General features: G+C 41.5%; 50 protein-coding genes, 1 riboswitch and 1 other annotated feature (1 of these 52 cut by a window edge). Of the genes, 42 read left to right on the top strand and 8 right to left on the bottom strand.

Going from position 1 to position 50,319, the window contains the following annotated elements:
- Positions 1–70 precede the first annotated feature (70 nt).
- Positions 71–187, bottom strand: a riboswitch (FMN riboswitch).
- Between the two features lie 135 nt (positions 188–322).
- From HMPREF3182_RS00595 to HMPREF3182_RS00520, 16 genes are all read left to right on the top strand, one after another.
- A complete protein-coding gene (locus HMPREF3182_RS00595) occupies positions 323–1,561 on the top strand; it encodes a DUF3084 domain-containing protein (RefSeq protein ID WP_062484905.1) in 1,239 nt (412 codons plus the stop codon).
- 12 nt (positions 1,562–1,573) lie between these two features.
- On the top strand, positions 1,574–1,990 hold the full coding sequence (locus HMPREF3182_RS00590) for a RuvC family protein (RefSeq protein ID WP_062484903.1): 417 nt from the start codon (positions 1,574–1,576) through the stop codon (positions 1,988–1,990).
- Positions 1,987–2,838: a YitT family protein gene (locus HMPREF3182_RS00585; RefSeq protein WP_062484901.1), complete on the top strand. Its 852-nt coding sequence runs from the start codon at positions 1,987–1,989 to the stop codon at positions 2,836–2,838. Before HMPREF3182_RS00590 ends, HMPREF3182_RS00585 begins: the two co-directional genes overlap by 4 nt.
- Before the next feature lie 102 nt (positions 2,839–2,940).
- Complete coding sequence (locus HMPREF3182_RS00580) at positions 2,941–3,171, top strand: YdbC family protein (protein ID WP_007392881.1); 231 nt, start codon at positions 2,941–2,943, stop codon at positions 3,169–3,171.
- Between the two features lie 146 nt (positions 3,172–3,317).
- A complete protein-coding gene (locus tag HMPREF3182_RS00575) occupies positions 3,318–3,857 on the top strand; it encodes a DeoR family transcriptional regulator (protein ID WP_007392876.1) in 540 nt (179 codons plus the stop codon).
- A 14-nt stretch (positions 3,858–3,871) separates the two neighbouring features.
- Positions 3,872–4,894, top strand: coding sequence for a phosphate acyltransferase PlsX (plsX, locus tag HMPREF3182_RS00570; RefSeq protein WP_007392871.1), 1,023 nt, complete (start codon positions 3,872–3,874; stop codon positions 4,892–4,894).
- The gene (locus tag HMPREF3182_RS00565) at positions 4,884–5,882 is read left to right on the top strand and encodes a beta-ketoacyl-ACP synthase III (protein WP_071777857.1); all 999 of its coding nucleotides are present in this window, start codon (positions 4,884–4,886) and stop codon (positions 5,880–5,882) included. The genes plsX and HMPREF3182_RS00565 overlap by 11 nt, the downstream gene beginning before the upstream one ends.
- A gap of 19 nt (positions 5,883–5,901) precedes the next feature.
- On the top strand, positions 5,902–6,843 hold the full coding sequence (gene fabD / locus HMPREF3182_RS00560) for an ACP S-malonyltransferase (protein WP_036257730.1): 942 nt from the start codon (positions 5,902–5,904) through the stop codon (positions 6,841–6,843).
- A 1-nt stretch (position 6,844) separates the two neighbouring features.
- Positions 6,845–7,588: a 3-oxoacyl-[acyl-carrier-protein] reductase gene (fabG, locus tag HMPREF3182_RS00555; RefSeq protein ID WP_007392896.1), complete on the top strand. Its 744-nt coding sequence runs from the start codon at positions 6,845–6,847 to the stop codon at positions 7,586–7,588.
- Between the two features lie 43 nt (positions 7,589–7,631).
- Positions 7,632–7,877: an acyl carrier protein gene (locus tag HMPREF3182_RS00550; RefSeq protein ID WP_062484899.1), complete on the top strand. Its 246-nt coding sequence runs from the start codon at positions 7,632–7,634 to the stop codon at positions 7,875–7,877.
- A 68-nt stretch (positions 7,878–7,945) separates the two neighbouring features.
- Complete coding sequence (locus HMPREF3182_RS00545) at positions 7,946–8,905, top strand: NAD(P)H-dependent flavin oxidoreductase (RefSeq protein ID WP_007392832.1); 960 nt, start codon at positions 7,946–7,948, stop codon at positions 8,903–8,905.
- 30 nt (positions 8,906–8,935) lie between these two features.
- Positions 8,936–10,186 (top strand): beta-ketoacyl-ACP synthase II, encoded by a 1,251-nt coding sequence (fabF, locus tag HMPREF3182_RS00540; RefSeq protein WP_007392894.1) that lies wholly within the window; start codon positions 8,936–8,938, stop codon positions 10,184–10,186.
- Positions 10,187–10,195: 9 nt separating this feature from the next.
- Positions 10,196–10,918 (top strand): ribonuclease III, encoded by a 723-nt coding sequence (rnc, locus tag HMPREF3182_RS00535; RefSeq protein ID WP_007392821.1) that lies wholly within the window; start codon positions 10,196–10,198, stop codon positions 10,916–10,918.
- Positions 10,919–10,922: 4 nt separating this feature from the next.
- Complete coding sequence (locus HMPREF3182_RS00530) at positions 10,923–12,005, top strand: elongator complex protein 3 (RefSeq protein ID WP_007392920.1); 1,083 nt, start codon at positions 10,923–10,925, stop codon at positions 12,003–12,005.
- 200 nt (positions 12,006–12,205) lie between these two features.
- Positions 12,206–13,564, top strand: coding sequence for a pyruvate carboxylase subunit B (locus HMPREF3182_RS00525; RefSeq protein WP_062484897.1), 1,359 nt, complete (start codon positions 12,206–12,208; stop codon positions 13,562–13,564).
- 111 nt (positions 13,565–13,675) lie between these two features.
- Positions 13,676–16,045, top strand: a complete 2,370-nt coding sequence (locus HMPREF3182_RS00520) for an endonuclease MutS2 (protein WP_062484895.1) — start codon at positions 13,676–13,678, stop codon at positions 16,043–16,045.
- A 59-nt stretch (positions 16,046–16,104) separates the two neighbouring features.
- Here HMPREF3182_RS00520 and HMPREF3182_RS00515 read toward each other — a convergent pair whose 3' ends face one another.
- Entirely contained in the window at positions 16,105–16,839 is a 735-nt protein-coding gene (locus HMPREF3182_RS00515; RefSeq protein WP_007392927.1) for an NAD-dependent protein deacylase, read from the bottom strand.
- A 404-nt stretch (positions 16,840–17,243) separates the two neighbouring features.
- Between HMPREF3182_RS00515 and HMPREF3182_RS00510 the strand changes: the two genes are divergently transcribed.
- The 15 genes from HMPREF3182_RS00510 (at position 17,244) to HMPREF3182_RS00445 (ending at position 33,699) form a co-directional block, all read left to right on the top strand.
- On the top strand, positions 17,244–18,647 hold the full coding sequence (locus HMPREF3182_RS00510; RefSeq protein ID WP_062484894.1) for an alanine/glycine:cation symporter family protein: 1,404 nt from the start codon (positions 17,244–17,246) through the stop codon (positions 18,645–18,647).
- Positions 18,648–18,756: 109 nt separating this feature from the next.
- A complete protein-coding gene (locus HMPREF3182_RS07595; RefSeq protein WP_180977858.1) occupies positions 18,757–18,912 on the top strand; it encodes a hypothetical protein in 156 nt (51 codons plus the stop codon).
- A 105-nt stretch (positions 18,913–19,017) separates the two neighbouring features.
- Positions 19,018–19,446, top strand: coding sequence for a YwiB family protein (locus HMPREF3182_RS00505; RefSeq protein ID WP_007392918.1), 429 nt, complete (start codon positions 19,018–19,020; stop codon positions 19,444–19,446).
- Complete coding sequence (gene argS, locus HMPREF3182_RS00500; RefSeq protein WP_062484892.1) at positions 19,446–21,110, top strand: arginine--tRNA ligase; 1,665 nt, start codon at positions 19,446–19,448, stop codon at positions 21,108–21,110. The genes HMPREF3182_RS00505 and argS overlap by 1 nt, the downstream gene beginning before the upstream one ends.
- A 49-nt stretch (positions 21,111–21,159) precedes the next feature.
- Positions 21,160–22,776 (top strand): CTP synthase, encoded by a 1,617-nt coding sequence (locus HMPREF3182_RS00495; protein WP_062484890.1) that lies wholly within the window; start codon positions 21,160–21,162, stop codon positions 22,774–22,776.
- Between the two features lie 570 nt (positions 22,777–23,346).
- The gene (gene rsxC, locus HMPREF3182_RS00490; protein ID WP_062484888.1) at positions 23,347–24,690 is read left to right on the top strand and encodes an electron transport complex subunit RsxC; all 1,344 of its coding nucleotides are present in this window, start codon (positions 23,347–23,349) and stop codon (positions 24,688–24,690) included.
- Between the two features lie 23 nt (positions 24,691–24,713).
- Positions 24,714–25,772, top strand: coding sequence for an RnfABCDGE type electron transport complex subunit D (locus HMPREF3182_RS00485; RefSeq protein ID WP_007392912.1), 1,059 nt, complete (start codon positions 24,714–24,716; stop codon positions 25,770–25,772).
- 1 nt (position 25,773) lies between these two features.
- The gene (locus HMPREF3182_RS00480; protein WP_062484886.1) at positions 25,774–26,334 is read left to right on the top strand and encodes an RnfABCDGE type electron transport complex subunit G; all 561 of its coding nucleotides are present in this window, start codon (positions 25,774–25,776) and stop codon (positions 26,332–26,334) included.
- Positions 26,334–26,957 carry an electron transport complex subunit RsxE gene (rsxE, locus tag HMPREF3182_RS00475; RefSeq protein WP_062484884.1) on the top strand — a complete coding sequence of 208 codons (624 nt, stop codon included), beginning with the start codon at positions 26,334–26,336 and terminating at the stop codon, positions 26,955–26,957. Before HMPREF3182_RS00480 ends, rsxE begins: the two co-directional genes overlap by 1 nt.
- Positions 26,957–27,532, top strand: coding sequence for an electron transport complex protein RnfA (locus HMPREF3182_RS00470; RefSeq protein WP_007392895.1), 576 nt, complete (start codon positions 26,957–26,959; stop codon positions 27,530–27,532). Before rsxE ends, HMPREF3182_RS00470 begins: the two co-directional genes overlap by 1 nt.
- Before the next feature lie 24 nt (positions 27,533–27,556).
- Positions 27,557–28,402, top strand: coding sequence for an RnfABCDGE type electron transport complex subunit B (gene rnfB, locus HMPREF3182_RS00465; RefSeq protein ID WP_007392852.1), 846 nt, complete (start codon positions 27,557–27,559; stop codon positions 28,400–28,402).
- A gap of 15 nt (positions 28,403–28,417) precedes the next feature.
- Entirely contained in the window at positions 28,418–29,479 is a 1,062-nt protein-coding gene (locus HMPREF3182_RS00460) for an FAD:protein FMN transferase (RefSeq protein WP_062484882.1), read from the top strand.
- A 183-nt stretch (positions 29,480–29,662) separates the two neighbouring features.
- Complete coding sequence (locus tag HMPREF3182_RS00455; protein WP_007392889.1) at positions 29,663–30,103, top strand: Lrp/AsnC family transcriptional regulator; 441 nt, start codon at positions 29,663–29,665, stop codon at positions 30,101–30,103.
- 182 nt (positions 30,104–30,285) lie between these two features.
- A complete protein-coding gene (gene abc-f / locus HMPREF3182_RS00450) occupies positions 30,286–32,184 on the top strand; it encodes a ribosomal protection-like ABC-F family protein (RefSeq protein ID WP_062484881.1) in 1,899 nt (632 codons plus the stop codon).
- A gap of 99 nt (positions 32,185–32,283) precedes the next feature.
- Positions 32,284–33,699 (top strand): FAD-binding oxidoreductase, encoded by a 1,416-nt coding sequence (locus tag HMPREF3182_RS00445; RefSeq protein WP_062484880.1) that lies wholly within the window; start codon positions 32,284–32,286, stop codon positions 33,697–33,699.
- 77 nt (positions 33,700–33,776) lie between these two features.
- Here HMPREF3182_RS00445 and ychF read toward each other — a convergent pair whose 3' ends face one another.
- The 6 genes from ychF to HMPREF3182_RS07360 form a co-directional block, all read right to left on the bottom strand.
- Positions 33,777–34,883, bottom strand: a complete 1,107-nt coding sequence (gene ychF, locus HMPREF3182_RS00440; protein WP_007392924.1) for a redox-regulated ATPase YchF — start codon at positions 34,881–34,883, stop codon at positions 33,777–33,779.
- A gap of 13 nt (positions 34,884–34,896) precedes the next feature.
- Positions 34,897–36,138, bottom strand: a complete 1,242-nt coding sequence (locus tag HMPREF3182_RS00435) for an LL-diaminopimelate aminotransferase (protein ID WP_007392874.1) — start codon at positions 36,136–36,138, stop codon at positions 34,897–34,899.
- Positions 36,139–36,231: 93 nt separating this feature from the next.
- The gene (locus HMPREF3182_RS00430; RefSeq protein ID WP_062484878.1) at positions 36,232–37,449 is read right to left on the bottom strand and encodes an ABC transporter permease; all 1,218 of its coding nucleotides are present in this window, start codon (positions 37,447–37,449) and stop codon (positions 36,232–36,234) included.
- Complete coding sequence (locus HMPREF3182_RS00425; protein ID WP_062484876.1) at positions 37,439–38,146, bottom strand: ABC transporter ATP-binding protein; 708 nt, start codon at positions 38,144–38,146, stop codon at positions 37,439–37,441. The genes HMPREF3182_RS00430 and HMPREF3182_RS00425 overlap by 11 nt, the downstream gene beginning before the upstream one ends.
- Positions 38,147–38,155: 9 nt before the next feature.
- Positions 38,156–39,256, bottom strand: a complete 1,101-nt coding sequence (locus tag HMPREF3182_RS00420) for an efflux RND transporter periplasmic adaptor subunit (protein WP_062484874.1) — start codon at positions 39,254–39,256, stop codon at positions 38,156–38,158.
- A 136-nt stretch (positions 39,257–39,392) separates the two neighbouring features.
- Positions 39,393–40,043 (bottom strand): ECF transporter S component, encoded by a 651-nt coding sequence (locus HMPREF3182_RS07360; protein WP_072270812.1) that lies wholly within the window; start codon positions 40,041–40,043, stop codon positions 39,393–39,395.
- A gap of 188 nt (positions 40,044–40,231) precedes the next feature.
- Here HMPREF3182_RS07360 and HMPREF3182_RS00410 point away from each other — a divergent pair, with 188 nt between their 5' ends.
- From HMPREF3182_RS00410 to HMPREF3182_RS00365, 10 genes are all read left to right on the top strand, one after another.
- Entirely contained in the window at positions 40,232–41,515 is a 1,284-nt protein-coding gene (locus HMPREF3182_RS00410; protein WP_062484871.1) for a hypothetical protein, read from the top strand.
- A gap of 128 nt (positions 41,516–41,643) precedes the next feature.
- Entirely contained in the window at positions 41,644–42,111 is a 468-nt protein-coding gene (gene brxF, locus HMPREF3182_RS00405) for a BREX-3 system P-loop-containing protein BrxF (RefSeq protein ID WP_007392880.1), read from the top strand.
- Positions 42,112–42,209: 98 nt separating this feature from the next.
- Positions 42,210–43,040, top strand: coding sequence for an undecaprenyl-diphosphate phosphatase (locus HMPREF3182_RS00400; RefSeq protein ID WP_062484868.1), 831 nt, complete (start codon positions 42,210–42,212; stop codon positions 43,038–43,040).
- Positions 43,041–43,108: 68 nt separating this feature from the next.
- On the top strand, positions 43,109–43,654 hold the full coding sequence (locus HMPREF3182_RS00395) for a DUF805 domain-containing protein (RefSeq protein WP_062484866.1): 546 nt from the start codon (positions 43,109–43,111) through the stop codon (positions 43,652–43,654).
- Between the two features lie 85 nt (positions 43,655–43,739).
- Positions 43,740–44,579, top strand: a complete 840-nt coding sequence (locus HMPREF3182_RS00390) for an energy-coupling factor transporter ATPase (protein WP_007392902.1) — start codon at positions 43,740–43,742, stop codon at positions 44,577–44,579.
- Positions 44,564–45,433, top strand: coding sequence for an energy-coupling factor transporter ATPase (locus HMPREF3182_RS00385; RefSeq protein ID WP_062484864.1), 870 nt, complete (start codon positions 44,564–44,566; stop codon positions 45,431–45,433). Before HMPREF3182_RS00390 ends, HMPREF3182_RS00385 begins: the two co-directional genes overlap by 16 nt.
- The gene (locus HMPREF3182_RS00380) at positions 45,423–46,220 is read left to right on the top strand and encodes an energy-coupling factor transporter transmembrane component T family protein (RefSeq protein WP_062484862.1); all 798 of its coding nucleotides are present in this window, start codon (positions 45,423–45,425) and stop codon (positions 46,218–46,220) included. The genes HMPREF3182_RS00385 and HMPREF3182_RS00380 overlap by 11 nt, the downstream gene beginning before the upstream one ends.
- Entirely contained in the window at positions 46,211–47,011 is an 801-nt protein-coding gene (truA, locus tag HMPREF3182_RS00375; RefSeq protein WP_007392843.1) for a tRNA pseudouridine(38-40) synthase TruA, read from the top strand. The genes HMPREF3182_RS00380 and truA overlap by 10 nt, the downstream gene beginning before the upstream one ends.
- A gap of 50 nt (positions 47,012–47,061) precedes the next feature.
- Positions 47,062–48,069, top strand: a complete 1,008-nt coding sequence (locus HMPREF3182_RS00370; protein WP_062484861.1) for an SLAC1 family transporter — start codon at positions 47,062–47,064, stop codon at positions 48,067–48,069.
- 71 nt (positions 48,070–48,140) lie between these two features.
- Positions 48,141–48,845, top strand: a complete 705-nt coding sequence (locus tag HMPREF3182_RS00365; RefSeq protein WP_007392873.1) for a TVP38/TMEM64 family protein — start codon at positions 48,141–48,143, stop codon at positions 48,843–48,845.
- A 96-nt stretch (positions 48,846–48,941) separates the two neighbouring features.
- Here the strand turns inward: HMPREF3182_RS00365 and HMPREF3182_RS00360 are convergent, their stop codons facing one another.
- Positions 48,942–49,490, bottom strand: a complete 549-nt coding sequence (locus HMPREF3182_RS00360) for a ferritin family protein (protein WP_007392899.1) — start codon at positions 49,488–49,490, stop codon at positions 48,942–48,944.
- Between the two features lie 239 nt (positions 49,491–49,729).
- Positions 49,730–49,838: a sequence feature (ribosomal protein L20 leader region), on the top strand.
- 11 nt (positions 49,839–49,849) lie between these two features.
- On the opposite strand from HMPREF3182_RS00360, the gene infC reads away from it, so the two are divergent.
- Positions 49,850–50,319: the 5' portion of a translation initiation factor IF-3 gene (infC, locus tag HMPREF3182_RS00355; RefSeq protein ID WP_062484859.1), read on the top strand. The gene runs 49 nt beyond the window's last position; 470 of the gene's 519 nt are visible here — the first part of the coding sequence; the start codon lies at positions 49,850–49,852; its stop codon lies beyond the right edge, outside the window.

Raw genomic sequence — 50,319 nt, 5'->3', positions numbered from 1 at the left:
CGTGCAGTTGCGGGCATAAAAAAAACCCCAGCAAATGCTTCGGGGCAAAGAAACAAAAAATAAAATATCTTTTCACCTTCTTCTATCCAGACTATACTGTCGGTTTTGGAATTGCACCAAATCCTGCGCTAACGCGCTCGCGGACTATACCGCCGATCGGGAATTGCACCCTGCCCTGAAGATTCATTTTGTATGACGTTTTTATTATACTCTATTTACGTACTTTTGTCAAGGCGAATGGGCTTAGAGGTGGGAAAAGAAAATGAAAATAGGTCATGACATATGTATCTATATAGTATATGATATATAAAGGAGGTGCAGTATGCAGTACGGAATCATTATGTTATTTATTTTAGCCATTATGGGGGGTTGTATTGCCTATTTAGGAGATAAGATTGGCTCGCGAGTAGGAAAACGGAAAATCAAAATATTTGGATTGCGGCCAAAATATTCATCCATATTGATTACGATTATTACTGGCGTATGTATTGCAGCGATGACACTTTGTGTGTTGGGGATTCTTTCTGAAAATGTGCGGGTGGCCTTATTTGGTATACAACGATTACAGGAACAACGTGATCGGTTAGAAGCCCAAGAAAAAGAATTGGGGAAGATTTTGCAGAATAAAAATCGATTGATTGCAGAATCATCGCGGTTATTAGCTCAGCAAGATCAGCAATTAAAAAGAAAAAATCTGGCTCTTCAGCATACACAAATGGATTTACAACAGGCTAGGCAAGTGCGAGATGAAAAGACAAAACAGTTATTTATTATCCAAAAGGCGTTAAACGAAGCACGGCTACAGGAACAACGAGCCATATATGATAAGGAAAAGGCCAAACAAGAGCTAGTGTCGTTAGAAAAGACGAAACAGCGTATGATGGATACGATTCAATTATTGGATAAGCGGATACAATTTTTGAATGATAGTATGATACACGTACGGGAAGGTACGGTAATGTATCGATTTGGTGAAATTTTGTCTAGTTCGGTTATTTCGGGCGGGGGTAATGAATTGCAGGCAAAACAGCGTCTTAGTGAGGCTATTCAAGAAACGAATATACGGATTAGCAAGCAAATGGGTATACAAGATAAAAACGCAGTTTTAGTATATATTTCACCGACGGAGTTTAATGGTGCCGTAAAAGCATTGCAAGGCGCCGGCTCAAAACCGCTTTTGGTACGTATTGCCGCCGCAGGAAATATCATTTTAGGTGAACCGGCGTTGGTACATGTGCAATTATATGACCATATTAAAATGTATAGAAAAGGTGAGGTTGTATATACGTATCGCCTTACTCCGGAAATGATTACGGGTAATGCCGAGTTACAAGTGATGCGTATATTGCGTAAGGTCAATGAAACGGCACGTCAGAGAGGGGTGCTTCCCGATCCACTGACAGGAAATATAGGGGTCCTTTCGGCAGCGGATATGTTTAAGGCCATTTCATTGTTGCAACAATATCAAGATAGAACGATCGAAGTAAAGGTAATTTGCCGAGAAACGACGTATACGGAAGGACCATTAAATATTTCCTTGCAAATTACACCGGTTATATAAGGAGGGATAGGGATGATTGTAGCAATTGATCCGGGTTCAGAAAAAACGGGTATCGCTATCCTGCGTCGGGACGGGACACTCGTAGAAAAACATATCATTCCGTCCGCTTCTTTGGCAGCGGTATTAACGAAATTACAAGTGCAATATGGATTTACGCATATTGCTATGGGCGATGGGACGTGCCATAAACATTTGCAAGGGGTTGTTGCGGCATGGCTGGCGAAACAGATAAAGACGATTGCCTATGCATTAGTTGATGAAAAGAATACGACTGTCGAAGGAAGGCGGTTATATTTTCGTATGACCCCACGGCGAGGATGGCGGCGAGTGGTACCACTTTGTCTGCAGTTTCCCCCCGTGCCGGTAGATGATTTTGTCGCCTGGATTATTGGCCAAAGGTATATTCAACAACAGGGAGAGAACGTATGATTTCTTATATAGTGCGGATTATTGGTTTAGCTGTGGGAGCACTTATTTATACCTTAGGATTAGACATTTTTCTCGTACCCAATCAGGTTATTGATGGAGGCATCGTAGGCGTTTCCCTTATGGTAGCACAGGTTACGGGACTTAGTTTCAGTGTGTTTATTATTTTGTTTAATATTCCCTTTTTTATTCTGGGGTATAAGAAAATTGGTAGTTTATTTACAGTATTATCGCTTATATCTGTTATTAGCCTATCCTTTTGGAATAAAATATTACATATGGCTCACTTGACGCCTGTTACGTATGATCCCTTTTTATCGACTATTTTTGGGGGCATCATTATTGGGGTAGGTGTCGGTTTGATTATTCGTTGGGGGGGCTCATTAGATGGAACGGAAATTTTAGCCATTATTGCCGATAAAAAGATTCCCTTTTCTGTGGGGGAAGTAATCATGTTTTTTAACCTATTTATTTTAGGCATTTCAGGCTTTGTCTTTTCTTGGGATAGTGCAATGTATTCGTTGATTGCGTATTTTATTGCATATAAAATGATTGATGTCGTTGCCAATGGTTTGGATGAAATGAAAGGGGTTTTAATTGTGACGACACAACATGATGAAGTATCACATTATTTGTTGCATCGGCTGGGACGGGCTGTTACCTTGTTACATGGGGAAGGTGCATATATGCGGCAATCAACAAAAGTATTATATTGTGTCGTATCCCGGTTAGAAGTAATGACGATTAAAGAGGCGGTACATCAAGTTGATGAACAGGCGTTTATTTCCATTTTTGATATTCGTGAAGCTCATGGGGGACTATTTAAAAAAAGACGATCGAGCCATGTTTAATATGAATTTTTATAAAAAATAATTGACAGAAAGAACATCTTTGATATTATATAAAAAAAGGAATACATATATGTGTTATTAGTATGAATGGAGGATTATAAGATGAAACAATTGCAATTTAACATTGAAGATGTATGTGGTACCTTATCAGAAAATAAAGATGGTTGGCGTAAACAATTAACGTATATTAGCTGGAATAATCGTGCACCTAAATTTGATTTGCGTGCATGGGATCCCGAGTATCAAGCGATGACTAAAGGGATTACGTTGACAAAGGATGAAATTATAGAGTTACGGGATATTTTAAATAAATTAGATGTAGATAAGTATTAAGGGAGTTAAAAAGTATGCTATGTCACAGTTGTGTAAGAATGCATACTTTTTTTGCTATGTATAAAACTTGCAAAATAGATAAAATCATTATATAATCTCTAGTTGTATGTACTATTAGTACTTGGTCATAATAAAGGTGATAAGAGATGGGTCGTATAGTGAGACAAAAACGGCATGAGTTATTAAAAAAACGAATTGAAGATAATCCATTCATCAATGATGAAGAGCTAGCGGAATTATTTTCCGTGAGTGTGGCAACAATTCGTTTAGATCGCTTGGCCTTAGGTATTCCGGAAATGCGGATTCGCATTAAAGAAAAGGCACAGGCACTACCTATGCGACAATCGGCTGGTGAAGTTGGCGAAGTCGTCGAATGCACAGTAGGAGAGCGGGCAATTTCTATTTTAACCGCGACGGTCGATATGGTAGATGAAGCGCATATTGTACGTTCACAGGTATTGTATGCACAGGCGAATGCCTTGGCTCGGCATGTATTGCATTTACCCGTTATTATTACGTCTGTTGCTAATATGAAGTACAAACAGCCAGTTACAGCTGGCGATACACTGGTGGCAATGGCTGAAGTGATTCGTCAACGAGAAAATAAATATTATGTTTGGGTTAAAACACGCAAGAATGGAAAAGAAGTTTTTCGTACAAAGTTTATTATTGAATCATTAGAATAATGGAGTTGCTTTACATGAAGATTGCTGTAGATGCCATGGGTGGTGATTATGCACCGGAGGAAACCGTTTTAGGTGCTATTGACGCTGTTCAGACAGATGATATTGAAGTTGTTTTGGTCGGCGATGAAACACGGTTACGTGCTTTATTAAAAGAATATGGAGCGGCTCAACAGAGTCGAATATCCATTGTACATGCGAGTGAAGTCATAGAAATGCACGAACACCCGGCACAGGCGATTCGTAAGAAAAAGGATGCATCGATTTTAGTAGCTACGCGGTTAGTTAAAGAAGGCCGCTGCGATGCGGTTGTTGCACCGGGGAGTACAGGTGCGGCGGTGAGTGCTGCTTTACTTGGGTTAGGGCGTATTAAGGGAATTGAACGACCTTGTATTGCGACTCCCCTTCCGTCTAAAAAGGGAATTACGGTGTTGCTGGATTCAGGAGCAAATGCGAATAGCAAACCTAAGCATTTACTAGAAGGTGCAATTATGGGTGCTCATTATGCGAAATATATTTTGGGTATTGCCGATCCGCTTGTCGGATTGTTAAATATAGGTGAAGAAGCATCTAAGGGAAATGATTTGTGTCAACGTACCTATCCTTTGCTAGAACATTTAAAGACCATTTCTTTTTATGGAAATGTAGAGGGACGAGATATTCCCAATGGCACGGTCGATGTGGTCGTTTGTGATGGTTTTGTCGGCAATGTTATTTTGAAATTTGGCGAAGGAATGGCTTTGTTTATTATCAAATTAGTAAAAGATGCGATTCGTCATGGCGGTTGGTTGGCTAAATTGGGGGCATTAGCAGTATACCCCGCTTTAAAAAGCTTGAAAAAGCGATTGGATTTTACGGAATATGGTGGGGCTCCTTTACTGGGGGTGAATGGCAGTTTTATTATTTGTCATGGCAGTTCTAAAGCTAAGGCGATAAAAAATGCGATTCGCATTGCCAGTGAATTTGTGGAAAAAGATGTAGTAGGCCATATTCGTAAAAGTATCGAGGAGGAACAAGTTGAACAATACAATGAACAATAAGGCTATATATGCAGGGGTATTAGGCACAGGGCATTATGCGCCTGAAAAGGTGTTGACCAATGCTGACTTGGAAAAAATGGTAGATACCTCCGATGAATGGATACAATCTCGGACAGGAATTTGTCAACGACATATTGCGGCGGATGATATGAATACATCTGATATGAGTACGATTGCGGCAAAGCAGGCACTAGAAATGGCAGGACTTCAAGCTACTGATATTGATTTGATTATCGTTTGCACCTTAACTGCGGATATGACGATTCCATCGACCGCATGCATTGTCCAGAAAAATTTAGGTGCTACAAAGGCCGCTGTATTTGATTTATACGCGGCATGCTCGGGTTTTGCTTATGGGGCGATCACGGCTACGCAATTTATTGAAAATGGTATGTACCGCCACGTATTGGTTATTGGTGCAGAAATTTTAAGTCGTGTCTTGAATTATAGCGACCGCAATACGTGTGTGCTGTTTGGAGACGGTGCTGGCGCGGCTGTCTTTGGACCGGTTGAAAAAGGATATGGCGTGTTGGGGGTAGACATGGGAGCTGATGGCAATGGCGGAGAATATTTATGTATTCCTTCTAGTGGCGTAGCTTTATTACCAACGGATGAAAATCGTCAAAAAGGCTTGACTTATGTTCATATGAACGGTAAGGAAGTATATAAATTTGCTGTTAAGGTCATGGGACAAACGGCGGTAAATGCATTAAATCGAGCAGGTCTTTCTTATGAAGATATTGATTTAATGGTACCGCATCAAGCCAATATTCGTATTATTCAATCGGCGGCAAAACGGTTGCATTTACCGATGGAAAAAGTATTTGTTAATATCCAAAAATATGCGAATACATCTGGGGCTTCCATTCCGATTGCACTGGATGAAGCCAATCGACAAGGACGTATGAAAAAAGGAGATATTATCGTTATTGCCGGATTTGGTGCAGGACTTACCTGGGGTGGTCTAGTCATGAAATGGGCAATATAGAAAAGGGAGTGAATAGATGATGAAAAAGGCTTTTGTTTTTCCTGGTCAAGGAGCACAAAAAGTGGGTATGGTAAAAGATTTGTACGATCAATATGCAATGGTCCGTGAAGTCTTTGAAGAAGCGGATGATGCGTTAGGTTTTTCCCTTACGAAATTATGCTTTGAAGGTCCTGATGAAGAATTAATGAAAACCTATCATACGCAACCTGCTATTTTAACTGCTAGTGTCGCTTGCTATCGTATATTAGTAGCGGAAGGTATCAAACCGGATATAGTAGCTGGTCATAGTTTGGGGGAATATTCGGCGTTAGTAGCAGCCCAAGTTATGTCCTTTGCCGATGCCGTACGTACCGTACGGTTGCGGGGGCAATTCATGCAAGAGGCGGTTCCCTTAGGCGAAGGTGCTATGGCAGCCATTATGGGCCTTGATGATGAACGCATTGCGGCGATTTGTGCAGACATTTCATCGGTGGGCGGTGTGGTTGAACCGGTAAATTATAATTGCCCAGGCCAATTGGTTATTGCCGGTAGTACGAAGGCTGTGCAACAGGCAACGGAAGAACTTAAAAAGGCGGGAGCAAAACGGGCCGTTATGCTCCATGTTAGTGCACCCTTCCATAGTTCGCTCATGCAACCAGCGGCGAAACGATTGGGGGAAGTGTTACATGATCTTACGTTGCAACAAGCAACGATTCCCGTTGTCTTGAATGTTACGGGACAGCCTGAAACAGATGCGGCAGCGATTAAAGAAGCGTTAGTCAAACAGGCGGCTAGTCCTGTGTTATGGATCACTTGCACGCAGACGATGAAAAATATGGGGGCAGATGTATTGGTCGAAGTTGGACCAGGCAAAACGCTTTGTGGATTTACACGGAAAATAGATCGGTCACTACATTGTGAACATGTAGATGATGTGACATCATTAGAAGAAACGTTAACTTTTTTTCAGGGAGGAAATTAAGATGAATATAACGGAAAAGACAGCCATTGTTACGGGAGGTTCTCGTGGTATTGGACGTGCCATTGCCGTTGAATTAGCAAAAGCTGGCGTGCAAGTTGCTATTATATATGCGGGAAATACGGCGGCAGCAGAAGAAACCTTAGCGTTAGTAAAAGCACAGGGTGTTCAAGGAATGATGATACAATGTGACGTAGCCGATGGAGCGGCCGTAGAAGCGATGGTAAAAGAAGTGAAAGATACGTTTGGCTCCATTGACATATTGGTGAATAATGCAGGTATTACGAGGGATACCTTGCTGATGCGGATGAAAGAAACGGAATGGCAAGAAGTATTGGATACCAATTTGACGGGTGTATTTCATTGTACACGTCAAGTTAGCAAGTTGATGATCAAGCAGCGTCATGGTATTATCATTAATTTGACATCTATCGTTGGGCTTGTGGGAAATGCAGGACAAGCTAATTATAGTGCCGCAAAAGCGGGAGTTATTGGTTTTACTAAGGCCGTAGCAAAAGAATTAGCATCGCGGAATATTCGCGTTAATGCAATTGCACCCGGTTTTATTGAAACGGATATGACGGCCGTTTTAAGTGATACGGCGAAAGAAGATATTTTAAAGACGATTCCTATGGGACGCATGGCGAAACCGGAAGAAGTAGCTACGGTAGCGGCCTTTTTGGCATCAGAAGAAGCAAAGTACATGACAGGCCAAGTTTTACATGTAGACGGTGGCATGATTATGTAATATAATACAAAGGCATATTATATTGAAAGGGGGTGAATGATACATGAGCGGAGAAAATACATTTGAAAAAGTAAAAAGCATCGTAGTAGAACAATTAGGTGTGGATGAAAAAGAAGTAAAACTTGATGCTGCTTTTATTGATGATTTAGGCGCGGATTCTTTGGATATCGTTGAATTAATCATGGCTTTTGAAGAAGAATTCAATATCGAAATCCCTGATGACGTTGCAGAAAAAATTAAGACGGTACAGGATACGGTGGATTACATCGAAAAAGAAAAAAAAGCGTAAGTTGACGATGAGAACCAGAGGGAAACCCGGTGGTTTCCCTTCTGGTATCTTGAATGGAGGAAAAAACGGTGAAGCTGCCAGAACTAAAAATAGGTAAGCTCATAGCAAAAGTGCCAATTATTCAAGGTGGTATGGCGATACGGTTGTCGACGGCTCGATTAGCCGCAGCTGTTGCAAATGAAGGTGGCATTGGTTTAATTGCGGCGTCGGGAATGCCTTTTGATGAATTACGGCATGAAATTCGATTGGCAAGAAAATTAACTCCTCATGGAGGAATTATTGGTATTAATGTTATGGTTGCAGCAAGACAATTTAAAGAATTAGTTGCTGTTGCTATTGAAGAAGGAATCGATCTAGTTGTTGCTGGGGCAGGTTTTTCACGCGATATGTTTTTGTGGGGAAAAGAAAGTGGAACACCTATTGTTCCCATTGTTTCAACAGCAAAGCTAGCTAAAATATCCCAAACCCTGGGTGCTTCGGCTATTATTGTAGAGGGGTCAGAAGCAGGCGGGCATCTGGGAACGAATCGACCGAGTCGAGATATTGTGCCAGAAGTACGGGCAGCAGTTGATTTACCCGTTATTGGTGCAGGCGGCGTTTTATCTGGCGCCGATGTAGTAACGATGTTAAAGTTGGGAGCCAATGGCGTGCAAATGGGAAGCCGTTTTGCCGCTAGTGTCGAATCTAATGCATCGGATGAATTAAAAAAAGTATACTTACGGGCCAATAAGCCAGAAGATTTTGTTTTAGTGCATAGCCCCGTAGGGTTACCAGGACAAGCTATTCGGACACCCTTTTCTGAACGTATTATGATAGATAAGGCACCACGTCCTGAACACTGTGATGTTTGTCTAAAAAAATGTAGTCATAAATATTGTATTATTCGTGCGTTATCAAGGGCACAACAAGGCGATGTGGAAACGGGTTTGGTCTTTTCTGGACGATGTATGCAATATATTCACGATATTTTGCCAGTAAAAGAAATCTTTGCGAATATTACCCGTGAAGCAGCGGCAATTTCAGAATAATCGTGTTCATAAAAAAATGAGGTGAAAAGGTTGGAAAAACGAGTTGTAATTACCGGGCTGGGTGTTATTTCTCCAGTTGGTATAGGGAAGGACGTATTTTGGCAGGCCTTACTGGATGGTAAGAATGGTATTAAGAAAATTACGCATTTTGATGCAACCGAGTATACGGCACAAATTGCAGGGGAAGTTACCGATTTTGATCCAACGGTGTATGGGATTGATAAAAAAGAAGCACGTCATATGGATTTATCGACACAGTATGCTGTGTGTGCCTCGAAGATGGCTTTAGATGATTCTACATTAAATTTAGATGACGAAGATAGAGATCGTATCGGAACGGTTATTGGTACGGGTATTGGTGGCATTGAAACACTTCATAACTTGTATAAAGGGTTGTTTGCTAAAGGGCCCGGGCGAGTTAATCCTTTCTCTGTACCTAAGATGATTGGCAATATGGCATCGGGACAGGTATCTATTACGTTTGGTTTACAAGGCAATTGCCTAAGTGTAGTTACTGCTTGTGCAACTGGAACCAATTCTATCGGCGAAGCGTTTCGTAAAATTCAACGGGGTGAGTTAGATGTAGTCGTAGCAGGTGGTACGGAAGCGGCTATTTCTCCTGCGTCCGTAGCCGGCTTTGCTGCTATGAAGGCGTTAAGCACGTGTAATGATGATCCGGAACACGCTTCCCGTCCTTTTGATAAAGATCGTAATGGTTTTGTTATGGGTGAAGGCTCGGGAATTGTTATTTTAGAAGAATTAGAACATGCGGTAAAACGGGGTGCACATATTTATTGTGAAGTTGCTGGTTATGGAAGTAATGCCGATGCATATCATATTACAGCACCAGCACCAGAAGGAATACAGCAGTCGAAGTGCGTAGAATTGGCTTTGCGTGATGCAAATGTCACACCACAGGAAGTGGATTATGTTAATGCCCATGGTACGTCCACTCGTTTAAATGATTTAAATGAATCAAAGGCGGTAGCACGAGTTTTTGGTGAAAATTGTAAGCATCTTTTGATGAGTTCAACGAAGTCCATGACAGGACACTTGTTAGGGGCTGCCGGTGCAGTTGAAGCGATTGCTTGTGCGATGACGATTGAAACGGGGAAGGTTCATCCGACTCGTAACTTTGTTGAACCGGAAGATGAATTAAAAGAATTAGGCTTGAATTATGTACCACAAACATTTGTTGAAAAAAATGTGCGTGTAGCTATTTCCAATTCCTTTGGTTTTGGGGGGCATAATGCGACACTTCTATTTAAAAAGTACGAATAAAGCGGCATGATGATACGTATGGATGCACGAAGAAAAGCACAATTAGACGAATTTCTTGCTCGTATACAGGTGAGCTCTTTTGACCAATGGCACTTGTTAGATGCAGCATTGACGCATTCTTCATATGCAAATGAGCATCAATGCGGGCATGAATATTGTAATGAACGCTTAGAGTTTTTAGGCGATGCGATTTTAGATATGGTGGTAGGCGAATACCTCTTTTTGCATTATCCGCATATGATGGAAGGGGATCTGTCTAAGGCACGAGCAAGTGTGGTTAGTGAAGCCCCGTTAGCAGATGTATGCAGAGATTTAAATATGGGGCAATACATGTTATTAGGGCATGGCGAGATTAAGTCAGGTGGAAAATTTCGGCACAGTATATTAGCAGATGCCTTTGAAGCGGTTGTCGGGGCATTGTATTTGGGCGGCTCTTATGAGATGGCTCGTACATTCATCTTAACGCAATTGCAACCTTATTTGCAGCGTATTCAAAATGGCCATTATGGTAGGGATTATAAAACGCAATTTCAAGAGTATATTCAGCAAGATGGCGAGCATAATATTACGTATGTACTCTGTGCTGAAACAGGACCTGATCACAATAAAACATTTACGATGCAAGTTTGCGTAGATGGGAGTATACGTGGTGTAGGTTCTGGAAAAAGTAAAAAAGAAGCGGAACAATGTGCTGCGCAAGCTGCATTACAGAAAGTATATGTTAAGGAGTAGAGATGTGGCTTTTGTCACATCTCTTTTTTTAGGAAATACCATGAAAACATCAATTATCCCCGTTTTTATTCCGCACATTGGCTGTCCGTATCGTTGTGTGTTTTGTAACCAATGGAAGATTACGGGACGACAAGGCCTACCGACATCAGCAGATGTAGCGGCACAAATAAAAGCATATATAACTGAAAATACACGAGATCGCCATTGGGAAGTGGCGTTTTATGGCGGAAGCTTTACGGCTATTCCCGTGGCTATACAAGAGGCGTTATTGACCCCGGCTAAACGAGCGTTGGAGGCGGGGAAAATTCAAGGAATTCGTTGTTCGACTCGACCTGATTGCATCGATGAAACGGTGTTGCAACGATTACTTGCATTTGGTGTCGATACGGTTGAATTAGGAGTTCAATCTTTGGATGATTATGTGTTACGTTTGGCGAAACGCGGTCATACGGCAAATGACGTAGAAAGAGCAACGACTAAACTGAAAGCATGGGGGATTCGCGTAGGACATCAGTTTATGCCAGGATTACCGGGCGAAACCGTAGCAAGCTTGCAGTATACCGTGGCACAAGCGTGTGCGTTACACTGTGATTTTGCCCGCATTTATCCAGTTGTCGTCATTGCAGGAACGGAACTAGCTATATCCTATCAAAAAGGAACCTATACGCCCTTATCTATTGCCGAAGGAATTCGGCGAGGTGCTTACATGAAACAAAAATTATTACAAGCTCGTATTCCCGTGATACGAACGGGTCTGCAAGCAACGGATGCGTTGAGTGATACCACGCAAGTGTTAGGGGGAGCGTATACACCGGCGATGGGAGAATTAATTGATACTTATCGTTATCGCCGGCAATTAATGGCCGTATTAGCACGATTACCACAAGGAGAAAAAATAACGATTTCTTATCATCGTACAGATACGTCACGGGTCCGAGGATATCGAAATCTTACCGTAAAGTTTTGTCAATGGCGATATGCTCTGGATATAGAATGGCATGAAAGAGAAGATCTTCCGCCGACGTGTGTGTCTGTACAAACGAGTAAGCGTGAATATATGCTCTATATGGATGCGGGGAGTATCTGAGAAGATATTTGTTTGCTCCTTATAGAGAGCCGGGGAAAAAAACAATGCCTGAAGATGGAGGCAGCGTTGTTTACGGCAGGAAAAGAAGGCTGTGCATAGAGACTAACTATACATTCATTTTTTGTATATGATATAATACAACTATTATGACTAGGTAGGAATTTAAAACGGTACGTTTTTATGATGGAGGAATGAAAAACATGGCAAGAGTGAAGATTACGGAAACCGTATTACGGGATGGGCATCAATCAATAGCGGCAACGCGTATGCGTTTACGACACATGATCCCCGTGTTGGAAGCAATGGATGAAGTGGGGTATAATGCCTTAGAATGTTGGGGTGGTGCTACGTTTGATACCTGTATGCGGTTTTTAGATGAAGATCCGTGGGAACGGTTGCGGACGTTAAAACGTTATGTAAAAAAAACACCATTGCAAATGTTATTTCGTGGTCAAAATATTTTAGGGTATCGAAATTATGCAGATGATGTGGTATATGAATTTGTGAATCGGGCTATTGATAACGGCATTGATATTATTCGTGTTTTTGATGCGTTAAATGATCCTCGTAATTTAGAATCTGCCATAAAAGCAGCGAAAGACACTAAAGCGGTGCAAGTACAAGGTGCATTGGTGTATACGATTAGTCCTATTCATACGATGGAATCATTTACTAAAGTGGCCTTAGAGTTACAAGCTATGGGTGTAGATTCGGTATGTATTAAAGATATGTCTGGCTTATTAACGCCGTATGATGCGTATAATTTAGTACGTATGCTAAAAAAACATTTACATGTTCCTTTAGAATTACATACTCACTGTACGTGTGGACTTGGTGAAATGACTTATTTAAAGGCAATTGAAGCAGGTGTAGATATTGTTGATACAGCCTTATCGCCGTTTGGTGAAGTAACGAGCCAACCCGCAACAGAGTCGATAGTTATGGCATTGCAAGGGAGTATTTATAATACGGATATTGATGTAGAACGCCTGTGGCCGTTAGCCGATCATTTTAAGGAGGTTCGCAAGGAAGTGGCAGAAGAATTTAAATTAACCATGCCATCGCAAATTAATCCCGCCGTGCGAAAATATCAAATACCTGGTGGAATGCTCACTAATTTATATAATCAGTTAAAAGGACAGGGTGCAGAAGACCGTTTTGACGAAGTGCTAACGGAAATGCCAAATGTGCGGCGTGACTTAGGATATCCCCCATTAGTTACACCGACTAGTCAAATTACTGGTTCAGAAGCGGCATTAAACGTTTTGTATGGTCGTTATAAAATTATTACCAATGAAGTGCGTGACATAGTTCGGGGAAAATATGGTCGTGTTCCAGGAACGATAGATCCGGAATTTCGGAAATTATGTATTGGTGATGAACCCGTTATTGATTACCGTCCAGCTGATGATTTAGAACCGGAATTGGATAAAGCAAAAGAAACGTTGGCCCAAGAAGGATTTCCTGATATGTCGCCGGAAGATGTGCTTAGCTTTGCTTTATTTCCAGAAGTGGCACTTCCCTTTTTTAAAAAACGACAAGAAAGGGAGAATAAATAAGGGTTTGCATTAAAAAAAATGGCCTTGTGGCCATTTTTCATTTAAGGTGTATGTGGTAATGCGGCAATAGAAGAAATTGTTTTTTATAGGGTAAAATAGCAGGAGAATAGTATGAATAAACGTAGTATGCGTATGTTAGGGTTTAATAAAATAAAACAACAATTAATGAGGGAAACAAGTTCTTGCTTATCTCGTAAATTAGTTAATGCTCTTTTTCCCGTGCAGCAGTCGCAAGAAGTGGCACGCTTATTAACGGAAACGGAAGAGGCTGTGACCTATCGTTTGCGTGAAAAAAACATGGTATCCTTGGCTATTTTTGATATTTATACGGTCTTAGATAAGGCCCAACGGGAAATTCTTTTAACGCCGCGAGAATGTACGGATATATGGCATAATATTGGTATATATGACGATTTACGACAGCATATTACGGATCGGGAAACGTATCCTCTTTTATGTCAATATATTGATGATATAGCGGATTTTTCGGAGTTGATACGAACCTTTACGCATATATTTGATGAGGACTTACAAATTCGTGATACGGCTTCATCCCAATTACAGCAATTACGGCAGCGGATGCGTGACTTAGAAGGGCGGACAAAACGATATATACAAGAGATAGTACAAGATAAGGATAAACAAAAATATTTTCAAGAAGCCCTGGTTACGGTACGGAATGCCCGTTATGTAATTCCAATCAAACAAGAATATCGGTATGCTTTTCCTGGCATTGTTCATGATACTTCCGCTAGTGGTGCTACGTTGTATATGGAACCGCTCAACATGGTGGATATGAACAATGAATTGCAAACGGTACGCGTGCGTGAACAGAAAGAAATTGAACGGATTTTTCAAGTTTTAACACATACGATTCATATGTGGGCAGAAGATTTACACAACGCAACGCAGGCAACGGCTCAAGTCGACATGATTTTTGCTAAGGCAAAATTAGCAGAACGGATGCATGCGTGTAGACCGAAGATGGCGAGGCATGGGCGAATTCATTTGATACAGGCACGGCATCCCTTAGTGCCTGCTAAACAGGTTGTGGCGAATACGATTATCCTCGGTGATACCTATCGCATGTTATTAATTACGGGATCTAATACGGGAGGTAAAACTGTTCTTATGAAGACGTTAGGCTTATTGGTGTGCATGCATCAGGCAGGGCTGTTTATTCCCGTAGAAGCAGACTCTGAATTGGCCGTTTTTCACGATGTTTTGGTGGATATTGGCGATGAACAGGATTTGACGCAAAATTTAAGTACCTTTTCAGGACATATGACACAGCTGATATATATTCTGAAGCATTGTCGGGTCGATGATTTGGTGTTAATTGATGAATTAGGCTCTGGTACGGATCCGGCAGAAGGTAGTGCTATTGCGATTGCGTTGTTAGAAGCACTCAAACAACGAGAACCGGTAGTTATGGTGACAACTCATTATAATGAGCTAAAGAATTACGCTTATCAAACTACGGGGATAGAAAATGGACACGTTGAATTTGATGAACGCACATTACAACCAACCTATCGGTTACAAATCGGTGCGGCTGGCAGCAGTCACGCTTTTAGTATTAGCGAACGGTTGGGGTTACCGCCAGACGTATTGGCACGTGCCAAAGAGATACGTAAACAAGCCGGTGATATGGATATGGAACAGGTATTGGCAAAGGTGAATCGTCAGGCAAAGTGGCTTGACGAAAAGGAACGTATCTTGAAAAAGCGGTTACAAGATGTAGGCAATCAAGCGGCACAATTATACCGAGAAAAACAACAATTACAAGCACAATATCAAACCGTATTGGAAAAGGCTAAAGCAGAGGCGCAGGAACGCAAACGTCAATTACGGGTAGAATCAGAACAGATCATTCGTGCGTTAAAAGAAGCACGTAAGCAGTCTTTAAAAGAAAAAACGGACGAACAGATTGCAGGCATACGGAAACGAATTAACGACTTGGCTATACCGAATTTGCCGGCGGCGAGTGATAAGCGGGCGGATCTTCTTAATATAAACGTAGGTGATTTTGTTTACCTTAATTCCTTACATGGGGTAGGCCAAGTAACAGCTATACAAGGTAAGCAAGTGACTGCTTCGATACGCGGGATGACCATTCGTGTGAAACGATCAGATATTAGTCAAGCGGATACACAAGAAATACAAGCAGCACAACAGAGGGAGAAAAAGGCGGCTACGTCCGAAAAAACGCATAGCTGCATCCGACCGAAGACGGTAGCGACAGAAATTAATATTATTGGTGAAACATATGTGGATGCGTTGCCACGGGTAGAACGCTTTTTAGATCAGGCACTAGTGGCCGGGTATAGTCCCGTAAAAATTATTCATGGTAAGGGAAGCGGTGCGTTACGCCGCCAAATTCATAGTTATTTAAGGGATTTGCCCTTTGTTACATCGGTCGTATTAGATGACGGCGATAATGGCGGAGCGGGTGTTACCTGGGTATATTTTTCTACGTAATAGGAAACGTTGAAAAGAAAAAAGTCTACGTGCGTATAAGCTACGGCGTAGACTTTTTTTTATAGTGACGGTAGATGTAACTGGCCTAATACCTGGCCAATAGGTTGGCGAAAGATTAAATCGGCTTTTTTATCCATATCCGTAGCGGCTTTGTTGAGTAATACGATATGTTTACCACGGTAATAATGGAGTAACCCCGCTGCCGGATACACGACTAAACTTGTACCACCAACAAGTAACAAATCGGCTTTTTGCAGTTGGTTTACCGATTCTTGTAATACGTCTTCATCCAAACTTTCTTCATATAAGACGACATCTGGTTTTATTGTGCCGCCACAGTGGGGGCAATGGGGAATAATCGTCGGACTATGTAAGATATCATCGGCTGAAAAGAAAGCGTGACAAGATTGGCAAAAATTTCGTAGCACGCTGCCATGAAGTTCCAATACATGTTGGCTACCTGCTTTTTGGTGTAAACCGTCAATATTTTGTGTAATGATGGCGGTTAATTTACCCATTTTTTCTAGTGTAGCCAATACCTGATGGGCCGTATTGGGAGAAGCGGACAGACAAAGCATTTTATCTCGATAGAAGCGATAAAACTCTTCCGTATGAGAAAGATAAAAGGAATGACTCAAGATGGTTTCGGGAGGAAATGCATAGGTTTGATGGTATAGCCCATCCGTACTACGGAAATCGGGAATCCCACTTTCCGTGGAAACGCCGGCACCACCAAAGAAGACGATGCGTGAAGCGTCGTTTATCCATTGTTGTAATTGCTTGATAGCTGTCATAGTAGCCTCCTTTTATGTGTTTTTTTTATTATACTATAAATAAAATGAAGACAATAGGAAATAAATATTTCACATTATGAAAATAAGTGGCATATGTATGTGTAAAATATGTTTTTTGCAGCAGAAAAAAAACGCTATTCTTTTCTATAATACAGAATATTAGCCATTTGCAAATAGAGAAAGTACAATATGCTATTCCTTAATTTAAAGAATACCGGGGAAAAACAAAGGTCGATTTTTTGAGTAACCTTTAAAAAAATATTATATTGACAGAAAAATAAAAAAATATTATCATATTTTTATGTACATTAGATGATGATTAATTGACGGTTATTTATATTAAAATAATGTATGAATATAATATAATAATGGTCAAAGAAAATTACATAAGGAGTGATGCAAAGATGATGGCAATTTTGGATTACTGGGATGGTGTATTGTATTATCCTATCTTGATTATTATATTGACCGTAGCAGGTTTGTATTTTACAGGTAAAACGGGATTTGTGCAATTACGTATGTTTGGGGAAAGTATCCGCGTAGTACGGGAAAAACCGGCAACAAAGGGAGCTGTATCATCCTTTCAGGCATTAATGGTTTCGACAGCTTCACGCGTAGGAACAGGTAATATTATCGGCGTTTCTACGGCTATCTGCTTAGGTGGCCCAGGGGCCGTATTTTGGATGTGGCTGCTGGCACTTATCGGTGGTTCGACCGCCTTTATTGAAAGTACGTTGGCACAAATTTTTAAACGGCGTGACGTACGTGGAGGGAGTTTTGGCGGCCCCGCTTATTACATTGAAGCGGCCTTGCATCAGCGGTGGCTGGGGGTGGTATTTGCCATTGCTTTGATACTTACCTATGCGGGTGGATTTAATCTGCTTTGTTCGTATAATATGCAGTCTACCTTTATGGCATATTCCTTTTATCAACCCGATAGTACGCCTTGGATTATTGGTGCTATTTTTGCATTAATTGTCGGGTATTGTTTGGTCGGCGGCGGTAAGCGGATTATCCGTATTACCTCTGTCTTAGTTCCCGTGATGGGGACGGTTTATATTATTGCGGCCTTATTGGTTATATTGCTAAACATCACTGCATTACCTCACGTGTTCTCTGTTATCTTTGCTGATGCTTTTGATTTTCAATCCATCTTAGGTGGCGTTTCTGGTTCGTGTATGATTTATGGTATTAAACGTGGCTTATATTCTAACGAAGCTGGTATTGGTTCAGCACCGAATGCAGCAGCAGCTGCCATGGTTAGTCACCCTGTAAAACAGGGGTTGGTACAGATGCTATCTGTATTTATTGATACCCTACTCGTGTGCAGTGCGACCGCATTTTTAGGGTTATTTTCGGGCGTACCGGCAACAGAAGAAGTGGCAGGAGCGTTATATATCCAACAAGCGGCGACTTCCGTATATGGTCATTTTGGTCCCTTGTTAATCACGATATGCATGCTTTTATTCGGCTTTTCTACGTTGATTGGAAATTTATATTATGTTGACAATTGCATTCATTTTATTCACCGCAAAATGCCTTCTCATTGGTTTGTTATCCTATTTCGGTTGGTGTGCATTTTCATTATCTTTATTGGTAGTGCCATGTCGATGGCTGCCGTGTGGGATATTGCAGATATTTTAATGGCACTTATGTGTATCATCAATATTCCTGCGTGCTTACTGTTAGGAAATATGGCGGTGCGTGCATTAAAGGATTATCAGCAACAGAAAAAAGCGGGACATGATCCGGTGTTTAAAGCAGCCGACATCGGGCTTGCCGATGATCGTGTAGAATTTTGGAAATAAACAAAAGATGTATTCCTTTATTAGAGGGAATACATCTTTTTTTTTGAGAGGTTCATCACAAGCGGATAAATTATGATATAATACAACAAATAGGAAAGGAGTTGGCACGATGATTATTAGAGATAATAGTACCAAAAATGGGGATACGCATAAACACATGAAAGGAAAAAACAAGGGAGAAACCGTGCAGATTGATTTGGGTCGGCCTATGACAGAAGAAGAAAAAAAGATTATGGAGCAATTGCAAGAAGGTATTCATCTATAAAAAGAAGAGGGAATACATGTATAGGGTTGACGAAAAGTATTTCTTTTTTAAGACACATGTTATATAATAGAAACATTGGATTATTTATAGAGAGGTTGGTATAGATTGAAGCCTGTTTTAGTGAAAATTCACAGCATGCAACAGGGCGTGGACGGCGAAAAAAATGAATTTGAATTAATCGCGGCTGGTTCCGCTCGTGTGCAGGGAGATACACAATATATTCGGTATAATGAAAGTAAGATTAATGAGATGGAAGGGGTTAAAACATTAGTAAAAGTGTTACCGGATCAATCGGTTAATTTGATTCGTACGGGCAATGTACATCAACATCATGAATTTCGTAAGGGAAAAGAACAGCGTTCTGTTTATGCATTGGAATTTGGTAAATTCGAAATGCATACGAAAGTTTATGAATGCAAAGTGGATATGAAAGATGGCATTGGTACCATTCATTTAGAATACAATGTTTCTTTAGAAGGACTATATAACAACTATACAAAATTAACCATAACGGTGCAGGAGGATCGAGCCTAATGGAGATAAAAGAACAGGTAATACAAGGCATTAGAGATGCCCTGCAAACTGCAATTGATACGGGAAAATTACCGGAAGGATCGTATCCGGAGGTAGCATTAGAAGTGCCACCACAAAAAGAGTTTGGTGATTTTGCAACCAATATTGCTATGCAATCGGCACGCGTGGCCCATCGTTCACCGCGAGATATAGCGACAATTTTGGTAGAAACATTACAGGGTTCATGGCTGGAAAAAGCGGAAATCGCAGGTGCGGGGTTTATTAATTTGTTTTTACGCAAACAGGTATTATTTACATCGCTTGCGGATATTTTAGCTGCTGGCGAAACATATGGTACGGCTCCTTTACGACCGGAAGATACGGTGCAAGTAGAGTTTGTTAGTGCCAATCCGACAGGCCCGTTACATGTTGGACACGGTCGCGGTGCAGCTTATGGTAGCAGCTTGGTCAATCTTTTGCGAGCAGCGGGCTATCAGGTGGAAGCAGAATACTATATTAATGATGCAGGCAATCAAATGGATAATTTAGCGGCATCCGTTAATGCACGGTATTTTGAATTATTAGGTCTGCCAGCGGAAATTCCTGAAAATGGGTATCACGGGCAAGATATCGTGGAGACGGCAAAGGCAATTCTTGAGCAAGATGGTGATCGATATGTCCATATGCCAGAAGCAGAACGGTTAGCCGCTTTTAAGGAACGGGCGTATGAAGAAAAATTAAAGGCACTAAAACGAGATTTAGAGGCCTTTCATGTCTACTATGATCGGTGGTTTAGTGAACGTACCTTACATCCGCAAGCCATTCAAGCGGCATGTGATGTATTGCGAAAACGAGGTACCGTTTATGATAAAGATGGTGCTGTATGGTTGCGGTCGACTGAATACGGTGATGATAAAGATCGCGTTGTTATTCGCGAAAATGGGGTGCCCACGTATTTTGCGGCAGATATTGCCTATCATAAAGATAAGTATGAACGGGGCTTTAAGGCGTTGATTAATATTTGGGGAGCTGACCATCATGGGTATGTAGCACGTGTGAAAGCAGCGATGTCAGCGCTTGGATATGATACGAAACGGCTCGAAGTGCTGTTATTGCAAATGGTCAGCTTGTTTAGAGATGGAAAACCCGTAAAAATGTCGAAGCGTACGGGTCAGGCGATTACATTAAATGAATTGATTGAAGAAGTCGGTGTTGATGCAGCTCGTTATTTCTTTATTATGCGATCACTGGATACGCAGTTAGACTTTGATTTAGATTTAGCAACATCACATAGCAATGAAAATCCTGTATACTATATTCAGTATGCGCATGCACGTATTTTTAGTATCTATCGCCAGGCACAAGAAGCAGGAATAGAAATACCACAAGCAGGAGATGATATTACTTGGGATACGTTGCAACAGGATATAGAATTAGAATTGATTAAAAAAATGTCTGTTTTTCCGGAGGAAGTACAACGTGCAGCTATTGCACGAGAACCCCATCGCATTGCTCATTATGCATATGAATTAGCGGGGTTATTCCATGCATTTTATAATCATTGTCGCATCATTCAAGAAGATCGAGCATTAGCTGTAGCACGGTTGGCTTTAGTTACAGCTGTACGCATTACGATTGCTAATAGTTTAGCTATGTTGGGCATTTCCGCACCACGGAAAATGTAAGTACATAGGATAGAGGAAATATCAATTTTAGGCTGATGAGGGAGGAAATATGACGAAATACATTTTTGTCACGGGTGGTGTAGTTTCTTCGTTAGGAAAAGGCATTACCGCTGCAGCATTAGGGAGATTACTAAAAAACCGTGGGTTTAAAGTAACCATTCAAAAATTTGATCCATATATTAATGTGGATCCCGGAACAATGAGTCCGTATCAACATGGAGAAGTATTTGTTACGGATGACGGCACGGAAACAGATTTGGACTTAGGACATTATGAACGTTTTATTGATATTAATTTGGGGAAGAACTCAAATGTCACGACTGGAAAAATTTATTGGTCCGTTTTACAAAAAGAACGGCATGGTGATTATTTGGGACATACGGTACAAGTTATTCCGCATATCACCAATGAAATTAAAAATCGCGTTGTGCGTGTAGGTGATGATGACAATGCGGATGTCGTTATTACGGAGATTGGTGGTACCGTTGGGGATATAGAAAGCTTACCTTTTTTAGAAGCCATTCGGCAGATAAAAAAAGATGTTGGGCGTAACGATGTATTATACATTCATGTCACGTTAGTGCCATTTATTGGTGCAGCAGGCGAGTTAAAAACTAAGCCAACACAACATAGCGTAAAAGAATTACGTAGTATAGGTATTCAGCCCGATATTATTGTATGTCGGACGGAACATTCTTTATCAGAAGAATTAAAAGAAAAATTGGCTCTTTTCTGTGATATTGAACCAGAAGCGGTCATTGAAAATAAAACGTTAAAAAGCATATATGAAGTCCCTCTTTTATTAGCTAAAGAAGGTATGGATCGTATTGTTTTAGAAAAATTGGCATTGCCGGATAAACCATGCAATATGACTGATTGGGAACAAATGGTACAAGATATTTATCATACGGAACAAGACATTGAAGTGGCGTTAGTAGGTAAATATGTATCGTTGCATGATGCGTATTTAAGCGTGGCGGAAGCCTTAAATCATGCAGGTATTGCGTATAAGGCGAAAGTGAATATTCGGTGGATTGATTCGGAAATGCTCGAAGATGGGCAGTGTTCGGTCGAAGAAATATTCCGTGGTGTCGATGCGATTGTCGTACCGGGGGGCTTTGGCAATCGTGGTATTGAAGGAAAAATCAAAGCTGTACGGTATGCAAGAGAACACAAGGTTCCTTATTTAGGTTTATGCCTCGGCATGCAATGTGCTGTCATGGAATTTGCACGGCATGTCGCCGGTATCAAAGGTGCCACTTCTTCTGAATTTGATGAAACGGCACAACATCCAGTCATTGATTTAATGGCAGATCAGGTTGATGTATCTAACAAGGGAGGTACTATGCGTTTAGGCCTCTATCCTTGCAAAGTAGCAGCAAACACGAAGGCTTATTCAGTTTATCAAGACAAGCTGATTTATGAACGGCATCGTCACCGTTGGGAATTTAATAATAAATATCGGGCACAGCTCGTTGAAGCAGGTCTTATTTTATCGGGAACTTCGCCGAATGATCGCTTAGTAGAAATTGTTGAATTACCTGATCATCCGTGGTTTGTGGGATGCCAATTTCATCCTGAATTTAAATCTCGTCCAACGAAGGCACATCCTTTGTTCAAGGGCTTGATACAAGCGGCGATAGAAGAAAAAAAGAAAAAACCATAGTAGAGAAATATATACGTGGATGGATAAAAATCTCCTTACTAAATAATTTAGTAAGGAGATTTTTTTTAATTATCTTTATATGCTTTTTTTGCATGGATATCTATTTCACAATAAACAGCACCTTTTTGGAAGAAAATTTATGCATGGCGTATTTTACCGTTTTTTTAAAATATGCAAATTAATTCATGTATATGGTTTATGAATAGATTATCTTTTATACGAATGGAAAAGGTTATAGATAACATAATTGCTATTGCAATGCACATTGAATAATAGAATTGATGATGATATAATGTAAACCGAATGAAGGATAACTTGCAAATAACCTGCATAATAATAAACCTTCTCAAAATATTTTTAGTTATATGGCTTATAGCATTTTTTACATTTTTATAGATAAACGTATAACTAAAATCAAGGTGCCCTGTATAAAGATATACAAGGTGCAGCATCTGAGCTTTTTTTGCAACGGTAATTCTTTGCGTTGGCCCTACGGATAGGAGTACTGCCAGAAGAAGGTCGGATTTTGTTTAGTCATGTTTGATAAATCTGGTAATGAGGTGATGGGTAATGTTTAATACCTTTAAACGAGGTGGCGTTCATCCTGCAGATGGGAAAATTTTGGCACGTAATAAGGCAATTGAAGTAGCACCGTTACCGAAACAAGTGGTTGTGCCAATGAGTCAGCATTTTGGGGCTCCATGCAAACCCGTTGTGAAAGTCGGTGATCTCGTAAAAAAAGGGCAGTTGATTGGTACGATTGATGCCTTTTTGCATGCCGATATTCATGCGCCCTTGTCAGGGAAAGTCGTCAAAGTGGCACCGATGCCACATAATACGATGGTAACATGTATGTCTGTCGTGATTGAATCGGATGGTCAAGATGAATGGGTAGAAGGGTTACCGTTACAGCGTGATTGGCAAACGATGTCCCGTGATGCAATCATTCAAGCTATTAAGGACTGTGGTGTCGTGGGTTGTGGTGGGGCGACGTTCCCGGCACATGTAAAATTGGCACCGAATAAACCGGTGGATTCGTTTATTGTCAATGCGGCAGAATGTGAACCCTATTTAACTTGTGACTATCGGGCTATGGTAGAAGAAGAAACGACACAGAAGTTTGTTACGGGTGTACAAATTTGCATGAAAGTATTAGGGGTTTCTAAAGGCTATATTGGAATTGAAGATAATAAACCGGAAGCGATTGAAAATATGAAGACCGCTTTTGCCAATGTGCCGGGGGTTACCGTTGTTACTTGCAAAACAAAATACCCTCAAGGGGCAGAAAAGATGATGATCGAAGCTTGTACCGGTCGGTTGGTAGCACCAGGTGGTTTGCCGATGGATGTTGGTTGTGTGGTAAGTAACATTGGTACGGTCATTGCGATTACCGATGCCGTTTGTCAGGGAATTCCCTTGATTGAACGTATTACAACTGTAACGGGGGATTGTATTACCGAACCGAAAAACTTGTTAGTTCGCGTCGGCACGACGTACGAAGATGCGATTGCTTTTTGTGGCGGTTTCTCCAAGCAACCTGAACGCGTTATTGCGGGCGGGCCGATGATGGGATTTGCCCAATATCAATTAGATATTCCTATTACTAAAGGGGCATCGGGTATTTTGGCGTTGTCGAAAGATAAGTGCGATGAACGCGAAGAAGAACCGTGTATTCGTTGCGGACGGTGTGTCGAAGCTTGTCCTATGGGTCTTGTCCCTAGTCAGCTTAGTATTTTTTCTTCACGCGAAGCATGGGAAGAATGTAAAGATTATGGCGTTATGAATTGCGTCGAATGCGGTAGCTGTGTCTTTGTCTGTCCAGCAAAACGTAACTTGGTGCAATATTTCCGCAATGCGAAAGGCCAATTAAAAATGATCCAGCAGGCTGCTCAACAAAAAGCAGCAAAAGGCTGAGAATAAAAGGAAGAAGGGATAGCATGAGTCCAGATATGAAAGGACAACATCCAGGAATGGATGGGAAAGAGATAAAACAACAGATGTTGACCGTATCTTCTTCACCCCATGTCCGTGATAAGGAATCTATTCGTAAAATTATGTGGAATGTTATTGCCGCATTAGTGCCAGCCGCAGCCTTTGGGGTATATCATTTTGGTATGAATGGGTTGATTAACATTATTGTGGCCATTGTATCAGCTGTTGTATTTGAATTTTTGTGGGAAAAATTAATGCATCAACGAATCACTATTACGGATGGGAGTGCCGTGATAACAGGGTTGCTGTTAGCGATGTGTTGCCCCCCGAATTTGCCGTGGTGGATGGCTATTATCGGTTCCTTTTTAGCTATCGTTGTCTGTAAGCAGTCTATGGGTGGATTGGGATATAACCTCTTTAATCCTGCCCATGTAGGTCGTGCTGGTTTGATGGTATCGTGGCCTATTGCGATGACGACATGGACCCGGATGAATGGTTCTGTTGCCGATATGGCATCAAGTTCATCTGTTGATGCCCTGGCTAGTGCAACGCCGTTAAATGTATTAAAACATGGTGGTACAGATTCCCTGTTTCAGTTGTTTGGAACAAATGATTGGATGAGTATTTATAAAAGCATGTTTTTAGGCTTCCGTAGTGGGTCTTTAGGTGAAACCTCAACGGTGTTATTGTTGATTGGCGGTATTTATTTAATTTATAAAGGCTATATAAAATGGCAAGTTCCCGTTGTGATGATTGCTACGGTTGGTATTTTAATGGGCTTGATTGCCGGCGATGCACATTTAGCACTATTTCATATGATGGCTGGCGGTTTGATTATTGGTGCTTTCTTTATGGCAACAGATATGGTTACCGCTCCTATTACCTTAAAAGGGCAGATTATTTTTGCTTTTGGTTGTGGTCTTATTACGGTTCTCATTCGTCAATTAGGCGGATATCCTGAAGGCGTTTGTTATTCTATTCTTTTGATGAATGCGTTGACTCCGTTAATTGATCGGGCCGTTAAACCAAAAGTATTTGGTACGGTGAAAAAGGGGGCGAAATAATATGAGCGAACAACAACAACAAGAACATAGCTTGGTTAAAATTGCAATGAATCTTATTTTAACATGTTTAGTTTCGGGATGTATTATTGGCTTGGTCTTCTTTATTACTGGTCCAACGGCGAAAGCAAAAGCCGAACAAATGAAAGAAGAATCGATGCGTGGGTTAGTACCACAGGCAGATACGTTTACACCTGTTGCCGGGGAAAAAGACACGTTTGTAGCGGAAAAAGGTGGTAAAAAAATCGCGTATATTATTCCGACTGCACCGAAGGGATATGGCGGTCCTATCAAAATGTTGACGGCCGTTAGCGTTGATGGCATCGTGTTAGACTATGTTGCCTTAGAAGCGAATGAAACACCGGGCTTAGGTGATAGAGGTGCGAAAGAACCCTTTAAAAGTCAATTAAAAGGGAAAAAAGTAGAAGGATTGGAAGTTACCAAAGATCCTAATCAAAAAGATAAGGTACAAGCAATGACTGGTGCTACCATTTCTTCTCGGGCCTTTACGTTAGGGGTAAAACAAGCTGTCGAAAAAGCAGCCACGATAGGAGGGAAATCATAATGAATCTTTGGAAAGTATTTAGCCGAGGCATTATTGAAGAAAACCCGTATTTTGTCCTGGCACTTAGCTTATGTCCTGGGCTTGCCGTTACGACTAGCGTGATTAACGGGTTGACCATGGGGCTTACCGTATGGTTTGTTATCACCTCAAATAACGTGGTTGTATCTATTATCCGTCGGATGATAAATAAAAAGGTGCGTGTACCTGTATATATTACCTGTATTGCGACAATCGTTACGTGTGTACAATTGGTATTACAAGCCTATGCACCGGAATTATACAAGGCCTTAGGGGTATACTTGGATTTGGTTGTCGTTTTTGCGATTATTTTAGCTCGTGCTGAATCGGTAGCTTCTAAAAATGGCATTGTCGTATCTTTCTTAGATGGGATGGGCATGGGTGTCGGATTTACTGGTGCCATGCTGATTATTTCCGTTATTCGTGAATTACTGGGCAACGGCACACTCTTAGGAATCCCTATGTTTGGTTCATGGTATCAACCTGCTCTTATTTTAGCCTTACCACCAGGAGCGTTCATGCTGATCGGTTTCTTTATGGCAGGCATTAAGATGTGGAATGATGCACGAGAAAAAGCAAAACAAATGAAAGGGAGTGAAGGATAATGGGCGAATACTTTACCTTATTTATTGGGGCAGTGTTGATTAATAACTTCGTCTTAACAAAATTCCTTGGCCTTTGTATTTTCTTTGGGGTTTCTAAGAATTTAAATGCCTCTATTGGGATGGGCTTTGCCGTAACATCGGTTATTACCATGAGTACGGTATTGGCGTGGTTACTATATAATTATGTACTCATGCCGTTGGATTTAACCTTCTTACGTACCATATCCTTTGTGGTACTTATTGCTAGTTTCGTACAACTATTGGAAATTATTATAAAAAAGATGTCACCAACCTTATATAACATGTGGGGCATTTATTTAATGTTAATTGCAACAAACTGTATCGTTCTTTCCGTACCCGTTATTAGTATTACCAATCACTATGGTTTCTTAGAAAATCTCGTGTTTGCTATCGGTTCGGGGCTAGGTTTTGCGTTGGCATTAGTTCTCATGGCAAGTTGCCGTGAAAAATTAGACTATGCAGCTGTACCGGCCGCTCTACGAGGCACACCTATTGCCTTTATTGTAGCGGGTATGTTGGCGCTAGCTTTCCTTGGATTCTCGGGTATGATATAATGGAGAGGAGTTGGAATTAATATCATGGAATATACACAAATAGCTCTTTCAGCTGTGCTTATTATGACCTGTATCGGTGGTGTGTTTGGCTTTATTTTGGCCTTTGCCGATAAGAAATTTGCAATGGAAGAAAACCCGTTGATCGGGGAAGTAGAAGAAGCGTTGCCGAAGGGACAATGTGGGGCATGTGGTTTTGCCGGTTGTGCAAAATACGCCGAAGCGGTAGTGTTAGATCCTGATGTAGCACCGAATCTTTGTGTACCAGGGAAAAAAGAAGTTGCCGATATTGTAGCTAGCTTAACGGGAAAAATTGCAGAAGAAACGGAACCTCAATTTGCTCATATTCGCTGTAATGGTGGCTTAGGTATCGCTAAAGTAGCCTTTGAATATAAAGGGATACATGATTGTGCTGCGGCCAAATTAGTACAACAAGGACCTAAATTCTGTAAATTTGGTTGCTTGGGATTTGGCAATTGTGTGCGTAGCTGTCCGTTTGGCGCGATGTCGATGGGAGTAGATGGCTTACCCGTTGTGGACAAAAAACTTTGTACGGGCTGTGGTAAGTGTGCCTCCATTTGTCCTAATCACGTGATCGAACTCTTGCCGTTTAGTGCACCCGTTAGCGTGAGCTGCTCATCGAAAGAAATGGGTGCTGTCGCGAAGAAAAACTGTTCTTCCGCTTGCATTGGTTGTGGGTTGTGTATGCGTAATTGTTCTCATGAAGGCGGCGTAAAGGTAGTTGACCATTTGGCCGTTATTAATCCGGCTATTTGTCACACCTGTGAAGAAGCCACCTGTATTACAAAGTGTCCGACAAAAGCGATTGCGGCATTAGTAGCAACGCCAAAGAGGGCAGAAAAGATTGGATAGATAAAGGAGAATAAAATGGGAAAAAAACGATATGTTACCATTTGGTTGGTACTGTCGCTTTTCCTCTTAGTGGGCTGCTCTGGATGTGGAATATCACATTCGGAGCAGTTTTTTGATAGAAGTGGGGTTGCTATGGATACGACCATTTCTTTGCGAGCAGCTGGGGGAGAAGCACAACAAGCAATTGATGAAAGTTTTGCAAGTATCGAGAAGTTGGATCGGTTAGCAAGTACAAACAATCCGAATAGTGATGTTAGTAAGATTAATCGGGCTGCCGGGAAAGACTATGTTTCGGTTGATCCGATGATCTATGAAATGATTGCTTTGTCAAAATCATATGCCGCGAAAAGTAATGGTTCTTTTGATATTACCGTAGGCATATTTACGCGGTTATGGGATATTGGTAATCCCGATCAACACATTCCTTCACCTAAGTCCATACGAGATAATTTGCAATATGTCAATTATCAGGATATTTTATTGCGGCCGACAGATCACGCTGTAAAATTAGCGAAACCGGGTATGTACATTGATTTAGGGGGAGTAGCCAAGGGGTATGCCGTAGACGTTGTGCGAGATATATATAAACGTCATCATGTACAACAAGGGCTGATTAATTTAGGTGCCAGTTCCATGTTTGCTCTGGGAAAAAATGCCAAACAAACGGAATGGAATATCGGCATTAAGCATCCGCGATCGGATGAAGACGGTAATTATTTAGGCATCATAAAAATAGAAAATCAATTTTTATCTACATCGGGTGATTATGAACGTTATTTTATTAAAAACGGGGTACGTTATCATCACATTTTTGATCCCAAGACGGGGTATCCTGCACGTAGTGGCGTGATAAGCGATTCTATTATTATTCAAGAGGATATACCTCATGCTGGTATTCTAAGCGACATATTAACCACGGTAGTGTTCGTTCTAGGTCCACAAAAAGGGTTAGCTTTTATTCAAAATATGCCGGGGGTAGAATGTGAAATTACGGGTGAAAATGGTATCCTTTATATGACGGAAGGATTTAAACAACGGACATCTGATATTAATCAAGATTTTCGCTTGTCTTCATAGGAGTACGTTGAACAGAAAATCTTAATTGTGATAAAATATATAAATTTTGATTTTTATTATTAATTCTGTAAAAAAATATTTACTTTTTACCTGTAATGTATGATAATATATTATAAGTAATATTTATCGTTATTTTTATATACGTATAAATAATAGAAATATTTGGCAGAGGATGGTAGTGTTATGGATCATATCGATGATAAAATTTTGACAATTTTGAAAAAGAATGGCAAGGCTTCCGCTACGGAAATTAGTAAAGTGGTAGGACTTTCTATACCCGCTGTGGCAGAGCGTATTCGTAAGATGGAGCATAGCGGTATTATTCAAGGGTATGGTGCGAAGATAAGCCGCCGTAAAACAGGGTATAATGTGACGGCGTTTATTATGGTTAATTTGGAACGGTCTGGTGAAGTAGAAGAGTTCCGCGACAATATTATGCGCTTCCCTCAAGTATTGGAATGTCACCATATTGTAGGTGCATTTGATTATTTATTGAAAGTGTTGGTGAAAACACCGGATGATTTAGAACATTTTCTCATGGATGAACTGAACGAAATTCCATCGGTAGCAGCATCGCAGACCTTTATGTGTTTGTCGACTAGTAAAGAAGAATGGAACGTATAAGCTAATATATTGTTTTATCTATCATTATATGTATCGGCATGTTGGGATAAGCGGCATGCCGATTTTTTTTAGGTCAAGGGTACGTAAAAAGTAGGTATTTGACCGCAAGTAAAGACGTGGATATAATGGAAATACAGGCGGATAGGCGGCCTGTATTTTTTAGAAATTATAGAGGTGTGTGTATGAGTAGTATACGAGTACAGCAATTAGGTAAGTCCTTTGGCATCCATACCATTTTTTCGGATGTATCGTTTTCACTACATCGGGGTGAGCGATTAGGCCTTGTTGGTGCCAATGGTGAGGGAAAGTCAACACTGTTGATGTGTTTATTAGGGTTAGAAGAAGTGGATACGGGGAATATAGCCGTAGAAGAGGGGGATACGATTGGGTATTTACAACAACAGATTACCTATGATCCATCCTTGCGAGTACGTGATGTTATCAAAGAAGCATGGCAAGATATTATGCAGCTGGAAGATAAATTACATGCTACCGAACAAGCCTTGCAAGATCAGCCGCAAGATGAACACTTGATGGCACGATATGCACGGTTGCAGGAGCGATTTGAATGGCTTGGTGGTTTTTCGTATGAAAGCATGTCGCGTAAAATTATGGCTGGCTTAGGCTTTCAAGAAGAAGACTGGGATAGACATATACAAGATTTTTCGGGCGGTCAAAAAACGCGGATTAATTTGGCCAGGGCGTTGGTCAGATGTCCTGATTACTTATTTTTAGATGAACCGACAAACCATTTGGATGTGGATATGTTGGAATGGTTAGAAACGTATTTATTATCTTATAGGGGAGGTATGATTATCGTTTCCCATGACCGTTATTTTTTAGATCGCGTGGCAACGGGTATACTTTCCCTTTCTAAGGGGACCATCAAAAAATATAAAGGTAATTACACGGCGTATGTGAAGAAACGACAGGCAGAACAAGAAGCCCATGCCAAAGCATATGCGAAGCAACAAGAAAAAATTCATGCAACCGAGGCGTATATTCAAAAGTACAAAGCTGGTATTAAAGCCAAGCAAGCACGGGGAAGACAATCCCAATTAGATCGGTTAGTGAGGTTGGAAGCGGATGTTCCTGACGAAACGTTACAATTTTCATTTACCCGGCCGAGTGAATGCGGACAAAAGGTTTTAGTCCTCGATGATGTAGGTGGACAGGTTGGCGATCATTCCTTGTTTAATCATCTTTCGGCTTTGTTGCGGCGTGGCGAGCGGGTGGCTTTAATTGGTCCGAATGGTATTGGTAAATCATCCTTGCTGAAAATGGTGATGGGCGAATTAAAGCCTACATCGGGGCATATTGTTCTAGGTAGCCGTGTTTCTATTGGTTATTTTTCGCAAGAACGCACGGATTTGCACGGGGCATGGTCTATTGTGGAAGAAATTATGCAATCCTTTTCGTATAGTGAAGATCAGGCACGGTTGATTTTGGGACGGTTTCTCTTTCATGGCGATGAGGTGTATAAGACGATTGACTCTTTAAGTGGTGGTGAACAAGCACGTGTGGCATTGCTCAAACTTTTTTTAGCCGCACCAAATGTACTGTTGTTGGACGAACCCACGAATCATTTAGACATTCCTACGCGGGAAATATTGGAAGAGGCCTTATTGGAGTTTGGCGGCACCTATCTTATCGTTTCCCATGATCGGTATTTTTTAGATAAAGTAACGAATAAAACATGGGTATTGGCACCACAAGGGGTGACCGAATATATGGGCAATTATTCGTATTATCGAGAAAAATGGAACGATCAGCAAGAAGCATTAATGCTTGCGGTTAAGCCGACACGGGATATGGGTAAGGTAATGCATACGGACACTGGCAAAAAAGAACCGTCTTCACAGCCGGTTAAAAAAAAGATACATGGCAATGCTAAAAAGATAGAAGAAGTGGAGTTAAAAATTGCTGAATTGGAAGCTACGGTCACGATGTACGAAGTACAACTCAATATGCCCGAAAATCAAGTTGATAACAAACGATTTATGGAAATACATCAGGCCTATGAAGAAACAAAAAAGAAATTAGACGCACTTTATGAAACATGGGAGATGTTAGCTGAATAATTTTATAAAGTGAAAACAAACACAAACTTTACAAAATATAATAATATGCTATACTATACAAAATTGTATATATACGTATTATGGAAAGGAAGGGATCCTATGGCTATACGGTTTAACGAAGTTACTGACGAAGTAGTACAAGCACTGCAAGCAATCGTTGGCGAAAAATATGTTAAAACAGATGAAGAATATAGAACAAAATATCAAACAGATGAAGAAGGTAACTCTTACTTTTTTCATAAACCCGAAGTGGTAGTATTTCCTAAAACAACGGAAGAAGTAGCAGCTATTGTCTGTCTGGCGAATAAAAAGTTGATTCCTATTACTCCGCGAAGTGCCGGTACAGGCGTGGCATGTGGGGCGATTCCTATCTATCATGGTATCGTGTTGGCCTTAGAACGGATGAATAAAATTATAACGCTTGATGCGGAAAACATGTATGCTGTATGTCAGACGGGCGTATTAACGGGTGTATTGCAAGAAGAAGCGAGAAAACATGGTCTTTTATATGCAGGTGATCCATCTAGCTCGGAAAGTTGTCAACTTGGCGGTAATGTCGCAAGCAATGCAGGTGGAAATAAGGCCGTTAAATATGGTACGACACGGCATCAAATATATAGTTTGAAAGTCGTTACGCCGACAGGCGATATCGTAACCGTTGGTGGACGCTTGGCAAAGTGTTCGACTGGTCTTTGCTTAGAACAGTTAATTGCTGGTTCAGAAGGCATTTTAGGGGTAATTACGGAAGTAACCGTACGATTAAAACCGTTGCCACCGTATAACTTCAATATGGTTTGTGTATTTGAGAAAGATGACGATGCGTTTGCGTTACCGAATAAAATTTTAAAAGCCGGTATTGATCCGACCAGTATTGAATACATGGACAAAGAAGCATTGCAAATGACGTGTAAATTCTTGGATATGACGATGCCGCATGTACAAGAAGGATGTTCATACGTTATTGTTACGGTAGAAACGTTTGACGAAGATGAACTTGATAGAAAGATGGCCGTTCTTTGCGATTTAGCGGAAAATAATGGTTCGATTGATGAATTTGAAGCGGACAAACGGATTTGGAAATTGCGTAAACAGTTTGCTGAAGCGGCACGTAATATAGACATTATGTATCAAGCAGAAGACTTTGTTGTACCGTTGGATAAAATTCACGATATTACAGGGCAACTTCCGGAATTACGCCAAAAATATGACCTATATTGCGTTACAGTAGCACATATTGGCGATGGTAATATCCATGTATTGCCCTTGAATCATAGGGGGTTATCGCCGGAAGCATGGCATGAAAAAATACAAGCCTTTCATCGGGACTTATTCCCGCGTGTATATGCTTTAGGTGGCAAGATGTCAGGGGAACACGGCATTGGCTATAAAAAAAGAGATGATTTTATACGTTGTACATCGAAAGAAGAAGTGCAGCTCATTCGGGCCATTAAAAAAGCGTGGGATCCCAATGGTATTATGAATCCGGGTAAAATTATTCCGTTGGAGGAAGCATAATAGAAATAGATAAAGAAACAGGGGAGAAAAAAACACCTCGTGCATGACACGAGGTGTTTTTTGTAGAGGTTTTTAGTTTACACATTGAAGCGGAAATACGTAACGTCTCCATCCTTCATGATGTAGTCTTTGCCTTCTAAACGAACCAAGCCTTTTTCCTTTGCGGCTTGTTCGCTACCACAAGCAATAAGATCTTCATAGGAAACAATTTCAGCACGAATAAAACCACGTTCGATATCCGTATGAATTTTTCCCGCTGCTTTTGGGGCTTTAGTACCATTGACAATGGTCCAAGCACGAACTTCATCAGCACCAGCGGTGAAGAAATTGATTAATCCCAATAAGGTATACGAAGCCTTGATAACTCGATCCAAACCCGATTCGGTTAAGCCTAACTCAGCTAAAAAGGAGGTCCCTTCTTCTGGCGATAATTCGGCTATTTCCGCTTCGATTTTAGCAGAAACCGCAACGACTTGTGCTTGTTCGTGAGTGGCAAATTCGATCAAGCGTTGCACATACGGATTATCTTCAGGGTGGGCAGCTTCTTCTTCGGCGACATTAGCTATATAAATAATCGGTTTGGCCGTTAAGAGATTTAATTCTTTTACCCATTGCCAATCATCTTCGGTAAGCGAGGCTGTACGTGCTGGTTTTCCCTCTTCGAGGGTTTTTAACACGACAGTTAAGACAGAAGCTTCGGCTTTCGCTTGTTTATCACCACAAGTGGCAATTTTGCTAATCCGATCTAAGCGACGTTGGGCCACTTCGATATCGGCAAGACATAATTCAGTATTGATAATATCAATGTCGCGAATGGGATCAACCGAACCGGCGACATGGGTGATATTCGCATCATCAAAGCAACGAACGACTTCGGCAATGGCATCTGTCTCGCGAATATGGCTAAGGAATTTATTACCCAAGCCTTCACCACTGGCAGCACCAGCTACGAGACCGGCAATATCGACAAAGCGCATGACCGCTGGAATGGTCTTTTTAGGATGATACATGTTGGTTAATACGTCAATTCGTTCATCCGGTACTTCGACAACACCGACATTTGGTTCAATCGTGCAGAAAGGATAATTGGCTGCTTCTGCACCAGCTTTTGTAATCGCATTAAATAACGTGCTTTTGCCTACATTGGGAAGCCCGACGATTCCTACTTCTAAATTGGTACTCACTGTTATACCACCTTTATTTGCATAATTTTAAATCGGCTATACGTGCGATGGCAGCTGCGGTATTTTCTTTCGTGCCAAATGCGGTTAAGCGTAAATAGCCTTCCCCATGCGGGCCAAACCCTTCGCCGGGAGTGGTTACGACATGGGCTTTTTCTAATAAGAGATCAAAAAATTCCCAACTCTTCATTTGATGAGGTGTTTGTACCCACGCATAAGGGGAGTTGGTTGCACCATATACGGTATATCCTGCGGCGATCAAGCCATCACGAATGGTATGGGCATTGTCCATGTAATAGTTGACATCAGCTTGGCATTGTGCCCACCCTTCAGGCGAATAATACGCTTCAGCTGCCCGTTGGATTACATAGGGGGTACCGTTAAAGAACGTGCATTGACGTCGATTCCAAAGCGGATTTAAGGATACGGCTTTGCCATCTTTGGTATAGGCCTTGCATGCATGCGGAACGACGACATAAGCACAACGCGTTCCCGTAAAGCCGGCACACTTGGAAAAAGAACGTAATTCAATTGCGATTTCTTTTGCCCCGTCAATTTCAAAAATGCTATGCGGTATATCTTCTTCTGTAATATATGTTTCGTAGGCTGAATCATAGATAATAATAAAATTTTGGTCATGGGCTGCTTTTACCCACGTTTCTAATTCAGCTTTTGACATAGCTGTCCCCGTAGGATTGCTCGGGTTACAAAGATAGACGATATCTACTTTTTCTGTTGGCGGTTGTGCTTTAAAGCCATTTTCAGCCGTGCAAGGCAGGTAGACGACCTGTTCATAAATACCTTTATCGGCAAGATAATTGCCTGTATGTCCGACCATTACATTGGAATCTAAATAAACGGGATAGACAGGATCGGCTACGGCAAATTTCAAATCTTGTCCGAAGATTTCTTGAATACAAGCGACATCCGTTTTAGCACCGTCACTGACAAATACTTCATCGAGATCTAAGGAAATATTGCGACGGTGATAATCACCTTTTATAATGGCTTGACGTAAAAAGTCATATCCCTGTTCGGGACCATAGCCGCGGAAGGTATCAGCATGACCCATTTCATCTACGGCTTTATGCATTGCCTGAATAATCGCAGGTGCTAATGGACGAGTAACGTCCCCAATACCCAAGCGAATAATAGACGCATCGGGGTGATGTTTAGAAAATTCAGCAACTTTTTGTGCGATAGAAGCAAACAAATAATTTCCAGGAAGTTTTAAATAATTTTCATTTACGTGAGCCATAACAAGCCCTCCTTATTCTTTCATACATAGTAACACCCTTTATTCTACTACATAGGAGGGGAATTGAAAAGAAAAAAAACAAGGATGATTATCCTATTCATAACGAAGTGCTTCAATAGGATCTTTGCGAGCCGCTTTGCGTGCAGGATATAAACCAAAAAACAGGCCAATAATGAGGGTAACTGAAAAGGAAAGAAAAATAGGATAAGGTGTAATTTGGGTTACCATATTCGGATTGAGGGAAGGTAAGATGTTGGCGATGGTAATACCAAAGAGAATGCCGATTAGCCCGCCGACGATACTCATGATAATCGCTTCGATTAAAAATTGAATTAAGATGGTACGAACGGTTGCTCCCAAGGCTTTGCGAATACCGATTTCACGCGTTCGTTCTGTGACGGATACGAGCATGATATTCATAATGCCAATTCCCCCGACCAGTAGGGAAATGCTGGCAATACTACCCAAAAATAAGGTTAACGTGGCCGTGTTTTTTTGGAGTGTCTTTAATAAACTTTTTAAGGTATCTACGGTAAAATCATCGGGCTTTCCTGGCAGAATATGATGGCGCTGACGGAGCAAGGAAATCGTACTGCCCTTCACCATATCAATGGTTAAAGGGGAATCCGTTTCGATATTAATGGCATGGATATAATCAATGCCCATTAAGCGTTCTTGTGCTGTCGTTAAGGGAATGAGGGCTACATCATCTTGATCTTCGCCCCAAATGGAAGGACCTTTTTTCTCTAAGACACCAATAATATGATAGGGCTGATTATTTAAGCGGAGCGTTTTTCCTACGGGATTTTGCCTGCCAAACAATTTGGTAGCTACGGTTTGTCCGATGACTATGGTCCGACTGCGTGTATTCATATCGTCCGTAGAAATAAAGGTTCCCGATATTACGTTGGTATTGCGGACAGAAAGAAAAGACGGGGTTACGCCGTACATCGAGGTCGTTCGATTTTTGTTTCCTGCTACGAGTAATACCGATTGAGAAACCAGAGGAGAAATATGTTTAATATGCGGAAGCTCTTTAGAGATAGCCAGGGTATCAGCCAGTGTGAGCGAATGATTATCGGCTTCGGCTGTTTCATCGGGAGAAGCATTATTGCCTGGGGTGATGATGATCATATTACTTCCCATGCTGGCAATGGAATTAGTGATACTCTGTTTGACCCCCATGCCAATGGAAATCATGATGATAACCGAGGCAACGCCAATAATCATGCCGAGCATCGTCAAGGTCGTACGTAGTTTATTAGCTAACAGGGAAGCAAAGGCAATGGATACACTTTCTTTAAATAACATGGATGGCACCTCCTTTTCGTTCGTCATGTGTGATAGCACCATCTTGTAAGAGTAAGCACCGTTCTGCACGAGCGGCGATTTCCGGTTCATGCGTTACTAATATAATCGTTTTTTGTTGTCGATGTAATGATTCAAAAATATCCATAATTTCGCCAGTAGAACGGGTATCTAAATTTCCCGTCGGTTCATCGGCCATGATGATCGCCGGGTCGTGAATTAAGGCACGGGCAATGGCAACTCGCTGTCGTTGACCACCGGATAATTCGGTGGGTTTGTGATGCATCCATTTTTCCAGACCCACGGATGATAATAAAGCAGCGGCCTTTTGTTCCCGTTCTTTTTTAGGAACACCTGCATAGATGAGGGGTAAAGCGACATTTGCAAGGGAGGATATACGTGGCAACAGATTAAAATTTTGAAAGACGAAGCCGATATCGCAATTCCTTGTTTTTGCCAGTTCATCATCCGATAAATGGGCGACTTCGCGACCATTTAATTGATATGAGCCGGAATCAGGGCGATCCAAACAGCCGAGGATATTCATGAGCGTTGATTTACCTGAGCCCGAAGGACCTACTAATGCTGTAAATTCACCCTTTTCGACAACTAAGTGAATATTATGTAAGGCCGTAAATAAGGTGTTCCCTATATGATAGGTTTTTTTTATATCCCGAAGGGTAATAATTGCTTGTTTCATCGTGTACTCCTATATGACAAGTGGTTCGTCATCCATAGATGGTGCGGCAGCGGCATAGGATAAGGAAACGACGTCCCCTTCCTTTAGACCGTTACGAATTTCAATATACTTATCACTAGATAAGCCAGTTATTACAGGCACACGCGTATGACGGCCATCGGGCATAATGCGCGTTACATAGGAACCAGAGGCATCGGTCTGTAATGCTGCCAAGGGAAGCGTTAAGACGTCTGGTAAAAGGGAGGTTGTAATCGCTACACGAGCCGTCATACCCAGACGTAATATAGTATCAGGATCCGTGACGAGTAAGGTCACTTCATAATAAATGACGGGCGTATTTGTTGAAGAGCGATCGGTGTTATCCCGATCCCACGTATTATTGGTATCAGTTTGAGCTATTTTCTGCACACGGGCCGTAAAGGTTTTATTCGGATAGGCATCGACAGTAAACGTTGCCATCTGACCAGGCTTAATATGGCCAATATCAGTTTCATCAATTTTGGCAATAATTTGTTTTTGTGTCGTATTAGCAAGACGCATAATCACGGTTCCAGCTCCGTTTCCTTGGGAGATGAGCGTGCCGACACTCTTAGGGGCACCAACGACAACTCCATCCATGGAAGCACGAATGATCGTTTCATTCAAGTCGGCTTGTGCTTCGGTTAAGGCACTACGGGCTGCATCATATTCCGCTTTAGCCGTATCGACGGCTTGTTTTGCTCCGGCACCATGGCGATACAAAGTCAAGGCCCGTTGATAGACCTCGCCGGTTTGTCGCACCTTAATTTGGGCTTGATCGCGTTTTGCACGATAATCGGAGTCATCTAAGCGGGCGATAATCTGTCCTTTCTTTACTATATCGTTTTCATGTACCAGCACGTCTTGTAAACGTGCCGTAATTTTTGAGGATACTTCAACAAATTCGAGTGGACTTATCGTACCAGTAGCCGTGACATGCGAGGTGATAGTGCGGCGAGTTACCGTATAGGTTTCTGTGGGAACTGATGGTTGTGACTGTTGCTGATAGCGGATATATCCATAAATGCCTCCGGCGATGAGGAGGAGGACAAGCAGACCTAAACCTATTTTTTTCTTGCGAGTTATATTCATATAGTAGCTCCTTTATATCTATTCTAATATCAGTAAATAGAAGCATCGTTAGCCAAATTTAAAATAGTATAAAAAATAACCCTTCGATAAACGGGTATTCAACGTGTTAAAACAGGAATAATCCTTTTGAAATTAATTATGAAAAACAAGCAATACCTATAAGGGCAAGAAGAAATATTAAGCAAATAACGCCTAGGAGAAGGTGCGTTTCACTTGTCGCCCACTCATTTAAGGAAGTGCTATAGGTTGCTTCGAGGTGCTGTTGCATAATTGTCTTGAGAGAGTGATATAATAAGAAGATAAATAAGCTATTAAGTCCCCCTTTGAGGAGATTAAAAGGCAAAATAGCGGGGATGATTAATTGGAGAACGGCCGCACGAGAACAACCCATATAGAGGGGCGTGATCCAGATATTCCACAGAATCATGCTTATTGTCAAGAGTAAAGTGCCTCCACATAAGGCGAGAAATAATCCTTTGCGTGAAGGATGGCGATGAAATACGGCAATGACAGCACAAGCAAAAGATGCACTAGCAATCGTATTCATGATACAGCCGAGAATGCCCGTATCACTGACGGTCAGCATTTCGAGGACAGACGTGATAAAAGAAAGGGAAAGGGCCGCAAACGGACCCAAAAAGAAACCACTTAAGGTAATGATTACATCTTTCGGCGAATACGTTAAAAAAGGTAGTAATAAGGGAATGCGAATGAGGGCTACCGACAGTAAGGCGATGGCACAACACATGCCCAATAACGTTACTTGATGGATGCGGTTATGATTCATGGTAGAAACTTCCTTCCGTCTTGACAATGTAAAATAAAGGATGGGAGAATTACATTTTTATCTATTTGTATCTTAACACAGGTTTTCTTATCTCACAATGGAGGGTGAGGAGAAGGACAAGAGAAGGAGTTGACTTTTACAGAAGGGACAAGTACACTGAAGATAATATAAGGAAAGGAATAACATCTATGAGAGAAAAAAAACAGCACACCCCCTTGCGGATATCACGGGGTGTATGGACTGTGGTAGTCGGGATGGGACTGAGCCTAAGCAGTGTTTTTTGCAGTGGCATCGGTTATGCCGAAACAACGCCGGACATGTCAGAACAGATGACGGCCCTGATTGATGCGGTACCAACGGCAAAAGATAAGAATAAAGAAACGGATAAAGAAAAGAAAAAGAAGGAAACTCCCTATGAACGGCTGTTAGCGGATGCATCTAAAGAAGAAAAGCCCGTACCCATTAGGGATAATGACACTATTGCGGATTTGGTGGCAACTTTACAACCGTTAGCTCCCCTATCGAAAGAAGACGCGAAGACGATTGCTGCATGGGATTCTGTCGTGATCGCTCCGTTGACCAAAGAAGATATAAACATTGGTGGCATTTATCGAGGTATGTCGGGTAAACAACTAATTGCACGTTTTGGGCTGCCTCAAAAGCGGCAAAAAAAAGATCGCCTGGTAACATGGACATACGAACAACCAAACCAGTCCTTTCATTGTGAATTGCGAATGACTCGGAATGGCAAAGAAGAAGATGCCCTAGTTGAAGCAATGACCTTGACGAAAGGTCAGGACATTGATATAGGTAGAAAAATTCATCTTAATATGCCAACGGAACAACTTTTGTGTACCTTTGGTGTACCGCATAATGTCTTACGAGATGTGAAAGCGAATGTTTATTACATTATTTATGAACAGGCTGATACGGATCTTATTTTTGCCGTTGCTGAGCGGCGTATTCAACGGGTTGCTTTCATGCCAGCACGTTATCCTTATCATAATGAGCAGGCGGTGACACGGCGAGAAGAACGGGTGGAACGCGATTTTTCCCTGATGGGGTATTCGCTGGGTGATGAATTGGTAAAACGGCAATATAACATGTGGAAAAGTAAACTACATCGTGGCTCATATACGGTTTGGCTGTATGGTGATTATGGCGTGCTTGTTAACGCCAAAGGAAACGTAGAACGGATCTTTTTATTGACCAATAGCGGGTATACAAGTCGTGGTGTCACCTTAGGGTATCGTCTTTCTACCGTCTTGGCGTTGTATGGACAACCGGAATTTGTCGTGTGGGGAAAGAAAGATGAAGGAGTTGATGTGTATTATTACCATCATCCCATTTTGTCCAGTGCGTATTTAGCTATCGTCATTAAACGAGAAACGCAACGTGTTGATGATGTGATTGTTACAGCCATGCCACTTGTCCGCTTGCAAGATCAATTAGCACGCTATGGGTTACCATAATGCAAGGACGTATAAAATAGGTGCATAAGACGTATCTTTAATTCAGGATATTCCCTTTACATTTGCGTATTTTTTCTATTATAATGAACATAACGTATTTCAATACTTAGCAAACGAAGGTGATTTCCATGGTGACAGAGGCAGACGTTTTACAGCGGTGGAAGTATATCGCACAAGAAAAAGAAAAAATGCTTATTCTTATTGGCGGTGCTGGTTCGGGTAAAAGTAAAGTCATACGAGAATTATCCGAACAGGACGGTTGGAAAATGTGTGAAGCACGGGATATGTTTGATGATGAATTCCTGAAAATACCACGTGCAGATCGACCGGAGCGAGCAGTGGAATTGATTTCCCAGGCCTTACAGCGGTTACATGCACGGGTAGTACTCATTGATAATGTGGAATTTTTGTTTGCACCCATGTTAAATTTAAATCCCGTTCATATGTTGCTGGAATTAAGTAAAACCTTTCCCATTGTAGTTAGTTGGCGGGGAAGTTTAGAGGGAAACACGTTGTATTTTGAACACAACGGTGAACCGAAATATGCGAAGTTTACGGTTCCCAATACGAATCATGTGATTTCTATGGACGCATAGGGAAGTAGGCTGCGGAGGAAGTCTTTGCAGCCTGCTTTTTTTTAGTACGGTTATACGGTTACAAGATAGAGAAAGAAACAGAAAGGAAGCAAGAATATATGCAAGATGCAATAACAGCAGTCCTATTAGGGATAGTAGAAGGCCTTACAGAATATATTCCCGTATCATCAACAGGACATATGATTTTAGTAGGCGATTGGGTAGGTTTTACAGGCGTGCGTGCCGGTGTTTTTGAAGTATTCATTCAATTAGGAGCGATTTTATCGGTTCTCCTCATATATAAAGATACGTTTTTACGCATGTTTACACGCTATGACTGCCTGTATTTATATAAACGGAAAAACTGGTTCCGCCGTGATACGGGATTGACGTTGGCTCATATTGTGGCTGGGATTGTTCCTGTCATGATCATTGGCCTATTGGCACACCATGCGATTAAAACCTATTTGTTTTCTGCCGGGACGGTTATTATCGGCTTGATTGTGGGGGGCATATTCATGCTCGTTGCCGAAAAACTGCATGTTCACACGGTTTGTCGCGATGTAGAGCAGATGACCATTGGCCAAGCCTTCTTTGTAGGTTTGTTTCAAGTTTTCGCGTTGTGGCCAGGCTTTTCGCGGTCTGGATCGACCTTAGCGGGTGGCTTACTACTTGGCGTTAGTCGGAAAGCGGCAGCAGATTTTTCTTTTATTATAGCCGTCCCCGTTATGCTTGCAGCCTGCTTTTTTGATTTATACAAAAATTGGTCCTTATTAAGTAGCGATGATATTCTGATGATTGCCATTGGCTTTATCGTTGCCTTTGGTGTTGCCTATGTATCCGTATTGTGGTTTTTACGGTTCTTACACAAATCAACGTTAGCATCGTTTGCGTATTACCGCTTTTTTATAGCCCTCATTTCGTGGGTATATTTTTTCCTTTGGCATTAAGGGAAGTATGGATATACTAGACTTGCATAGAGAGATGGGGAAGCCCGTTATGTACAGGGAGGAACGACATGACAGCAAAGAAAAAAATTCAATTAACCAAGCGATCATCACGTGAAATAGCCTTGCGAAAAGGCTTTGAATTACCTGCACGAGAAGGAAAGGGCGTCATTGGCTTTGAAGATATGGGCGATTTACGCTTTAAATATTTTCATTTAGAAGGACGGCTCACGAGATGGCCTTTTTTCGCACGGATGCTTTTATTGACAGGAGCACAACTCGTGTTTACCCTCATTTTATATACACGCTTTGTTGAAGCCCTTTGGATTGGGCGACAAGATTTAGGAATACTCTTTTTTTGTATTTTTATCGTCTTATCCATTCCCGTTATTCGTGCACAAGTATCGTTGGGTGTACGGCGGTGTCACGATCTGAATTTGCAAGGTGCCGTGGGCGTATTGCCTTTATTGGGATATCTGTCCCTATATATATTGGCTGTCGGCAAATGGATGATTCCTTTTACTGTAGTTGCCGTTTGTGTTCTCCTCGCCTATCTTTTATTGTTTATGATAAAAGGTAAAGACGAAGATAACATATATGGCAAAAAAACAGCATAAATGCGAACCCAATAGGGGGTCATATTCGTTTTACAAAGGAAGACAAAGCATGTATAATGAAAAAAAATGTAAAAGGAGCGGATCTATGAATGATCCTATGATTGAGTTGGAACATGTCAGCCACGCTTATCATGATGAACAAGGAGCAGAAGTATTTGCCGTTAAGGACGTATCCTTGAAGATTGACCGCGGCGAGTTTGTATCCATTATTGGGACAAATGGGTCGGGAAAATCGACTTTGGCTAAGCATATAAATGGATTATTATTACCGACAGAGGGAATATGTAAGGTTGTCGGCTTAGACACAAGAAAATCGGAGAATATATGGAAGATTCGACAACAAGTGGGTATGGTATTTCAACATCCCGATAATCAAATTGTCGCATCTATTGTGGAAGAAGACGTGGCCTTTGGCCCTGAAAATTTAGGGGTACCGTCAGCGATGATTCAGCAACGCGTACACGAGGCCTTGGAACGTGTAGGCATGACGGCCTTTGCGAAACATGGACCTCATTTATTAAGTGGCGGTCAAAAACAGCGCATTGCTATTGCGGGTATTTTGGCGATGCAATCGACCTGTATCGTATTGGACGAACCAACGGCGATGCTTGATCCGGAAGGACGGCGTGAAGTGATGGAAACGCTTTTGCAATTACATCGCGATGGCGTAACGATTATTCTCATTACCCATTTCATGGAAGAAGCTGTCCAAGGTGAGCGGGTGGTCGTGATGAACCAAGGACAAGTACAATTAAGCGGTACACCACGGGAGATTTTTTCACAAGTAGAAACCTTACAGCAGTTAGGCCTAGATGTACCTGTCGCCGCTGAAATTGCGACAGAATTACGGAAGAAACAGGTGCCTTTAGGGGCATCCATTATTACCAAAGAAGAGTTGGGAGATGCATTATGCCCATTACATTAGAAGGTGTATCGCATACGTATGGAAAGGGTACGCCCTTTGAAAAAAAAGCCTTAGATCCTTTACAAGTAACGATTCATGATGGGGATTTTATAGGCATCATCGGTCATACCGGATCGGGAAAATCGACACTTGTGCAAAGCTTAGTCGGCTTAATTAAACCAACAACAGGACGTGTTTTGGTAGATGGACAGGATATTGCCGAAAAGACCGCGGCGGGTCTTGCCGCAAAAAAGAAGGTTGGTATGGTGTTCCAATATCCGGAATATCAATTATTTGAAGAAACGATTGCCGCCGATATCGCCTTTGGCCCTAAAAATATAGGTGTACAAGGTGAAGCCTTGACGAAACGGGTACAGGAAGCAATGGAATTTGTGGGGCTTGATTATCAGACTTATAAAGACCGTTCCCCCTTCCATTTAAGTGGCGGACAAATGCGGCGTGTTGCTATTGCCGGCGTGATTGCCATGAAACCGACCTACTTAATCTTAGACGAACCATCGGCCGGGTTGGATCCGGTAGGACGGCGTGAAATTTTTGCACAAATACAACAATTACATCAGCAAAAAGGGGTCACGGTTATTTTGATTTCTCATAATATGGAAGACATTGCACGGCTAGCTAATCGTGTGCTAGTCCTTGCACAAGGGCGAATTATTATTGACGATGAACCACTAGACGTCTTTGCTAAGCGGCGACAGCAATTACAGGCAGCCGGCGTTGATGTACCAGCCATGACGGATGTTTTGCAATACTTGCAGCATCGTGGACTTGCCGTACCGGCGGCAGTACATACGGTACAAGAAGGAACACAGGCCATTTATCAGGCGATAAGGGAGGATTGGCATGCTCACTGATATTACATTAGGACAATTTTTCCCGGGAAACTCTTTTTTGCATCGCCTTGATCCACGGGCAAAGATTATAGGAACGATGATTTTTATCGTAGCCATCTTTTTAGCCAACTCCTTATGGGCATATATCGGAGTAGCTGTATTTGTTATGGGCAATTTTTGGTTATCCCGTTTACCGGCAAAATTAATCCTTTCATCGTTAAAACCATTGTGGGTGATTATCGCTTTTACGATGGGCGTACATATTTTTACTACGCCCGGGACGCTGGTATGGCATTGGGGGATACTACACATTACATGGGAAGGACTTACGCAGGGAGCATTAATGACGGCACGGCTAGTCTTTTTGATTGTCTTCTCGTCACTCCTTACATATACGACGTCGCCCATCGTTTTAACCGATGGTATCGAACATCTGCTTAAACCGTTTAGCCGTATGGGAGTACCTGCTCACGAACTAGCTATGATGATGACGATTGCCTTGCGGTTTATTCCAACCCTCTTAGAAGAAACGGATCGGATCATGAAGGCACAAACTGCACGGGGTGCGAACTTTACGTGCGGTTCCATTTGGCAACGGGGAAAAAACATGATTCCCTTACTCGTACCTTTATTTGTGAGTGCTTTTCGCCGGGCTGATGAACTGGCAACCGCCATGGAAGCACGGTGTTATCGCGGGGGAGAAGGACGGACGCGCATGTATGAATTGACCTATACACGGCGTGATGGCATAGCGATTACAGCCGTTATCGTGATGACGATTTTTTTGGCGGTATTACGATGGCTATAACAAGAGAGAATATATGTCTTACTGTTGCCTATGACGGGACGGATTTTCACGGCTTTCAGCGTCAGGCAAATGCACCGTCTATTCAACAATATTTGGAAGAAAGCCTGACACAATTGTTGCACACGCCAATTCGCATCTATGGGGCAGCTCGTACGGACGCAGGTGTACATGCCTACGGTCAGGTCGTCAACTTTTATGGCACCTTGCCGATGCCAGTTGAGCGATTGCCCTTTGCCTTACGAGCCTATTTGCCACCGACAATTGTCGTGCGGACGGCTCAAATCATGCCGGAAATGTTTAGTGTCCGTCATGACAACTGTGGTAAATATTACCGTTATCGAATTATCAACGCCCCGTACAACGATCCGTTGCAACTCCGTTATGGGTGGCATATTCGTAAACCGTTAGATCTGCAACGGATGCAAGAAGGTGCGGAAATATTACGAGGAACACATGATTTTACGTCATTTGAGGGAAAAAATACCACGCCTATGAATCCTGTCAAAACAATGTATGCCATTACGTTTACACAAGAAAAAGAAAATGTAGATATACACGTTATTGGCAGTGGTTTTTTATATCATATGGTACGAAATATGGTTGGTGGTTTTATCGATTTAGGGTTACATCGGTTTACGACAATGAAATTTAGGCGTATACTGAATATGTTAGACCGAACTGCATTAGGAGCTACCGCCCCGGCACATGGACTATATTTAGAAGAAGTGTTTTACAATACAACACGAAGACAGCTCATAATAGAGAACGTGCGACAGGGGATAGTTCGCTGAGACAACAACATATGTATGTTCAATATTAGACACGATAGGTGGGGGAGAGCTTGACAAAACATATTGAAGTGATTCAACGTGGCGAGCGAGAACGAATTCGGCGAATTGGATTTGTTCATTTTATGTCTATATCTACATTTGCGGCATCTATGGGGTATTGTGGCCTCTGTTTTGGATGGCGTATGGCACATGACTTATGGGGAGTGCCATCTATTATAGGAGAAGGATTCGGCATGTTTGCCTTACTCTTATATGTACTTATTTTTGTGCGGTATTTTCAGAAATGGCGTATTGATGCAGCAGCCGTACTTGCTGAATGGAATAGTCCAACGAAAGTTAACTTTTTTGGGACCTTTAACGTATCGACCGTATTACTGGCAGCTGTACTGGCCCCGTATCAGCATACGCTGGCCAGCTTTTTTTGGTATGCCGGGATGATTTTAATCATGGTCTTTAGCTGGATTTTACTAAAACACTGGTTGTATGACGATCAAGTTGTCGAATCGGTGACACCCGCATGGCTACTTGCCGTACTCGGACCGATTACGATTCCCGTAGCAGGAAATATGTTGCAAAATCCGGGGTTTCACGACATCTCCGTGTTTTGTGTCGCCATTGGGCTGGTGACGGGGATACCTGTTATTGCCTTGTTATTTACGCACAGCATTTTTTCTAAACATGTACCCGATGCGGTCCAACCGAGTTTAATGATTTTAATGGCACCTTTTGGCATGGGATACATTACTTATACTTCGACATTTCATGCGGATATCTTTACAGAACTATTTATCAATGCGGGCATATTTATGTTTTGGCCAGTAGTACTCAAGATTGTTCACGTGATGCGACGTTCTACGTTCTGTATGGGCTGGTGGGCATGTAGCTTCCCTACCATGGCCTTTGCTAATGGCGTCTTGCATTACAGCATGGATTACCCTGTTTTTTGGACACGTGCCTTAGGACTGGGATTACTTCTCTTCGGGACGACCCTGATCTTGTATTTATCCATTAAAACACTTTATGCAGCGTATAAGAAAACGCTTTGGCGTTTGTATTAATCCGCTGCTTTATGCTAGTGGATAAACGATAATGAACAGGATAGGAATAACCATAAAGGATAGAATATAGTATGACAGATAAACGATTACGATGGATTATCAAATGTATCGGCATCGTCATGATTGCAGCCATACTCTTTGGTATGCAATTGTGGTTACCTGATTTTTTTATGACCATGGGCCATCTTATCTTTCAAGGAGATTTAGACGGCTTGGCCCGATACATTGAATCTTTTGGCTATGCGGCGATTATTGTCAGTATTGGCATGCTTGCCCTGGTTAATGCCGTAGGTTTTCCATCCATTTTATTTTTAACGGTTAATGGCATTATTTTTGGACTTATTCCGGGAATTATTATTTCTTGGATAGGGGAAGTCATTGGCATTGAAATTAGTTTTCGCTTGACGCGAACACTTTTTCATAAACAAGCTAAAAAACTATTAGCAAACAGTCAAGTCTTTGAAAAAATGGACTCTCATAGTGGTATAAAAACATTACTACTAGGGCGAGCCATTCCCTATTCACCGAATATGTTGGTGACTGCATTTGGTGCGTTAAGTAACGTATCGTATCGCGATCACTTTATTGCCGATGCATTGGGGAAACTCCCTGCGGTTATTATCGAAGTATGGCTCGGACATGATTTGCTGCGCATACAAGAACATTGGCAACGGTTAATTGCCTTAGTGGTTCTTGTCGCCTTGGTATATGGTCTTATTTGGCTACGGAAACGACGCCAACGAAAAGAACGGATAAAGAAAACACCTTCGTTGTAAATACATATACAACGAAGGTGTTTTCTTTTTGGAGGGTATGTATAAACATACCAAAAATTGAAAACGAAATATAAAATAAAAGCTTTTTTGAAGCCCTTATTTTGCGAAATAACGATCTAACAAGCCGTCAAACACACGACCATGACGAGCTTCGTCTTTTGCCATTTCATGAACTGTATCATGAATCGCATCTAAGTTTAATTGCTTAGCTAACGTGGCTAATTCCTTTTTACCGGAGCAAGCACCTTGTTCAGCAGCGGCACGCATTTCTAAGTTTTTACGCGTATCGTCCGTTACCACTTCACCGAGTAATTCAGCAAATTTAGCTGCATGTTCTGCTTCTTCAAAGGCAATGCGTTTATATGCTTCCGCAACTTCCGGGAACCCTTGACGATCGGCAACACGGCTCATGGCTAAGTACATGCCGACTTCTGAACATTCACCGGTGAAATTCATGCGAAGACCTTCCACGATGCGTTCATCAACGCCGTTTGCTACACCTACATGGTGTTCATCAGCATATTCTTTTTTATCGCCTGTTAATTCATTGAATTTGTTTTGAGGAGCACCACATTGGGGACACTTTTCAGGAGCGTTGCTGCCTTCATATACATAACCACAAATACTACATACAAATTTTTTCATGATAAATCCTCCTATATAAATACACCTTTTATATGTCGATATGTTTTTTAACATATAAAAATAATAACTAACAAATATGAATTACTTGTTATGTTGATAGTATAACAGAAGATTTTGATAAAAGCAAGAGTAAATATAAACAAATATTAAATAAAAATAATTATCGTTTATATTTAATATGGTAGTAGTAGAACGGCTATTGACAAGAAAAGACAAAGATGATAAACTAATACAAGTTAAAAATAAAGTAGAAACTATCCGTTTCTCACCTTACAAGACGACAAGTTACTAAGGTTTATGATGAAGGCAATGAACGGATAGTGATACTATTCGTTCTTTTTTTTTGGAGGTGAAAGACCATTAGTAAGGAAACACGTATCAACGATCAAATTAGAGTCCGCGAAGTTCGTGTCGTCAGTGATACGAATGAACAATTAGGTGTTATGTCGATACGTTCAGCACTGCAAATTGCTGAAGAACGTCACTTAGATTTAGTAGAAGTAGCACCAAATGCCAAGCCGCCTGTTTGTCGGATTATGAATTATGGCAAATATCGATACGAACAACAAAAGCGTGAAAAAGAAGCAAAAAAGAAACAAAAGGTATTGGTATTAAAAGAAGTCAAACTGCGGCCGAATATCGAAGACCATGACTTTTATGTCAAACTAAAAGGGGCCCAACGATTTTTAGGCGATGGAAGCAAGGTCAAAGTGACGATTATGTTTCGAGGTAGAGAGATGAGCCACCCCGAATTAGGGCGTGACTTACTGCTACGTTTCGCTAAAGAGCTTAATGAGGTCGCTCATGTAGAAAAAGAACCGAAATTAGA

It is taken from the genome of Megasphaera hutchinsoni, assembly GCF_001553405.1.
GTDB lineage: Bacteria > Bacillota > Negativicutes > Veillonellales > Megasphaeraceae > Megasphaera > Megasphaera hutchinsoni.
Note: the sequence above shows the minus strand (reverse complement) of the source record. Positions and strands in the feature narration are given on the sequence as shown.

What these genes read in the sequence shown, in the direction of transcription:
- HMPREF3182_RS00395 (WP_062484866.1), top strand. Translation starts at nt 43,109, where the DNA reads ATGACAGCAAAGAAAAAAATTCAATTAACCAAGCGATCATCACGTGAA.
- HMPREF3182_RS00365 (WP_007392873.1), top strand. Translation starts at nt 48,141, where the DNA reads ATGACAGATAAACGATTACGATGGATTATCAAATGTATCGGCATCGTC.
- HMPREF3182_RS00420 (WP_062484874.1), bottom strand. Translation starts at nt 39,256, where the DNA reads ATGAATATAACTCGCAAGAAAAAAATAGGTTTAGGTCTGCTTGTCCTC.
- HMPREF3182_RS00495 (WP_062484890.1), top strand. Translation starts at nt 21,160, where the DNA reads ATGACGAAATACATTTTTGTCACGGGTGGTGTAGTTTCTTCGTTAGGA.
- fabD (WP_036257730.1), top strand. Translation starts at nt 5,902, where the DNA reads ATGAAAAAGGCTTTTGTTTTTCCTGGTCAAGGAGCACAAAAAGTGGGT.
- HMPREF3182_RS00445 (WP_062484880.1), top strand. Translation starts at nt 32,284, where the DNA reads ATGGCTATACGGTTTAACGAAGTTACTGACGAAGTAGTACAAGCACTG.
- HMPREF3182_RS07595 (WP_180977858.1), top strand. Translation starts at nt 18,757, where the DNA reads ATGATTATTAGAGATAATAGTACCAAAAATGGGGATACGCATAAACAC.
- HMPREF3182_RS00380 (WP_062484862.1), top strand. Translation starts at nt 45,423, where the DNA reads ATGCTCACTGATATTACATTAGGACAATTTTTCCCGGGAAACTCTTTT.
- rnc (WP_007392821.1), top strand. Translation starts at nt 10,196, where the DNA reads ATGATACGTATGGATGCACGAAGAAAAGCACAATTAGACGAATTTCTT.
- HMPREF3182_RS00580 (WP_007392881.1), top strand. Translation starts at nt 2,941, where the DNA reads ATGAAACAATTGCAATTTAACATTGAAGATGTATGTGGTACCTTATCA.
- HMPREF3182_RS00485 (WP_007392912.1), top strand. Translation starts at nt 24,714, where the DNA reads ATGAGTCCAGATATGAAAGGACAACATCCAGGAATGGATGGGAAAGAG.
- HMPREF3182_RS00520 (WP_062484895.1), top strand. Translation starts at nt 13,676, where the DNA reads ATGAATAAACGTAGTATGCGTATGTTAGGGTTTAATAAAATAAAACAA.
- rnfB (WP_007392852.1), top strand. Translation starts at nt 27,557, where the DNA reads ATGGAATATACACAAATAGCTCTTTCAGCTGTGCTTATTATGACCTGT.
- HMPREF3182_RS00515 (WP_007392927.1), bottom strand. Translation starts at nt 16,839, where the DNA reads ATGACAGCTATCAAGCAATTACAACAATGGATAAACGACGCTTCACGC.
- HMPREF3182_RS00390 (WP_007392902.1), top strand. Translation starts at nt 43,740, where the DNA reads ATGAATGATCCTATGATTGAGTTGGAACATGTCAGCCACGCTTATCAT.
- HMPREF3182_RS00575 (WP_007392876.1), top strand. Translation starts at nt 3,318, where the DNA reads ATGGGTCGTATAGTGAGACAAAAACGGCATGAGTTATTAAAAAAACGA.
- HMPREF3182_RS00425 (WP_062484876.1), bottom strand. Translation starts at nt 38,146, where the DNA reads ATGAAACAAGCAATTATTACCCTTCGGGATATAAAAAAAACCTATCAT.
- HMPREF3182_RS00510 (WP_062484894.1), top strand. Translation starts at nt 17,244, where the DNA reads ATGATGGCAATTTTGGATTACTGGGATGGTGTATTGTATTATCCTATC.
- HMPREF3182_RS00585 (WP_062484901.1), top strand. Translation starts at nt 1,987, where the DNA reads ATGATTTCTTATATAGTGCGGATTATTGGTTTAGCTGTGGGAGCACTT.
- HMPREF3182_RS00595 (WP_062484905.1), top strand. Translation starts at nt 323, where the DNA reads ATGCAGTACGGAATCATTATGTTATTTATTTTAGCCATTATGGGGGGT.
- abc-f (WP_062484881.1), top strand. Translation starts at nt 30,286, where the DNA reads ATGAGTAGTATACGAGTACAGCAATTAGGTAAGTCCTTTGGCATCCAT.
- HMPREF3182_RS00470 (WP_007392895.1), top strand. Translation starts at nt 26,957, where the DNA reads ATGGGCGAATACTTTACCTTATTTATTGGGGCAGTGTTGATTAATAAC.
- argS (WP_062484892.1), top strand. Translation starts at nt 19,446, where the DNA reads ATGGAGATAAAAGAACAGGTAATACAAGGCATTAGAGATGCCCTGCAA.
- brxF (WP_007392880.1), top strand. Translation starts at nt 41,644, where the DNA reads ATGGTGACAGAGGCAGACGTTTTACAGCGGTGGAAGTATATCGCACAA.
- truA (WP_007392843.1), top strand. Translation starts at nt 46,211, where the DNA reads ATGGCTATAACAAGAGAGAATATATGTCTTACTGTTGCCTATGACGGG.
- HMPREF3182_RS00430 (WP_062484878.1), bottom strand. Translation starts at nt 37,449, where the DNA reads ATGTTATTTAAAGAAAGTGTATCCATTGCCTTTGCTTCCCTGTTAGCT.
- HMPREF3182_RS00550 (WP_062484899.1), top strand. Translation starts at nt 7,632, where the DNA reads ATGAGCGGAGAAAATACATTTGAAAAAGTAAAAAGCATCGTAGTAGAA.
- HMPREF3182_RS00360 (WP_007392899.1), bottom strand. Translation starts at nt 49,490, where the DNA reads ATGAAAAAATTTGTATGTAGTATTTGTGGTTATGTATATGAAGGCAGC.
- plsX (WP_007392871.1), top strand. Translation starts at nt 3,872, where the DNA reads ATGAAGATTGCTGTAGATGCCATGGGTGGTGATTATGCACCGGAGGAA.
- fabG (WP_007392896.1), top strand. Translation starts at nt 6,845, where the DNA reads ATGAATATAACGGAAAAGACAGCCATTGTTACGGGAGGTTCTCGTGGT.
- rsxC (WP_062484888.1), top strand. Translation starts at nt 23,347, where the DNA reads ATGTTTAATACCTTTAAACGAGGTGGCGTTCATCCTGCAGATGGGAAA.
- HMPREF3182_RS00590 (WP_062484903.1), top strand. Translation starts at nt 1,574, where the DNA reads ATGATTGTAGCAATTGATCCGGGTTCAGAAAAAACGGGTATCGCTATC.
- HMPREF3182_RS00480 (WP_062484886.1), top strand. Translation starts at nt 25,774, where the DNA reads ATGAGCGAACAACAACAACAAGAACATAGCTTGGTTAAAATTGCAATG.
- HMPREF3182_RS00410 (WP_062484871.1), top strand. Translation starts at nt 40,232, where the DNA reads ATGAGAGAAAAAAAACAGCACACCCCCTTGCGGATATCACGGGGTGTA.
- HMPREF3182_RS00460 (WP_062484882.1), top strand. Translation starts at nt 28,418, where the DNA reads ATGGGAAAAAAACGATATGTTACCATTTGGTTGGTACTGTCGCTTTTC.
- HMPREF3182_RS00400 (WP_062484868.1), top strand. Translation starts at nt 42,210, where the DNA reads ATGCAAGATGCAATAACAGCAGTCCTATTAGGGATAGTAGAAGGCCTT.
- HMPREF3182_RS00385 (WP_062484864.1), top strand. Translation starts at nt 44,564, where the DNA reads ATGCCCATTACATTAGAAGGTGTATCGCATACGTATGGAAAGGGTACG.
- HMPREF3182_RS00565 (WP_071777857.1), top strand. Translation starts at nt 4,884, where the DNA reads ATGAACAATAAGGCTATATATGCAGGGGTATTAGGCACAGGGCATTAT.
- rsxE (WP_062484884.1), top strand. Translation starts at nt 26,334, where the DNA reads ATGAATCTTTGGAAAGTATTTAGCCGAGGCATTATTGAAGAAAACCCG.
- HMPREF3182_RS00435 (WP_007392874.1), bottom strand. Translation starts at nt 36,138, where the DNA reads ATGGCTCACGTAAATGAAAATTATTTAAAACTTCCTGGAAATTATTTG.
- HMPREF3182_RS00455 (WP_007392889.1), top strand. Translation starts at nt 29,663, where the DNA reads ATGGATCATATCGATGATAAAATTTTGACAATTTTGAAAAAGAATGGC.
- HMPREF3182_RS00525 (WP_062484897.1), top strand. Translation starts at nt 12,206, where the DNA reads ATGGCAAGAGTGAAGATTACGGAAACCGTATTACGGGATGGGCATCAA.
- HMPREF3182_RS07360 (WP_072270812.1), bottom strand. Translation starts at nt 40,043, where the DNA reads ATGAATCATAACCGCATCCATCAAGTAACGTTATTGGGCATGTGTTGT.